The 47,356-nt window shown below is 41.1% G+C and carries 34 protein-coding genes and 2 tRNA genes; 21 read left to right on the top strand and 15 right to left on the bottom strand.

Annotation, left to right across the window (positions count from 1 at the left end; translation table 11 throughout):
- Nucleotides 1-849: 849 nt before the first annotated feature.
- On the bottom strand, nucleotides 850-1,809 hold the full coding sequence (locus RMX98_RS11935) for a protochlorophyllide reductase (RefSeq protein ID WP_322679091.1): 960 nt from the start codon (nucleotides 1,807-1,809) through the stop codon (nucleotides 850-852).
- A gap of 329 nt (nucleotides 1,810-2,138) precedes the next feature.
- On the opposite strand from RMX98_RS11935, the gene RMX98_RS11930 reads away from it, so the two are divergent.
- The 4 genes from RMX98_RS11930 to RMX98_RS11915 all read left to right on the top strand — a co-directional run bounded on the left by RMX98_RS11930 (nucleotide 2,139) and on the right by RMX98_RS11915 (nucleotide 8,248).
- Nucleotides 2,139-3,545, top strand: coding sequence for an AAA-like domain-containing protein (locus tag RMX98_RS11930; protein WP_322679090.1), 1,407 nt, complete (start codon nucleotides 2,139-2,141; stop codon nucleotides 3,543-3,545).
- A 150-nt stretch (nucleotides 3,546-3,695) separates the two neighbouring features.
- Complete coding sequence (locus RMX98_RS11925) at nucleotides 3,696-5,255, top strand: AAA-like domain-containing protein (protein WP_322679089.1); 1,560 nt, start codon at nucleotides 3,696-3,698, stop codon at nucleotides 5,253-5,255.
- A 243-nt stretch (nucleotides 5,256-5,498) separates the two neighbouring features.
- The gene (locus RMX98_RS11920) at nucleotides 5,499-7,253 is read left to right on the top strand and encodes an asparagine synthetase B family protein (protein WP_322679088.1); all 1,755 of its coding nucleotides are present in this window, start codon (nucleotides 5,499-5,501) and stop codon (nucleotides 7,251-7,253) included.
- 338 nt (nucleotides 7,254-7,591) lie between these two features.
- Nucleotides 7,592-8,248, top strand: a complete 657-nt coding sequence (locus RMX98_RS11915) for a pentapeptide repeat-containing protein (protein WP_322679087.1) — start codon at nucleotides 7,592-7,594, stop codon at nucleotides 8,246-8,248.
- Nucleotides 8,249-8,316: 68 nt separating this feature from the next.
- Here the strand turns inward: RMX98_RS11915 and RMX98_RS11910 are convergent, their stop codons facing one another.
- The 3 genes from RMX98_RS11910 to fraC form a co-directional block, all read right to left on the bottom strand.
- On the bottom strand, nucleotides 8,317-9,096 hold the full coding sequence (locus RMX98_RS11910; RefSeq protein ID WP_322679086.1) for an ABC transporter permease: 780 nt from the start codon (nucleotides 9,094-9,096) through the stop codon (nucleotides 8,317-8,319).
- A 180-nt stretch (nucleotides 9,097-9,276) separates the two neighbouring features.
- On the bottom strand, nucleotides 9,277-10,284 hold the full coding sequence (gene fraD, locus RMX98_RS11905) for a septal junction protein FraD (protein WP_322679085.1): 1,008 nt from the start codon (nucleotides 10,282-10,284) through the stop codon (nucleotides 9,277-9,279).
- Between the two features lie 62 nt (nucleotides 10,285-10,346).
- Nucleotides 10,347-10,886: a filament integrity protein FraC gene (fraC, locus tag RMX98_RS11900; protein ID WP_322679084.1), complete on the bottom strand. Its 540-nt coding sequence runs from the start codon at nucleotides 10,884-10,886 to the stop codon at nucleotides 10,347-10,349.
- A gap of 535 nt (nucleotides 10,887-11,421) precedes the next feature.
- Here fraC and RMX98_RS11895 point away from each other — a divergent pair.
- The gene (locus RMX98_RS11895) at nucleotides 11,422-12,558 is read left to right on the top strand and encodes a cob(I)yrinic acid a,c-diamide adenosyltransferase (protein ID WP_322679083.1); all 1,137 of its coding nucleotides are present in this window, start codon (nucleotides 11,422-11,424) and stop codon (nucleotides 12,556-12,558) included.
- Between the two features lie 42 nt (nucleotides 12,559-12,600).
- Here RMX98_RS11895 and RMX98_RS11890 read toward each other — a convergent pair whose 3' ends face one another.
- The 3 genes from RMX98_RS11890 to RMX98_RS11880 form a co-directional block, all read right to left on the bottom strand.
- Nucleotides 12,601-13,569 (bottom strand): PleD family two-component system response regulator, encoded by a 969-nt coding sequence (locus tag RMX98_RS11890; RefSeq protein WP_322679082.1) that lies wholly within the window; start codon nucleotides 13,567-13,569, stop codon nucleotides 12,601-12,603.
- Complete coding sequence (locus RMX98_RS11885; RefSeq protein ID WP_322679081.1) at nucleotides 13,566-17,933, bottom strand: PAS domain S-box protein; 4,368 nt, start codon at nucleotides 17,931-17,933, stop codon at nucleotides 13,566-13,568. The genes RMX98_RS11890 and RMX98_RS11885 overlap by 4 nt, the downstream gene beginning before the upstream one ends.
- A gap of 763 nt (nucleotides 17,934-18,696) precedes the next feature.
- Nucleotides 18,697-21,006: an IMS domain-containing protein gene (locus tag RMX98_RS11880; RefSeq protein WP_322679080.1), complete on the bottom strand. Its 2,310-nt coding sequence runs from the start codon at nucleotides 21,004-21,006 to the stop codon at nucleotides 18,697-18,699.
- Between the two features lie 769 nt (nucleotides 21,007-21,775).
- Here RMX98_RS11880 and pdhA point away from each other — a divergent pair.
- The 4 genes from pdhA (at nucleotide 21,776) to fba (ending at nucleotide 25,506) form a co-directional block, all read left to right on the top strand.
- Nucleotides 21,776-22,810, top strand: a complete 1,035-nt coding sequence (gene pdhA, locus RMX98_RS11875; protein WP_322679079.1) for a pyruvate dehydrogenase (acetyl-transferring) E1 component subunit alpha — start codon at nucleotides 21,776-21,778, stop codon at nucleotides 22,808-22,810.
- A 290-nt stretch (nucleotides 22,811-23,100) separates the two neighbouring features.
- Nucleotides 23,101-23,970, top strand: a complete 870-nt coding sequence (locus RMX98_RS11870) for an aldose epimerase (RefSeq protein WP_322679078.1) — start codon at nucleotides 23,101-23,103, stop codon at nucleotides 23,968-23,970.
- 61 nt (nucleotides 23,971-24,031) lie between these two features.
- Nucleotides 24,032-24,103: transfer RNA gene (locus tag RMX98_RS11865), tRNA-Lys, on the top strand.
- Nucleotides 24,104-24,426: 323 nt separating this feature from the next.
- Nucleotides 24,427-25,506, top strand: a complete 1,080-nt coding sequence (gene fba / locus RMX98_RS11860; protein ID WP_012411833.1) for a class II fructose-bisphosphate aldolase — start codon at nucleotides 24,427-24,429, stop codon at nucleotides 25,504-25,506.
- 265 nt (nucleotides 25,507-25,771) lie between these two features.
- Here fba and RMX98_RS11855 read toward each other — a convergent pair whose 3' ends face one another.
- Nucleotides 25,772-26,584: a carbon-nitrogen hydrolase family protein gene (locus RMX98_RS11855; protein ID WP_322679077.1), complete on the bottom strand. Its 813-nt coding sequence runs from the start codon at nucleotides 26,582-26,584 to the stop codon at nucleotides 25,772-25,774.
- Nucleotides 26,585-26,795: 211 nt separating this feature from the next.
- Between RMX98_RS11855 and RMX98_RS11850 the strand changes: the two genes are divergently transcribed.
- Nucleotides 26,796-27,389, top strand: a complete 594-nt coding sequence (locus tag RMX98_RS11850) for a MarC family protein (protein WP_322679076.1) — start codon at nucleotides 26,796-26,798, stop codon at nucleotides 27,387-27,389.
- Between the two features lie 148 nt (nucleotides 27,390-27,537).
- Here the strand turns inward: RMX98_RS11850 and trxA are convergent, their stop codons facing one another.
- The 5 genes from trxA to RMX98_RS11825 all read right to left on the bottom strand — a co-directional run bounded on the left by trxA (nucleotide 27,538) and on the right by RMX98_RS11825 (nucleotide 32,006).
- The gene (gene trxA / locus RMX98_RS11845) at nucleotides 27,538-27,861 is read right to left on the bottom strand and encodes a thioredoxin (RefSeq protein WP_094348071.1); all 324 of its coding nucleotides are present in this window, start codon (nucleotides 27,859-27,861) and stop codon (nucleotides 27,538-27,540) included.
- 359 nt (nucleotides 27,862-28,220) lie between these two features.
- A complete protein-coding gene (locus RMX98_RS11840; protein ID WP_322679075.1) occupies nucleotides 28,221-29,384 on the bottom strand; it encodes a GuaB3 family IMP dehydrogenase-related protein in 1,164 nt (387 codons plus the stop codon).
- A gap of 358 nt (nucleotides 29,385-29,742) precedes the next feature.
- Complete coding sequence (locus tag RMX98_RS11835) at nucleotides 29,743-30,273, bottom strand: YdcF family protein (protein ID WP_322679100.1); 531 nt, start codon at nucleotides 30,271-30,273, stop codon at nucleotides 29,743-29,745.
- 537 nt (nucleotides 30,274-30,810) lie between these two features.
- Nucleotides 30,811-30,884, bottom strand: a tRNA-Arg gene (locus RMX98_RS11830).
- Nucleotides 30,885-30,917: 33 nt separating this feature from the next.
- On the bottom strand, nucleotides 30,918-32,006 hold the full coding sequence (locus RMX98_RS11825; RefSeq protein WP_322679074.1) for a tocopherol cyclase family protein: 1,089 nt from the start codon (nucleotides 32,004-32,006) through the stop codon (nucleotides 30,918-30,920).
- A 25-nt stretch (nucleotides 32,007-32,031) separates the two neighbouring features.
- On the opposite strand from RMX98_RS11825, the gene RMX98_RS11820 reads away from it, so the two are divergent.
- The 5 genes from RMX98_RS11820 (at nucleotide 32,032) to RMX98_RS11800 (ending at nucleotide 38,760) form a co-directional block, all read left to right on the top strand.
- Entirely contained in the window at nucleotides 32,032-32,640 is a 609-nt protein-coding gene (locus RMX98_RS11820; protein WP_322679073.1) for a J domain-containing protein, read from the top strand.
- A gap of 148 nt (nucleotides 32,641-32,788) precedes the next feature.
- Nucleotides 32,789-34,948: a DNA helicase RecQ gene (gene recQ / locus RMX98_RS11815; protein ID WP_322679072.1), complete on the top strand. Its 2,160-nt coding sequence runs from the start codon at nucleotides 32,789-32,791 to the stop codon at nucleotides 34,946-34,948.
- A gap of 909 nt (nucleotides 34,949-35,857) precedes the next feature.
- The gene (locus RMX98_RS11810) at nucleotides 35,858-36,814 is read left to right on the top strand and encodes a calcium-binding protein (protein ID WP_409881413.1); all 957 of its coding nucleotides are present in this window, start codon (nucleotides 35,858-35,860) and stop codon (nucleotides 36,812-36,814) included.
- Nucleotides 36,815-36,984: 170 nt separating this feature from the next.
- Complete coding sequence (locus RMX98_RS11805) at nucleotides 36,985-37,557, top strand: Uma2 family endonuclease (RefSeq protein ID WP_322679070.1); 573 nt, start codon at nucleotides 36,985-36,987, stop codon at nucleotides 37,555-37,557.
- 12 nt (nucleotides 37,558-37,569) lie between these two features.
- Nucleotides 37,570-38,760 (top strand): MFS transporter, encoded by a 1,191-nt coding sequence (locus RMX98_RS11800; RefSeq protein WP_322679069.1) that lies wholly within the window; start codon nucleotides 37,570-37,572, stop codon nucleotides 38,758-38,760.
- A 912-nt stretch (nucleotides 38,761-39,672) separates the two neighbouring features.
- Here the strand turns inward: RMX98_RS11800 and larC are convergent.
- Nucleotides 39,673-40,962, bottom strand: a complete 1,290-nt coding sequence (gene larC, locus RMX98_RS11795; RefSeq protein ID WP_322679068.1) for a nickel pincer cofactor biosynthesis protein LarC — start codon at nucleotides 40,960-40,962, stop codon at nucleotides 39,673-39,675.
- A 114-nt stretch (nucleotides 40,963-41,076) separates the two neighbouring features.
- Here larC and RMX98_RS11790 point away from each other — a divergent pair, with 114 nt between their 5' ends.
- From RMX98_RS11790 to RMX98_RS11780, 3 genes are all read left to right on the top strand, one after another.
- Nucleotides 41,077-41,736, top strand: a complete 660-nt coding sequence (locus tag RMX98_RS11790; RefSeq protein ID WP_322679067.1) for an L-threonylcarbamoyladenylate synthase — start codon at nucleotides 41,077-41,079, stop codon at nucleotides 41,734-41,736.
- Between the two features lie 407 nt (nucleotides 41,737-42,143).
- Complete coding sequence (locus RMX98_RS11785; protein ID WP_322679066.1) at nucleotides 42,144-43,364, top strand: HetZ-related protein; 1,221 nt, start codon at nucleotides 42,144-42,146, stop codon at nucleotides 43,362-43,364.
- Nucleotides 43,365-43,784: 420 nt separating this feature from the next.
- Nucleotides 43,785-44,261 carry a PD-(D/E)XK nuclease superfamily protein gene (locus RMX98_RS11780; protein WP_322679065.1) on the top strand — a complete coding sequence of 159 codons (477 nt, stop codon included), beginning with the start codon at nucleotides 43,785-43,787 and terminating at the stop codon, nucleotides 44,259-44,261.
- Here RMX98_RS11780 and RMX98_RS11775 read toward each other — a convergent pair.
- Nucleotides 44,258-45,094, bottom strand: a complete 837-nt coding sequence (locus RMX98_RS11775; protein WP_322679064.1) for a DNA adenine methylase — start codon at nucleotides 45,092-45,094, stop codon at nucleotides 44,258-44,260. The two genes, RMX98_RS11780 and RMX98_RS11775, sit on opposite strands and share 4 nt — an antisense overlap.
- A 165-nt stretch (nucleotides 45,095-45,259) precedes the next feature.
- Between RMX98_RS11775 and RMX98_RS11770 the strand changes: the two genes are divergently transcribed.
- The 3 genes from RMX98_RS11770 to RMX98_RS11760 all read left to right on the top strand — a co-directional run bounded on the left by RMX98_RS11770 (nucleotide 45,260) and on the right by RMX98_RS11760 (nucleotide 47,089).
- Nucleotides 45,260-45,466 carry a DUF751 family protein gene (locus RMX98_RS11770; RefSeq protein WP_322679063.1) on the top strand — a complete coding sequence of 69 codons (207 nt, stop codon included), beginning with the start codon at nucleotides 45,260-45,262 and terminating at the stop codon, nucleotides 45,464-45,466.
- A 119-nt stretch (nucleotides 45,467-45,585) separates the two neighbouring features.
- On the top strand, nucleotides 45,586-46,005 hold the full coding sequence (gene rbfA / locus RMX98_RS11765; protein ID WP_322679062.1) for a 30S ribosome-binding factor RbfA: 420 nt from the start codon (nucleotides 45,586-45,588) through the stop codon (nucleotides 46,003-46,005).
- Nucleotides 46,006-46,852: 847 nt separating this feature from the next.
- The gene (locus tag RMX98_RS11760; protein ID WP_094347157.1) at nucleotides 46,853-47,089 is read left to right on the top strand and encodes a DUF4327 family protein; all 237 of its coding nucleotides are present in this window, start codon (nucleotides 46,853-46,855) and stop codon (nucleotides 47,087-47,089) included.
- Nucleotides 47,090-47,356: the final 267 nt, after the last annotated feature.

Below are 47,356 nucleotides of genomic sequence, written 5' to 3'. Positions count from 1 at the left end.
GCAATAAACTCCAGTATTATCAACGAGGTTTCAGGGCTATGGAGCTTATTTTATCTGTATCCTAACCTTTTTTGTCGCCCCGTCAGCCTAAAGTGACGTTTATAACTATTGCAATAGAGCCAAATAAGTTATTGTTGAAATGATGTCTTTCAGTAGCATGAAAATGTTGATGTTTATTCAAACGGGCATTTCGACCTATCTGCTCTAGATAAAAGAGTATTTTTGGGTCAACGTTCAAATCTGTGGTCATCGGGTGCATCTCACTTGCGAAGTACAGTCTAATCTACAAGTTGAAGTTGCTGGTTTTCGGATTCGTTCCTAAATATTTTTATATTTTTCTTCTATAAAACTGAGATATTCCCTTACTCCTGACTTACATGTTCTTTAGGTTTTAGTAAAGTCAACATATTTTAGATTCTCTGAGAGGATGTCTGAAAAGTTTTTTTGTATACATCTAACCCTTGGAGATCCTCCTAAATCCCCCTTAAAAAGGGGACTTTAAGACTCTTATTTCCCCCTTTGTTAAGGGGGGTTAGGGGGGATCAAGAAATATTTGATACTTCTCAAACATCCTCTGATGACCAGTTTTTATCCTACATTTTGCACTACAAAATGTAATACTTAATAATTCAAAAATAATTACTAATAATACTTATATTATTAAGTATTTTGCTACCGATAAGAGGACTTTTCAACATCCTCTAAGTAAATATAAATAGCTACTAATAAAGTCAGAGGTGACTTAAATAATCACCTCAATCATTCTTTACCTATACATAATATCGATTCAAAACAGTAGATCGATTTATCGAGCAATCGCGCACAAGGGGAATGCCAAGCCCTTTACCATCAAGCAAGTCCAACCAACTTTGCACTTAATTCCCATAAGCGATCGCCTTTGTCGTCATCACGGGCTTGAGGAGAGACTTTTTGCACAAAAGATTTGCCATCTTTCTTCTGGCGATTTCCCCAACTCCAATAAACACCGGATTGATTATACTCAGGATCGGCAACTACGGCAGCAACCCGTTCTCCGGCTAGCTCCTGAGACACGTATCCTCCAGTGATGTATTTCTGAAATAATGGAAAGATTTTCTGAAACAGGGGATAGTGATTTCTAAATAGCGGCGTTTCTGCAACACATCCCGGATAAAGAGAATTGAAGACGATACCGGTTGACTCGTGATAGCGCTTATGCAGTTCCCGCATAGTCAGCACGTTGCAAACTTTGCTGTCTTTGTAAGCTTTGACTGGTTCAAATTTTTTGCCATCAATCATCGAGATTGGCTCTTTAAACCCTTCTGCAAAGCCCTGCAAATCTCCCAAGTCGGGACGCGGTGGAATCTTCCCACCCAGTTCGTCTGGATTGTGCGTGACGGTTCCTAAAATCACCAGTCTTGGCTCTAAAGATGACTTCTTCAGATCCTCTAGCATCAAGTTACACAATAGAAAATGACCAAGATGATTTGTGGCAACGCTTAATTCGTAGCCTTCTGGGCTGCGTAACGGCTCTTTGATTAAGGGCATATAAATTGCAGCATTGCACACCAAAGCGTCTAGGGACTTTCCAGTTGCTCGGAAGTTCTTTACAAACTGTCGAACACTTTCCAAGGAGCCAAGGTCAATATGTATGCTGGTATAACTGTTGTAAGGAATTTCCACATCTTGGGCAGCTTTTTGGGCCTTCGCTAAATCCCGACATGCGAGTACCACATACCATCCCTTTTCAGCAAGAGCTTTTGCAGCGTATAAACCCACCCCCGAAGAGGCACCCGTAATTACAACCGTTGGCTTTTGATGTTGTTCCATTCTATTGAGCCTCTATTGACTGTCTCTAGGATCTCACACCAGTGAGCCATGATTGTTATCAGCTTTTTCAAGGCTGTATTAGGCTGAACTAACCTCGTACTCCAAGTAATAAGGATTAATCGGCAAAAAAGTATATAAATATACAAAAACTCTGAAAAAAATATAATTATAAAAAATATTTATGGTGTACTGATATAGTTTAAAATTGTATCAACGCAATCTTGAATTTTTATGTTTTCAAGTATTGTTTCAGATATACTGAGATGTAAATTGTTACTTAATTCGAAAAGTATAAAAAATTTCCCTAGCTGTTTAGCAATTTCTCTGCTGTGGATGAACTTCTACAATCTGTAAAAAAAATTCTGCAAGACAAGCCTCTTGATTCAATTCAGTGGTTTGTACTCTATCAGTCATGGTTGGGTAAAACTTACGGTGAAATGGCAGAGACATCAGGCTACGGCAACAATTACATCAAGGAAATTGGCTCTGAATTGTGGCAAGACCTTTCCATCGCACTTGGAAAACGAATAACGAAAAAAAACCTGCATTTAGCCTTGAATAAACACTTGCAAGACGAGATAAGTACTCAAGAAAATCAGATTCAACAAAAGTTCGGCGAAGAATCTCACTTAGAAATGGTTTCTCCAGAGTTTTTTTCAGCAAGCAAGATAGAATTTCCTAGCGGGCCTGTAGCACTGGGTTCTCCTTTATACATTAATCGCCCTCCCTTGGAAGAACTTGTTTATAACGAAATTTTACACCCTGGTTGCTTAATCCGGATCAAAGCACCTAGAAAGATGGGAAAAAGCTCTCTACTGAATCGGATGATTGCTTATGCTAAAGAGCAAAATTATCAAATTGTCTATTTGGATTTTCAAGAAGCCGATCAAGACGTTTTTGCTTCCCTAGATAAATTTTTGCGTTGGTTTTGTGTAAATGTCAGCAGGCAGTTAAATCTCCTTCCCTGTCTAGATGATTTTTGGGATATAGAAATGGGTAGCAAGGTTAGCTGCAAAATCTATTTTGAAGCATATCTGTTGGAATACATTCATAATAGTCCTGTAGTTTTGGCTTTGAATGAAATCCATCGAGTTTTTGAACATCCCAATATTGCCCAAGACTTTCTGCCGATGCTGCGATTTTGGCATGAACAAGCAAAGCAAGATCAAACTTGGCAAAAACTGCGGATGGTGGTGGTTCACACAACAGAAATTTATATTCCTCTCAAGCTTAACCAATCACCTTTCAATGTAGGGATAACAATTACCCTGCCAGCATTTACTCTCAAGCAAGTACAGAATTTAGCATTACGTTACGGACTAGATTATGCAGGAGATTCCGAAGGAGCAAAACGCCTTGCACCCCTACAAGCAATGGTAGGAGGACATCCCTATCTGGTGAGCCTTGCATTCTATCATTTATGTCAGGGTAAAATGACGTTGGAGATGTTATTAGAAACTGCATTTACCCCAGTAGGAATTTACGGACAGCATTTACGAGAACTGTTGACATTACTGCAAAAAGAGCCGGAATTAATGTCAGCTATGCAACAAGTAATTGCAACAGATGAAAAAGTGGAGTTAGACGCGATCGCTGCTTACAAGTTAGAAAGTATGGGTTTGGTTCAATTAAACGGTAATCAAGCTAGCACCATGTGTAAGTTATATCGTCTTTATTTTAGCCAACAGTTGAGAAAACAAATCGATGGTAATTCTTATAGTAAGTTTTTAAATTAGTTTTGAAGGTTTGTAGTAAGCACGTTATTTACTAAGCACATTTTTTGCTGACTACGAACTTAGTTTTTCATCAAAAATTATATAAAATTTCTCAAATTTACCGCTCCAAATTTCTGCATTTAGATATCAAACTAATTTCAAAGAAATTCAATGAATAATTATCGATACCAAGTTGGTGGTACGCTGACTAGCGATGCTCCAAGCTATGTTGAGCGCAGAGCAGATGTTGAGCTTTACGAAACCTTGAAACAGGGTGAATTTTGCTACGTTCTAAGCTGTAGGCAAATGGGTAAATCCTCACTCATGGTAAAAACAAAGCACCGCTTGCAAGAAGAGGGCTTTAGATGTGCCACTATTGATATGACTAATATTGGTTGCGAAAATATAACTCCAGAACAGTGGTATAAGGGAGTTGTTGGCGACCTTTGGTTGAGTTTTAAACTGTTAGGAAAAGTCAATTTAAAAACCTGGTGGCAAGAACACAATGATATTTCTTTGGTTCAGAAACTTAGTCGGTTTATTTCGGAAATGTTAGCTCAGTTTCCTAACGAAAGACTATTTATTTTTGTTGATGAAGTTGATAGTATTCTCAGTCTCGATTTTTCTGTTGATGACTTTTTTAACTTGATTCGCTTTTGTTATAACCAACGAGCAATTGATCCAGAGTATCAGCGAATTACATTTGCGATTTTTGGTGTAGCAACACCTTCAGACTTAACTTTAGATGCAAATCATACTACCCCGTTTAATCTTGGTAAAACTATACAAGTAAATGGTTTTACATTTGAAGAAGCTCAACCATTATCTTTAGGACTGGATATTAAAGACAATCATCCTCAGAAACTTTTAAAAGAAATATTAACTTGGACAGAAGGGCAACCATTTCTTACCCAAAAACTGTGTCGACTGCTTGTTAGTTTATCTCAAGATGATATGGGTAGAAATTTCAAAATTCCTCCTGGTACAGAAGAATTTTGGATAGAAAATGTGGTGCGATCGTATATTATCGAGAAATGGGAATCACAAGATGAACCGGAGCATTTGCGGACAATTCGCGATCGCATCCTCAGAAACGAACAAATTGCCGCCAGATTGTTAGGAATTTATCAGCAAATTCTCCAAGGAGCGAAAATACCAGCCGACGATAGTCGAGAACAGGTAGAACTATTTCTTTCTGGTTTGGTGATCAAAAAACAAGGTTTCCTCCAAATAAAAAACCGAATTTATGAAGAAGTTTTCAATTTAAAATGGGTTAGAAAAAAATTAGCTTATTTGCGTCCCTACTACGAAAACTTCAATGCATGGGTAGCCTCAAAGGAAAAGGATAAATCTCGCCTATTGCGCGGACAAGCCTTGATTGACGCCCAAACTTGGGCAAATGGTAAAAGTTTGAGCAACTTAGATTATCGATTTTTAGCTGCTAGTGAAGAATTAGATCGGCGAGAAATGCAGCAGGCATTAGAGGCCGAACGTACTAAAGAAATTGAAGCACGACTTGCGGAACAGCAAAAAAGGCTAGCTCAACAAAAGAGAGCTGCCACTATCGTGACACTTTTGCTCGCTGGTATGACAATCAAGTTAGTGATTTCTATATTGTGGGGAGTGTCACTTTTACGAAAGATTGATGCTTTAGAATCACAACTAAAATGCACCCAGATAGAGCATAAGAGTAAAGTAATAACTACTAATTCTCGGTTAGGTGGATGCTGAGTGAATTTTAGATTTTAGATTAAACTTTTTAATTCTTTAATCGGTAATCTAACCTGACTATTTATTTCATCTGGGAATACTAACGCGAAACCTAATATCATATCTGCTTGATTACTTAAATTAAACCCGAAGAACCCCTCTCTGCTAAAGCTACGCTTCATCTCTCCCCGCGCAGGCGGGGAAGGGATTAAGAAAATCAGTACTATATCTTAAAATCACTTAATTATGCATTGAAAATTTCCTATGCTATTTGATGCTTTTAAAAATCGTAAATCGCCTAAAATCGAATTCATTAAGACTGAATTAACCTGGCGCGTAGCATGGGGAAGAGTTGATGCCAATTATAAAGATATAGTTTGGCAAGATGAACAAATTTCTGTAATTTTACCACACACAACTTCTGAATTGCTGACGGAGAAATTAGCAATTAGTTCTAGAGGACAATTTGTTGTTGTTGGTGATGTTTGGTTAACTAACCGAGTGCAATTGCTGCAAAAATTGGGAATAGAACCGGATAGCTTTCAAGAAAGTTCTCTGCAACTGGTTGCCAATCTTTGGGAACGATGGGGTAATGAAAGTCTTAGCGAACTTGTGGGGATGTTTGCGCTGGTGATTTGGGATAGAGAAAAACAGATATTGAAGTTAGTTCGCGATCGCATCGGTGTTCGTACTCTCTATTACACTACCACTGGTTCAGTTCGTTGGATTGCGCCTCAACTGAGAACTTTATCACCGCATCGTTCATCTGATTTAGATTTGGTAGCCTTACGAGATTACCTGTGTTGTGCTTTTGTTCCCGGAGAACGAACCCTTTGGGAACAAGTACGGGAACTCAGACCAGGAACCGTTTTAGAATTTCCCGACCACAAAGTTGAAACTTATTGGCAACTTCAAGAACAAATTATAGCAATAGATCAACCTTTAGCATGGCATAGCGATCGCTTGCGAGAACTCTTAAACCAAGTTGTTCAAGAATATTTACCGCCAGAAAATGAACCCGTTGGTGTTTTCCTTTCTGGTGGTTTGGATTCTAGCAGCATCACTGCTTTAGTGGCAAAATTCCACAAAGCACCAGTTCATACCTTCTCAATTCATTTTGGTTCTGAATGTCCCAATGAGTTAGAATTTTCTAGTCTCGTTGCATCTCATTGTCAGACGCAGCACCACATTTTGGAAATTACTTTTAAGGATATGTGGTCACGCCTGCCGGAAACAATGGCCTATTTAGATGACCCCATTGGCGACCCATTGACTGTTCCCAACCTTTTACTAGGACAACTAGCGAGAAAAAGCGTAGAAGTAGTTTTAAATGGTGAAGGTGGCGACCCATGTTTTGGTGGGCCAAAAAATCAACCAATGCTAATTAATAGTTTATATGGTTCTGTCACCAATCAAGATGCATTGCAAGCTTATTTAATTTCTTTTCAAAAGTGCGCTGTTGACTTACCGCAACTTTTAAAACCAGAAGTTTGTCAAGCAGTACAAACAGTACCTTGGGTTTTTGAAGAAGATTTATATTCCCAAGCTAGCTATCTGAATCGTTTGATGGCGATGAACATCAAATTTAAAGGTGCTGACCAAATTTTGACAAAAGTCAGTAACTTGACTCAAGCTGCTCTTTTGCAAGGTCGTTCTCCTTTGTTTGACCAACGAGTAGTAGACTTAAGTATGCAAATCCCTCCAGAGTATAAGCTTTCTGGAGTGGAAGAAAAAGCAGTTTTAAAGCAAGCAATTGCAGATATTTTACCAGACAGAATTATTCATCGTCCCAAAAGTGGGATGATGGTACCGGTGCAGTTAGGATTTCGGAAATATTGGCAGCAAGAAGCCAGAAATTTATTGCTCAATCGGAATGCAGCTATTACCCCTTACTTAAACCAGTTGTCAATTCGTAATTGGTTAAACTATCAAGGAGATACTTGGAGTCGTTATGGAGTGAAACTGTGGTTGCTTGCTAGTTTAGAAATTTGGTTACAAGTAAATCAAAAAGCGCAGTAGTTAAAGCATTTTTTACTCAAAATGGGCTAAACACTCCGCTACCACTAACAGCACTGTTTCGGTGAGGAGAAGTACTTAGTACTGATTTACTTATGGGGATTGTTAATTTTGAATTTAAAGCAAGCGATGTGACTCTTGTTGTATGAATATTTCCTGACTTATGTCAGCATTTTTTGTTCTAAAAACCACGGAAAAAACGTATTTTCAAGTGATTGGCGATTTTTTATCAATTTATTTTTGATTATTTACTGAGCCGATCTCCATTTGGGGTGTACTCTCAATATACGGTAACTATCACACTCGACCTTTGAGATAAATTACACCCAGAGGTGAATACCATGAAAAATTATGCTCAACAGCAGGAATTTATATTAAGTCAAATCACAAATAAATATTTTCAGCGCCGAGATTTCAGTGGATGCGACTTGAGGGAAATCGACCTGGAAGGAATTGATTTAAGTGGTATTAACTTTATCGGAGCCGATTTGCGTGGTGCGAATTTGTGTGGCTGTGTTCTGACTCGTGCTAATTTAAGTGGCGCAAATTTGATGCAAGCTAGCTTGCGTGAAGCTAATTTGTATGAAGCATCTTTGTGTGAAGCCAATTTGACTAATGCTGATTTAACAAGAGCAAATTTGTGCGGAACTTTCTTATGGCGGGTTAAATTTATAGGTAGTAATCTTTGGGGTGCTTCTTTATGTGATGTGGATTTGAGAGAAGCAGACTTAAGTGAAGCCAAATTAATTGAAGCATCGCTAATTGAAGCTAACTTAAGTTTTGCAAATCTTGCAGGAGCAAATCTCGCAGGAGCAAAATTATTAGAAGCTAATTTAACTGAGACCAACTTAACTGGTGCAGACCTGACATGGACAAATTTAACCAAAGCAAACTTGAGTAAAGCTAACCTTTGGAAAGCAAACCTAATTTATGCAAAGTTGCGAGATACAATTATGCCTGATGGTACTATTGAGCAACCTCAGATAATGATTTCTTAGTCATTTGTCATTTGTCAGGAGGGAAAAACTTTGTGTTTGCCCCTCTGCTTCTTTTCAATACCCAATACCTAAAATTCGCGTTGTGAAAAGATAAAAATAGCGATCGCTAACAGCATGACACTGTAAAGTAAGCCATAGCCAGCATTTGTAATCAGTGCAGTTGTGTCAGGTAGTGCTTGCAAACCATAAACGGCATCATTTTTCAAATCTAATCGAGATAAATCTGGCAAAATGAGAAACAAAGCTTGAGTTAGCCGTTCCATAGCAGGGTTATGGCTAAGACGACCAAGTTGTACTAAATCTTGAGTAATATTTCCGATTAAATACACCGCAAAGGTTAAAACAGTTGCTAGCAGAGAAGCAGTAAAAACACCGAAGGTAATAGCGACAGCAGTGATTAATGACAACTGCAAAAATAAGAAAATTGCCGCAATTACAATACTCGCCGTTGGATGAGGAATGTTACCAAATTGCAGAAATATCAAATAAATTACTGTCATCGTGGCGACAAGTACAGCTAGCACTGCGGATAAACCCAAGTATTTGCCAACAATAATTTCGCTGCGGCTGACAGGTTTAGCAATTAACACCAAGATAGTGCGTTTTTCAATTTCTTTATTAACCAGTCCCGTACCAACAAATATCGTAATAATTAACCCGATAGCATTCATCGCAGCCATCCCAAAATCTAATAACATTTTGTCTTCAGCCGTAGCTGCAAATTCAGGAAGGGCGCGGAAGGCAGTAGCGAGTATTAGCGCATAAAAACCGATAATATATAGAATGCGATCGCGTACCACTTCCTGAAACACATTGTTTGCTAATACAAAAATTCTGTTAATTGTCATTTGTCATTTGTTATTAGTCATTTGTCATTGGGAAGAGGCTAAAAGGTAATTTTATTATTCTTCCCCCTGCTCCTTGGTCACTGAATCTCGACTTCGCTCGATTTCCGCGTTGGTCATTGAGCGTAGCCGAAATGAGCCGAAGTGCTGCTCCCTTTCTCCCCTGCCCCTCTGCCGCACTCCTCACTGCTGCGGAGGCGGTGAACCAGAAATTAATTTACTGGCGCGATCGCATTCAATTTCTGCAACTGTAATCTTATTCTCTGAATTATTGCCTACTGCAACTGGTTCAATACGACAAGACTTTTTCAAGTAATAGCCCCGTGGGTTAGAACTCGGGCCTATCCAAATACTTAATAAATCTAATATATATCCAGACTTAGTGTTAGCTACACGCGGTTCAATGCGCCATAGTTCTTTTTCTTCATATTTAGCCAGGTTTTTTTTAATTACTGCTCTACCCAAATTTCCTACCCGTTGTTTGGCATCTAGCAACCATTTTTCTACTTCCGACCAAGGTCTTTCAGCTATTTGTTCTATTACTATTGGTTGAATTTTTTCGAGAATTACAACGCCGTTTTGGGGAATTTTTACTCGTTCTTCGGTTCGGGCAACAAAAGTACTACCTTTAAAAGTATCTGCCTGCAAACTAGGATATTGTCGTAACCAATTATCCATCACAAAATAAAACTGAATCCAGCAACTTAGCAGCATACTACTAGCAACCAAAATGATGATTCTTTGGCGGTCTTGTGGCTTAGGAATTCGAGCTTTAGCGTCGGTATCATTTCCTTCAATAAATTCTGGAATTGCCGTAATTAGTGCCGACAATGTTGGCCAAAAAACAATTGTTCTTGGTGTAATTATATCTTCTTGATTTCCAAATGCAAAAACGCTCACTAAGAATCCAGTGATCACTGCTCCGACTGGCATAAAAGTACCAGGAACTCTCAAAGGATCTTCTGTAGTATACCAAGCTGTGCCTGCAATTAAAAATAACCAACCAAAAAAGGCAATTATATCTTTAATATAACCTGTTGCAAAATATGAGAGTAGCCAAGAAAAAACACTCAAATAAATAAATGTCTGCCAAGAATAAGCTTTGGGTGGAACTAATACTTTTCTAATTCCGGCGTAAAGCCCCTCAGCAAATTTAAAAACCCCAAATACATCTTTAAGTAGCGTATTCATATTCTTCTCTACACCTGATTAATTAATCACTAATTTTCCTTGAACTAACCAAGTAAATCTTGCTATTTTGAACGAAATAATAAAACAATTGTTATTGCCGTATAGCTCAGAGAATTCGCTATTAATATCGTAGTAACTAAATTAGTACTTTGGAAGTTAATGCTGGTAAAACGACGCCGTTTTAGTCGCTGAGATGTTTGGGGTTCCTCTTCTTTTTTAGCAAATGTTTCATTTAAGGATAGTAGTAAAACCCTTAAAATGAAAAATTTCATTATAAAAGTAGCAAAGAAAATTATACAAGCAGTTAATATGATTAAAGTCTGGCTATTTGGCGATTTAAAATTATTAAAAAACATATAGTTAATTAATTCTGATTTCACCTGTATTGGCAACATTGGTTCTGATACGAAAAATACGAACCAACCAATTACACTAGAAAACAGATTGATAGAAATAGCATAAAAAATACTGGTTTTTTTGTCAAATTTTAGTCGAGAGTGCAGAATATATGCTTCGATGGGGATGGCAATGAGTACAAATAAAAAGTCAAACAGAATTCCACCAATGGGAAAAATCCTGGGAAGCATCCAATTTTCAGGCATAAATCATCAAGGGTAAGGGTTAACTGTAGTGAGTATAACTGGGATAGCGAGGGTGATGGGAGAATTTATGCCATTGTTTTTATCCTTTACTATGGGGGTGTAACAGTATTTCTCTATTAATATTGTGGATACATCAACCTGACCCTTGTACGGACGTACTAGTAGTCTGCCAAGGAAACGCAAGCGTTGTGGTCAGCAGAGGAGCAAAGGGGCAGAGGGGCAGAGGGGCAGAGGGGATTGAACTTGGCACATTGAACTCTCCCCTGCTCCCCTGCTCCCCTGCTCCCCTGCTCCCCTGCTTACCTCCACGTAGCAATTTTGGGTTGGTACACTACTAGTAGTCTGGCAAGGCAACAATGATTGGTGAGGGCTGGGGAAAGGGGAAAGGGTAAGGGATTTAAAACCTTTCACCCTTCCCCCTTACCCTTTACCCCGCCAAGTCACGAAAGCGAACTACTAGAGGGGCAGTTTCTCTATCTGAGAAGACTAGACGTTAGGTAAGATTAAAGACTGCCACGTTATAGCTTTTCGAGAGATGACAAGGAACGGTATTGGTATTCGGACGGCGCAAGTACGTCAAGAACGAATTATTGGTCAAATTCACGTCTACGATGGCTTGGGTAAAGGTAAGTCCCAAGCGGCTTTGGGGGTGGTTTTGCGCTCCATTGGCTTAGGGATAAATATGCCTAGCAATTCTAACCGCGTTTTACTGTTGCGGTTTTTAAAGGGGCCGGAACGTGATTATGACGAAGATGGCGCGATCGCAGCTTTGCAACGCGGTTTTCCCCATCTAATTGATCAGGTTCGCACTGGGAGAGCCGAATTTTTTGGCCCAGACGAAATTACCACCTTTGACCGAGAAGAGGCGGTGCGGGGTTGGGATGTAGCCAAAGGTGCGATCGCCAGTGGTTTATACTCAGTTGTCGTTCTAGATGAAATTAACCCGGTTCTGGATTTAGGTTTGCTACCAGTGGATGAAGTGGTACGGACATTAAAATCGAAACCTCATGAGTTAGAAATCATCGCCACCGGACGCGCCGCACCGCAAAAGTTGCTTGATATTGCAGATTTGCACTCAGAAATGAAACCTCATCACCACCCAACAGCCAAAGCCCTCTTCCTTGAAGGTATTGAAATTTATACTGGTGCTGGTAAAGGTAAGTCTACTAGTGCTTTGGGCAAAGCCTTACAAGCCATTGGTCGGGGAATTAATCATCCAGGGTCTACCCGTGTATTGATTATGCAGTGGCTTAAAGGTGGTAGCGGCTATACAGAAGACGCAGCGATCGCCGCCTTGCAGCAGTCATATCCAGAAGTGGTGGATCATCAGCGTTGCGGTGGAGATGCCATTGTCTGGCGTAATTCCCGACAAGAATTAGATTATGTAGAAGCTGAGAGGGGTTGGGAAATCGCAAAAGTTGCGATCGCCTCTGGATTGTATAAAACTATTATTCTCGATGAACTAAATCCCACTGTTGACTTAGAACTACTCCCTGTTGAACCCATTGTCCAAGCTTTACTCCGCAAACCCCGCGACACCGAAATTATTATCACTGGTCGCTGTCAAAATCCACCGGCGTACTTCGACTTGGCTAGCGTTCACTCAGAGGTTTATTGCCACAAACACTATGCTAATCAAGGTGTAGAACTCAAACGAGGGGTAGATTTTTAAATAGGGAATGGGGCATTGGGCAGATAACTGAATGTTGCCGCACTAGTAGGAATTTTTACTTCTCGGTAGTAAAATATTTTGCACAAAACGATCGCGACCTGCTGCCTTTGCTTTGTACAACGCCCGATCCGCTACGGCAATCATTTCTTCCAAGTCAGAATCAGGCTGAGGAATTACTGTCGTAAACCCGACACTAATGGTTACATGAGCACTAACTTGGGAATTTTTATGAGGAATTGCTAGTATTCGCACAGCATGACAAATTTGGTCGGAAATATGAGTCGCCCCCTCGCTGTCTGTGTTAGGTAAAATCACAGCAAATTCTTCCCCACCATAACGGGCAACTAAATCTCCAGGACGTTTAATAATATCTTTGATGGCTTGAGCAATTTTTTGAAGACAGCGATCGCCCACCCGATGCCCGTATGTATCATTATATAATTTGAAGAAATCAACATCGCAAAGAATCAGCGAGAGCGGTCGTTGCTCCCGTTTCATCCTCTGCCACTCTTCGTTAAAATACTCTTCAAACCGCCAACGATTAGCTACTTGAGTTAATCCATCGATAGTAGCTAATCGTTGCAATTCTACATTCACGGTTTCCAGTTTTTCCTGTAACTGAGATTGCTGAATCAAACGTTTTACCCGTTGTCGCAAAACTGGCCAGTGAATCGGTTTGGTAACATAATCCATTGCCCCCACTTCAAATGCACGGTCAACTGACTCTTGATCTTCAAGTCCTGTAATCATTAAAACTGGAGTGTGCTTGCTACAATCCAGAAGTTGTAATTGAGTGCAACACTCGAACCCATCCAAATCCGGCATTATGGCATCAAGGAGAACTATATCAGGGTGCAGTTGCTTAAAAACTTTTATTGCCTCTATGCCATTTTGAGCTTCCACTATTCGATATCCTTCCCGCTCCAAGAAATGCCGCAGTATCATGCGAATAAAAGGTTCATCATCAACAATTAAAACTAAAGATTGGCTTTCTTGAGCAGTGGCTTTCATGGTGCTTCCTTCGCAAGTTCTTTTTCTAAGGCAGTTTTAACTTGTTCATATTCCTGATATAGTTGTGAAAATAATTCTAGGCTGTTTTCTAATTTACTGCTGCGTCCCTGTGCTTCTAACAGCTTGCAAAGCTGCGCTAAGGCGATCGCTCCAACTGAAGCACTGCTGGACTTGAGTTGGTGGGCTGTCTTCCATATAGTTTCAGTATCCTGAGTTGTAATCGCTGTGCTGAGATTTTGTACTAGTCTCGGTGTCTCTGTAAGATAACACTCAATTAGTTGAGCAAATACTACACGATCTCCTCTGACCATGTTCCGCAAGGATTGGAGAATTTTGGCATCAATATTGGCGATTTTTAATGTCTGGTTTTGCCCTGACTGTAGGATGTTTGATGAAGGTTGCAATTCTGGGTACATCACTTTCCCTTGTTTTCCGATGAAAGTGAATTCAGAATGTCTTGGAAGTGGACATTTGCTGAGTGCTTGAGCTAACTCTTGAAGCTGAATCGGTTTGCTAAGGTAGTCATCCATACCAGCAGCAAGACAAACTTGGCGATCGCCCCGCATTGCATTGGCAGTTATGGCAATGATATAAGGACGAAAACCCACTCCCCATTCTTGACAGATTCTCCGAGTTGCTTCTAACCCATCCATTTCCGGCATATTAATATCCATCAACACTACGTCAAATGGCTGTTTTTGCAAAGCTTTGAGCGCTTCTACCCCATTGGTGACGACATCTGCGACATAACCCATTTTTTGTAGCATTAGTAGGGCAACTTTCTGATTGACAACCGTATCCTCTGCCAGAAGAATCCGCAGTGGCAGTCGGTCGGCCAAATGCCGATCAACTAAAGGAAAATGAGAAATACTGGCTTGGATCGGCTGGTTTTCCAAAACACGGGTAATAACGTCGTAGAGTTGAGACTGTTTGATAGGTTTACTCAAAGAGGCAGCACGGACATCATTCAAGTCAGAGGAAGTTTCCAATTTACTCAAAGAGGTCATAATCACCAAAGGCAGATTTTGACAACCTGATTGCTTGCGGATTTGACGAGCTAGGGTTATGCCATCCATTTCCGGCATCTGCATATCTAAAATGGCAATATCAAACTGCGTTCCCTGAGCAAGTTCAGCTAAAGCTTCTTTACCAGATTTGGCAGCATAAGTTTCCATTTTCCAAGACTCTGCTTGCAAACAGAGAATTTGGCGGTTGGTCAGATTGTCATCCACAATCAAGATTCGCTTGGATGCAAGCTGCACTGGCGGAGTGCTTAATTCAGCTTGTTCTGACTGAGCAACCACTTTGGCATTAATGGTGAAGTAGAATGTTGAACCTTGGCAAGAGTCAAGAGATGTTGAAGCAGGCAGGAGGCAGGATAGCGTAGCGTTAGCGAGTCCAAAAACATCGGCAGGAGGCAGAAGCGGGGATTCAACCTTGAATGATTTGGAGCCACTGAACTCTCCTTCTGTGGGTGTCTTCAACCCTTGCTTTCTGCGATCGCACCAAGAAACTGATGCCTTCTTCGATAATAATTTTCCATGTTCCCATCTAGGGCTAGGATTGCCACCGACAAACCCCTGACTTTCTACCCAAAGAGTGCCGCCCATCATCTTACTGAGCCGCTTGCTGATCACCAGTCCCAGCCCTGTACCACCATATCGTCGAGTCATGGAGACATCAGCCTGAGTGAAGGGTTGAAATAACCGCTCTATTTTCTCTGGTGCAATGCCAATACCTGTATCTTTGATCGCAAATTGAATTTCGTAGAGAAGTTGTTCTTTTTCAACAGATATCGAGGATTGGGCATAAGAGGCAGAAGGCAAAGACTTACTGCTACTTCTTCTCCCCTGCTCCCCTGCTCCCCTGCTCCCCTGCTCCCCTGCTCCCCAGTCGCCAATCGCCAGTTTCACAAAGAGTACCACTTCTCCGTTTTCAGTAAACTTAATGGCATTGTTGAGGAGATTCATCAAGACTTGCCGAAGACGAGTTAAATCGCCGATGATTTCAGTCGGAACTTGGGGCTGGATCAGGTAAACTAATTCAATATCCTTTTGGGCAGCTTTAGGAGCTAAAAATGAAATAGCCTGCTCCACACAAGCTCTCAAATCAAAAGGCTGTTCTTCTAATTCCAGTTTGCCCGATTCAATTTTGGAGAAATCTAGAATATCGTTGATGATGGTGAGTAAAGCTTCTCCACTACTGCGAATTGTTTCCACAAAGTCTTGCTGTTGAAGCGTGAGATCGGTATCTAGCAATAGACCTGTCATGGCAATAACAGCATTCATGGGAGTCCGAATTTCGTGGCTCATCATCGCCAAAAACTCACTTTTTGCCTGATTTGCAGCTTCTGCTTGACGTTTTGCCCGCTCCAAAGCAAAGTTTTTCAAGGTAAGTTCTTCACGTTGGCGCGTTTCTTGTTCCAGTAAGTGAGCTTGTGCTAGAGCAATGCCCAGTTGAGCCGCCACTGCTTCTAGTAATTCGATTTCGTCTTGTGTCCACTGGCGAAAATAGCTGCACTGATGTAAACCGATCGCACCATTGGGTTCTCCTTGATAGGAGGTGCGGATTGACAGCATAGACTTCAGCCCAATTTCTCGGCAGATCGGTTCAGCCATCTGGAGTAAAGGATCAACGAACACATTTGGAGAAGCGATCGCACTTTCTTGTGACATCATCTGCTCGGCATGAGGATTGTTGATCATGGGAACTTCCAATTTCAACGTGGAGCAGTAACCAGGGATTGTATTATACTCTGCTACTAGGGGAATTTGAGGTGTCGGGTCGCTAATATAAGAGTGGATTAGACAGCGTTCAACTCCAAATGCTTGACCGATTTGGGTAGCAGCCGTCTCAAATATTTTTTTGCTATCAAGACTTTGACGAATTTCTTGAGTAATTTGTTCAAGTAGTAGAGTTCGATGCAATTGCCGTTGAAGTGCTTCTTTGGCTCGTTTATTTTCGGTAATGTCGTGATTGATGCCAACAGTGGCGATAGTTTCCCCCTGTTCATCTTGTAAGGAAACTACGGTTGTTTCGGAAATTCCCTCACTGCCATCTTTGCGAATAAAGTTTATTTCCCCTGACCAGCGTCCTTGTTGATTGATTGTTTCAAGAATTTTGGTGCTTAATGTTGGGGCTACTTCCGGGTGTTGCAAAATATTGGGGGTTTTAGCTAAAATCTCTGCTTTGCTATAGCCATACATGCTTTCGGCCGCCGGATTCCAGTCAATAATATTTCCGATTAAATCTGTGATAATTACGCTATCATGCATGTTTTCAAAGGTGAGAGCTTGCCGACGCAGACTGGCTTCGGCAAGCTTACGATCGCTAATATCTGTCTGAATTCCAATAAAGTGGCTTAACTTGCCATTTTCGTCATGAATAGGAGAAATACTCAATTCATTCCAGAATAAAGTACCATCTTTGCGATAGTTACGGAGAATAACTTTGCAACTTTTTTCAGCTTTAATAGATGAACGCAGTTCATTGAGCGCTGGTTGCTGGGTATCTGTGCGTTGCAAAAATCGACAGTCTTGCCCAATCACATCACTAGCAGTGTAGCCTGTTATTTGCTCAAAGGCGCGGTTGACATAAATAACCGGATTGTCAGTAAGTTTAGCATCGGCAATAATAATTCCATTACTGGCAGCAGCAAGTGCCCTCTCCCTCAATCTCAAGGTTTCTTCAACCAACTTCAAATCAGTAATGTCAAACATAAACCCCCTCAGCATAGTAGGAGTTCCTGCATTTTCAACTACACTAACAACGTCTCTTAGCCAGACAACTCGCCCATCTGCTGCTAACATCCGGTGTTCCAATTCGTGATTCTTGCGCCTAGCAGTTGCTTCTTGACAAAAACGAACAGACTTTTCCAAGTCATCTGGATGCAGATGATTAACCCAAAAATTTTCCTTGTACCACTCTGCGATCGGATAATTTAGCAAGTCTACCGCTTGCGGCCCAACATAAATAAATCGCCAAGTCTTCAAGTCTAATTCCCAAGGAATGACTTTGACAGTTTCCAGCAACTGCCGCAAACGATTTTCGCTGCTGCGAAGGGCAATTTCTACCTGCTTGTGTTCAAAAATATTGTGAGTTAACTCTTGATTTTTTGCTCTTATCTGCTGGTTATTTGCTTTCATTGCCAGGGCGAAATAGATTGATAATATCAGGGTGATAACAACAAATAACCCTGCAATCAATACTACTTGTATAAATAATCTCGGAGTTTGGATTAAAAGTCTCTGCCAGAGTAGGACTACAGACATTGAGAAGAAAATCCCTAGCAAGAATGCTAGTAATTCTCGTATGCGGAAAAATTTCACAGCTTTGAACCAGTCATATTGATGCTGTTTGTCCACTTAATTAACCCTCCAGCACTTTCAGGGCTGATTAGACTTCTTAGCATTTGTCGGGAAAAGGTTAAGGGGAAAGGGGGAAAGGTTTGTTATTTTCCCTTTTCCCTTTAACATGAGTCCCTTTTCCCACCTCTTGCAAAAAGAACTTTTGCAAGAGGTCTATTAGAGAAGGCAGTTCTTGCTGGAGGAAAGAATTATGAATAAAAACTTTCTTTCTTTACGAGAGGCTGTGCCAGCGACAAACTCAGGAACCATAGTTATAGATTAAAAATACAGTTTAATCTCGCGCTATACCTCTCGATACAAAGCTTCTAGGCGAGGCGTTCTACCTCTAGTCTTGCTTTAATCCCACGCTTTTAGACTTGGTTACTCCCTCCTGCCTGCTGAATGCGTTAATTTTTACTTTTAAGTAATCTAAAATATCAATAGCAACGGGGCAATTACGGAATTTTTTTAAGTAAAATATTTGTCTGTAATATTGGCAGAAAAACTGAATATTTTATGGTTATAATTTAATTTTTTTAGAAAAGCTCGTGCCTTAACTTTAGCAAAAGTGCCTAAATACCAAGGGTCAGGCTTGCTGTAGCCCTACTTTTAAGCAGGTTATGCCGCGATCGCAAACAAAGGGTAATAGGGATGTAACACCAAGGGTTTAATGGATTGAATTTTCCTTTTCTCTTTAATCCTTCTCAGCACAAAAGTGCAAAAGTCTCTTTTGCAAAAAACGCCCATGAGCATCGCCTAAAAATTCCCAATTATCTCCCAATTATCTAATTATCTGATTGACAACAGATGCACTCTGAATCCGCCATTTACCTCGTTGCCGAATTAAATCATACCGAACTCGCAAATTCTCCTTAGAAGAGTTTTTAAACTGGTCGTTTTCATATAAACGTGTCACTTCCTTCACCATAGCTATCACTGCGGCACGATCTGCAAATAACTCAATTTTATCTACAGATTCCACCTTCAAACTATGCTCGTACTTGCGGTAGCGGTTGTCTAACTTATCCTGTTGAGCAATCAGCCGCCATTGAGATAAAGCTGAACCAGTTAAAATCTGATCTAAATTATTAATTTCATGATTCGGCCCTAAAGCTTCGGCTTTGGTCGATAACCAAGTCCGAATCACATCCTCTGCTGCTGTATCTGTTAAAGAGCCATCTAGTGCTTCCGGTTTACTATTTTTTGGATCGGGAATAGATACCGGTGGTTGATTGATTTCAACAAACAACTGTGAACGAGGCAAAGGTGGTGTGGGAAAAAATAAATTTTTTAACCATCCAAAAGTTGTTGTGGCTAACACCCAAAAAACTAATATACTCACTAAAGAAATAAACACTTTCCATACCAGCCGTGTTTTCCCTTCTATAGTGTTAGCAAAGGTTCGCCGCCGCCGGGGGCGACGAGAATGAGGACGATTATCTGGTACACGCTCTCGGCTAGCAGATGGAGTAGGTTTTCTCCGCCTACGCTTTTGGTTATAACCAGGTGTAGCACTCTTTGCTGAACCATTCACATGCTGATTAGTGTTTCTGCTCATCCGTTCAGCAGCCGGAACTTCTGATTTTACACTTCCAGATGAATTCCACATAGGTGGTGAGAAGTTTGGATATTCAGACGTTTCTTTTGTTGGTGTTTCTGGCAAATCTAGATCGGGTGTTCTGCTGTAATTAAATTGCCCAGAATTTCTACTTGAATTGTTGGGAAAAGGACGATTATTTGTCTGCTGCCGGGGAAAATGCTGGGGGTTAATTACAGCCCATTCATTAGTTGTTTCTGCATCCGTTGGCAGTGCTTCCAAATAAGCTTGTACCTGTTGGTTAGCAAAGTAATCTTTTAAAAAAGCTTGCTGGTTTGCTAAATCTCGAAAATGTGGAAATACTTCGTGTTGCAACCACTGTTCTGCATATAGACACAATCCTGGTAACAAATCTGGAGAGTCTTGAGATTTTTCCCGAATAAAAGCTAAAGCTTCGTACTCTTGACTAAGTTCTAAAACACGGGTTGCTTCTTCAGTTTGTCCCAAGAGTAATGCACATAGCGACTGTTCTAAATGTACATCTTGGCGCTTTCCCAGACGGATGAGCATTTGCCTTGCTTGCCGAATTAAAGCTGGTTGTCGTTGAGCAAATCCCCGTGCTATCAAGGCATAAACAGCTAAGTAAGTGGCAACAGCAGAAGGACGTTTGCTTTGGGCTTCAAATAATTTGTGCTGCTCTGCGACTGTTAAGTGGTTGCGTAACTGCTGGATAAAACGCAGAAAGTCATCTATGTTTAAACCAGAATCATCATTGTTCGTGCCATCAATTCCGCCACGATCTTCTAAGAGGTTCTGCAATAATTCCAAACCTTGGCTTCGTTCGGCAGTCTTTTCTTGAGGTAGCGCCAGTAACTCCAAAATTCGATATGGTCGTAATTTATAAAGATCCGCCTGAATTTCCGCCTGGATACTGGAAAACAATCCTTCGCGTACTAACAGTTCTTGACCAGTTTCTAAGGATATGGCGGCATTTTCATAGTTACCTTGCTGCCACTGTTCGCGACCTAATTCTAGACAAGCAAGGGCAACGGTGAGAACAACATCTGGATGTTCAGCACTTTCGTGTATTTCTTCGTCTGCTAAATTATTGCCCTTTCTTGCAGTTGTAGCACCATTTTTATTTACTAGGTACGGACGACCTAGTTTCAGTACAAGTTCGTATTCCCCCAACTCTTGCAAAATTAATAAAGCGCCAACTAATTCGTCTTGGGCAATTTCGATACCCAGACTTTGGGTATCACTACCCCTTTTGGTGCTTTCTGGACGATTTTCCTTTGCTACTGCGGCAGCAGCAAGGTTATCAGGGTCATAGGCGTGGGCAAGATAGAGATGATCGTAGGTACTGCGTTGTTTTGGATCTGATAAAACCACGTAAGCTTCTTCTATGAGTTGTTTACGAGAAGAAATTGCTGCCTGAGAATACTCACGTCGAGGCAATTGTACAATGCGATCGCTGTATGCCTGCCGCAATTGTTCATCACTTGCCGCCAACGGTAGTCCTAAAATTCGGTAGTAATCTAGCGGAATTCGCACAGCCTACTTCCCCTGCACCGTGATCAACATAATTCACCTAGAGCTTTCCAGGCCTGTAAAACCGTGCCATAACAATGCCGTATAGAATTTACTCTACAAGTGTATATTGCAACAACTTGTTTTGTACCTTCCCGAAATTTTGAGTCACATTCTAGTACTAATTTTTTGCTTTCGCCTAGAAAGCCTCAATTTTTTGTCTTAATTCTTAGTATTTTTGTTTAACACAACTATTATCAGCCTTCGATAGCACAAACCACAACTACCGCTTTTAATCACGGCATAATTGTTGTGGTTGTAAAAATCTATTGATGATTGATTTTTTTGGGACTTTCCCACTAGGAGGTAACAAAAATACCACTATTGGGAGTTGACACTGATAACTAGAGAAGCAAATCATATCATAATTAACTTTTAATTACAATTACCTATTTGGCTATATAGATTTTTGCCAGCTTTTTTTTAAATTGTTAATGGATATGCAGAAAGCAGTCTATCTTGATTGCTAGTCTATGAAGGGGAATAGTGAGAGATAAAAACCCAAAACGGCAGATGTTGCAGTTAGAGTCAAATCCTCACGGGGCATAGGCTGAGAAGTTAAAAATCAAAAAATTAAAAATTCAGCTATTCCCTAAGACCCTTTTTTGGTGCATAAATAAAGTTTGATTGTTGAGTCTTGCAAACGCTAGCCTGTTAAAAGCTGAGGTGTTATCAGACCAACTTAATTTAAAACCGTAACTTTTAACTTGTACAACAGGGATACTCAAAAATAATGGTTCAAGAGCGTACTTTACCCACTTTTAATCCTGCTACTACGCACATTACTAAGGAAGAAGGGTTGCGGTTGTATGAGGACATGGTATTAGGGCGCTTGTTTGAAGACAAATGCGCTGAAATGTACTATAGGGGCAAAATGTTTGGTTTTGTCCATTTGTACAACGGTCAAGAAGCTGTTTGCAGTGGTGTTGTGCAGTCAATGCGACCGGGCGAAGATTACGTTTGTAGTACTTACCGCGACCACGTTCATGCTCTGAGTGCGGGAGTGCCAGCAAGAGAGGTAATGGCAGAATTATTTGGCAAAGCTACAGGTTGCAGCAAAGGGCGCGGTGGTTCCATGCACATGTTTTCTGCTGAACATCGCTTGCTGGGTGGCTATGCTTTTGTGGCTGAGGGAATTCCTGTGGCAGCCGGAGCGGCTTTCACGAGCAAATACCGCCGCGAAGTGCTGGGAGATAAAAACGCTGACCAAGTGACAGCTTGCTTTTTTGGCGACGGTGCAGCTAACAACGGTCAGTTTTTTGAAACACTAAATATGGCAGCCCTATGGAAACTGCCAATTCTTTTTGTAGTGGAAAATAATAAGTGGGCCATTGGGATGTCTCACGAACGAGCCACTTCCCAGCCAGAGATTTATAAAAAAGCCAGTGTATTTAACATGGTGGGCGTGGAAGTAGATGGTATGGATGTACTAGCAGTCCGAGCCGTAGCTCAAGAAGCTGTAGCCCGTGCCCGTGCAGGTGAAGGCCCAACATTAATTGAGGCACTTACCTACCGCTTCCGTGGTCACTCCTTGGCTGACCCAGATGAAATGCGAAGCAAAGCGGAGAAAGAATTTTGGTTCGCCCGTGACCCAATTAAGAAGTTGGCAGCTTATTTGCTGGAGCAAAACTTAGCAGATGAGCAAGAAATCAAAGCAATTGACCGTAAAATTCAGGATGTAATCGACGAAGCGGTTAAATTCGCCGAAAGCAGCCCCGAACCAGACCCCAGCGAGTTATATCGTTTCGTGTTTGCAGAAGACGAATAAATTTTGGGGACTGGGGACACAACGACTGTGCGGTAGTTGAATCTCGACTTCGCTCGATTACCGCGTAGTCGAAACTCAGTGCAAGTCGCTCGATTACCGCCAAGCGATGCACTGAGCGTAGCCGAAGTGTCGAAACTCAGTGCATCGCTGGGTACTAGGTACTGGGAAAAAGTTATTCTAATCCCCAATCTCTAATTCCTAATCCCCAATCCCCATTACCCCTTATCCCCAGAGGGGGCCCCACCTTACCCAATCCCCAATCCTAATCCCTAATCCCAAGACTAAAATTTGTGTTTACCATTGGACTTCAACAGCAACAATACAAAACCTACATCCTTTCAGATGAAAATGCTGGTTCTCAACTGGAAGTTGTTCCAGAACGTGGTGGTATCATCACTCGCTGGCGTATACAGGGGCAAGAAATTTTCTATTTAGATACTGAACGCTTTGCTAACCCTGATTTGACTGTCAGAGGTGGGAATCCTATTTTGTTTCCCATCTGCGGCAATATACCTGATAATACTTATACTCATAATGGTCAGCAGTATACTTTAAAACAACATGGTTTTGCTCGTGACTTGCCGTGGGAAGTAACTGACCAAGTAACTGAAGATAAAGCTAGCGTCACCCTCGTCCTCAACAGTAGCGAGAAAACACGGGCTGTTTATCCTTTTGACTTTCAAGTGCTGTTCACTTACGAACTCCAAGGTAATACCTTAGAAATTCGGCAACAGTATAAAAATCTTTCATCCACATCACTGCCCTTTTCTACAGGTTTCCATCCTTATTTTCTGACAAATGATAAAGCGGCGCTCAAGTTTGAAATTCCTTCCCAACAGTATCAAGACCAGATAAGCAAGGAAATTCACCCCTTTAATGGTAATTTTGACTTTAATCGCGATGAAATTGACGTTGCTTTTAAGCAGCTAACCAGTCAATCAGCCGCAGTCATAGACAACAGCCGCAAGTTAAAATTAACTCTGGATTACGGGAATAAATATCCGATTTTGGTTTTTTGGACACTCAAAGGTAAAGATTTCTACTGCCTTGAACCGTGGAGCGCTCCCCGTAACTCCCTGAACACTGGTGAAAACCTGACTGTATTAGAACCAGGAAGCAGCTATACGGCATCTGTGCGGTTAACGGCAAATTTTTTCTAAACCTATTTACAAATCTACAGATGTCTATGCTATGATGGCAAAGTTGCGAAATGCAAAGAAAGGGTCGCTAACTCAACGGTAGAGTACTCGGCTTTTAACCGATTAGTTCCGGGTTCGAATCCCGGGCGACCCATATAAAAGTTTATTGAGTACTATGGAAGAGCGATCGCTGTTCTTTTTAATTATAGGAAGGAGTCTTTTGGATACTAGGCTACCAAAGCTACTAGTTCTAGGGTAGCTAAATGTACAGCAATACAGAGCAACCATAGGGCATAGTACAGCAGTAGAGAACAAGTATAGAACATGGTTTATAGTAACTATGGCGTAAACTTTTTCAACATAGATACACGACACTAGTTATAATTTCCTATAAGTTGAAAAAACTCTTAAGATTTAGCGTAATAAAAACGCTTCTCTCAGACCGACTAGCTGACAACCACATTAGGAGGACTATCTATGGCGCTTGTACCACTGCGGCTGCTGCTGGATCACGCAGCTGAAAACGGTTACGGCATCCCAGCTTTCAACGTTAACAATTTGGAGCAGATTCAGGCAATCCTGAAGGCTGCTGTCGAGACAGATAGCCCCGTAATTTTACAAGCTTCACGCGGCGCTCGTAATTATGCTGGCGAAAACTTCCTCCGCCACCTGATTTTGGCTGCCGTAGAAACCTATCCTCACATTCCCATTGTCATGCACCAAGATCATGGGAATGCGCCTGCTACCTGCTACTCAGCAATTAAGAACAACTTCACCAGCGTGATGATGGATGGTTCTTTGGAAGCTGATGCGAAAACTCCCGCTAGCTTCGAGTACAACGTTAATGTTACCCGCGAAGTTGTAAATGTAGCTCATGCTTTGGGTGTCAGCGTTGAAGGTGAACTCGGTTGTTTGGGTTCTCTAGAAACTGGTGCTGGCGAAGCTGAAGATGGTCATGGTTTTGAAGGTACACTCGACCACTCTCAACTGCTAACCGACCCCGATGAAGCTGTTGACTTCGTAGAAGCAACCCAAGTAGATGCTTTGGCTGTTGCCATTGGCACAAGCCACGGTGCTTACAAGTTTACCCGTAAGCCGACTGGTGAAATTTTGGCAATCAGCCGCATTGAAGAAATTCACCGCCGTCTGCCTAATACCCACTTGGTAATGCATGGTTCTTCTTCTGTACCTGAAGATTTGCTGGCGCTAATTAACCAGTATGGTGGTGCAATTCCTGAAACCTACGGTGTACCTGTAGAAGAAATCCAAAAAGGTATTAAGAGTGGTGTACGTAAGGTAAATATTGACACCGACAACCGTTTGGCTATCACTGCTGCTGTACGTGAAGCTTTGGCTAAAAAGCCAGAGGAGTTTGACCCCCGTCACTTCCTCAAGCCTTCCATTACATACATGCAGAAGGTTTGTGCTGAACGCTATCAGCAATTTGGCACGGCTGGCAACGCCAGCAAGATTAAGCAAATTTCTTTGGAAGATTTTGCTGCTAAGTATGCTAAGGGTGAACTCAACGTTGTTACCAAGTCAGCTGCTAAAGTTTAATTTTAGACAACTAATAAATAGGGGCATAGTCTTGCTATGCTCCTAAAAAACTGAGGATTTTAATGTTGTCAGAAACCGGGTGTTTACCCGGTTTTTTGTTGTATTCATAAGGGCTGGGAATGGGGAATGGGGAATGGGGCACTTGTACTGAGTTTCGACTACGCTCAACTACCGCGTAGCCGAAGTATTGGGCATTAGTTATTAATTATTCTCCTCTGCTTCCCCTGCCTCCCCTGCCTCCCCTGCTCCCCCTGCTCTCTACTCCCTAGAACACCCGATGTTGTAAAGATGGCATTTGACGACGGACTTGTTCTAACCTAGTTGGCTTGATTTCTGCGATCGCAATTCCCGGTTTCTCTCCAGCATCGGCTAAAATTACACCCCAAGGGTCGATAATAACGGCGTGGCCGTGGGTTAGACGACGGGCGTAGTTATTCCCCGTTTGGGCGGGAGCAATGACGTAGGCGGTGTTTTCGATGGCTCTGGCTTGTAGTAGTACTTGCCAGTGGTCTTTACCTGTAAAGGCGGTAAAAGCGGCGGGAATAAAGATAACATCCGCTCCCTTATCTGCTAGATGACGATACAGTTCTGGGAATCGGACATCATAACAAATAGAAAGCCCTAGATTACCGAGTTTTTCTGAAAAATGGACGGGTGGTAGTTGCGTACCAGCCACAACCGTGCTGGATTCGCGATAGGTGTTGCCGTCAGGAACATCAACATCAAATAGGTGTACTTTGTAGTAGCGGGAAAGTTCTTGACCGTTTGGGTCAATCAGTAAAGTAGTGTTATAAACTTTGCCTGTATTGTCTACCGGAAGTGGAAAGCTGCCGCCCAAGATGGTAATTTGAAAGCGTTGAGCCATTTTTTTGAGAAATTTTTCACTTTCAAGAGCGATCGCATCACCTTGTGCGAGTTTATCTTTTTCTTCTCCCATATAGGAAAAGTTTTCTGGCAAACCCACCAATTCAGCACCTTGACGCACGGCAAGCTCTATTAATTCTTCTGCCTGTGCCAAATTTTTGTGTAGATCGGGCACACTGGTCAATTGAATAGCGGCGGCTAAATAAGACTTCATAGATTCAACAACGAACAGTTGATTTATGGAAAAGAGATTATCAAAATATATCGCTACTTCAACATTTGTGGAACTTAATTAGAAATACATCAGCCAAGATTTTCTTTAACACACTGGTTTTATTACTGATTTTAATCTTCCTCTGGGTTCTAGCAAACTGAGCAAGATAAAGATTAGATTGCGATCAAACCTTGATATAAAGCCGTTTACTGTGGATATTCCTATTTTCATTCAAACATTTATCGCTGTGTTTGTCTTGGCGGATGCTGTGGGCAATATACCGATTGTTTTAGTTTTGACTAAGGGCATGATGCCAGACCAAAGAAACAAAGTTATAGATAAAGCAATTATCATTGCGATCGCAGTTCTTTTGCTATTTGCCTTTGCAGGGCAAATAATTTTAAATTACTTGGAAATTAGTATCGGTTCTTTGCGAGTAGCAGGAGGAATATTGTTGCTGTTAATTGCTTTACAAATGCTGCACGGAGAATTAGATCAGCCAATTATTGAGGAAGGACGTGATGTTGCAATTACTCCACTAGCTTTACCATTGTTAGCGGGGCCGGGAACTTTGACGACGGTGATGTTGCTGATGTCGAAATCACAGAGTCCGCATATTGCTGTGGCGGTGGGTATCGTAGGGGCAATGTTTAGCACTTGGTTGATTTTGCGTTTAGCAAATCTGATTGACCAGTGGATTGGTGCAGAAGGTGGAGTAATTGTGACTCAACTTTTGGGTTTTCTGTTGGCGGCGCTAGCAGTGGAAATTGGTAGTACGGGAATTAGGGAGTTATTTTTGAGCTAGAAAATTCCTAAAAATATTTTGAAAGTGTATACAAATGTAAACAAGTTTGATAGACGGCAAATTTGCGTTTCTCAAACTTGTTTATGAAAATTAACTTAAAGTTAGAACAAAATGGATAACTCAAGAGGATTTTATTGCCAATTGAGTTTCAAAGATGCTTTTCGAGAGTGGAAGCTAATGTAGTTTTAGGCACAGCGCCTACCACCATATCCACTTTTTGCCCACCCTTAAAAATCATTAATGTGGGAATACTGCGGATGCCGTATTGACTAGCAACTTGAGGATTTTCATCTGTGTTGACTTTTACGACCTTTATTTGACCTTTGTACTGTTCGGAGATTTCATCGACAACAGGAGCTACCATACGGCATGGTCCGCACCAGGGTGCCCAAAAGTCAACTAAAACGGGTACATCGCTGTCGAGTACTTCTTGCTTAAAACTAGAATCGGTAACTTGTGCGGCTGTTGACATGCCTAAAACCTTCGCCAATAATATCTGAGCTTGGTGAAAATTCTACCATAGCAAAAACCTCAGCTTGGGAGTGCGAGGATGTACATTTGCAAAGAAGCTCTCTTATTTTATTTATAAACATAAGGAACCGCCCGAACAGTAGTCCGGGCGGAGTGTGGTGTGAGGAGTGAACGGAAACATGCGTCTCCGCTATCTCTATTGTAAGCGACATATCGGATTTTTCCAGCAATTGTTTAGGGCGCTGGAAAAATTTATTCAACAATTGGGGATTGGGATTAGGGGAGAGGTGACAGGTGACAGGTGATAGGAAATAATCTGTACCCTGTAACCTGTACCCTATTCCCTATTCCCTATTCCCTTTACTTACCCATACCTAATTGTTGAGCTTTTTGGTAAACTTTACCCTCGGTTAATAAAGAAGGTGCAATCACAACTTCCACTTGCTGCATTTCTTTAATATTTTTGGCTCCTAAGGTGCCCATACTCGTCTTTAAAGCTCCTAAAAGATTGTGAGTGCCATCATCTAGCCCTGCTGGGCCAATCAGTATTTGCTCTAGGCTACCGGTGCTGCCAACGCGAATGCGGGTGCCACGAGGCAAGACTGGGCTGGGAGTCGCCATACCCCAATGATAACCTCGTCCTGGGGCTTCTGTAGCTCTGGCAAAGGGGGAACCAATCATTACACCATCTGCACCACAGGCGATGCATTTACAAATGTCGCCACCGGTGATTAAACCGCCATCAGCAATAATGGGGATATAGTTGCCAGTTTCCTTGTAGTAATCATCTCGTGCTGCGGCACAATCTGCGATCGCAGTTGCTTGTGGCACTCCCACACCCAACACCCCACGAGAAGTACAAGCAGCACCCGGCCCAATTCCCACTAGTACCCCAGCCGCCCCAGCTTTCAATAAATTCAAAGTGACTTCGTAAGTTACGCAATTCCCCAACACCACGGGGATAGGCATGGAACGGCAAAATTCTGCTAAATCAAGTGGTACTAAAGACTCTGGTGACAGATGTGCAGTAGAAACCACCGTAGCCTGCACAAAAAATAAATCTGCCCCAGCTTTTGCCACCGCCTCCCCGTATTTACTTGCACCGGCTGGAGTTGCACTCACTGCCGCAATGCCACCTTGTTGTTTAATTTCCTGAATACGTTGTTCTATTAATTCCGGTTTTATTGGTTCGGCATAGAGTTCTTGCATCAGAGCAACAAATTCATCTTTCCCTACAGAGGTAATTCGATCTAATATTGGCTCTGGGTCAGCATAGCGAGTTTGAATTCCCTCTAAATTGAGGACACCTAATGCTCCTAACTGTGACAAACGTACAGCCATCCGAACATCTATTACGCCATCCATTGCACTGGCAATTATCGGGATTTCTCGCTCAATATTGCCAATACGCCACTTAGTATCTGCCAAACTAGGGTCTAGTGTTCTGTTACCAGGGGCTAGAGCAATTTCATCTATTCCATAAGCTCTGCGAGCTGTTTTTCCCCGCCCAAGTTGAATTTCCACGCTTTAACTTTTCTCAAATCTGTTTAAGCTAGGGTATCAAATTGTGGGGGAAGTTGGAGCGTTTTTTTCCCGAACTACACTCTTTCTACTTCGAGCAGTCTCAGCTGCGGCTCAAAACTTTGGTGGATGCAAACTACACACCAAGGAAGCAAATGAGGAAAAGTTGTTAATTGCTTTGACTGAGTTAATACCAATAATCTTGACATTGGTTGTCTTAAATTTGCCTGGATTAACTTAGGTCAACAGGCAAATTTTCATAAAATATTCCAATTTTGAATATTTTGCATCGTTTCAAATCGATAAACCTTCTGAATCTAAAGATTTCAATTCCCAGATCCAAAATCTAAAAATCCAAAATTTATTTACGTTTATTTTTAGCGGCATCCACACCAGTGTAACCAGTTGCTAACCAAAGTATTGCTCTAGCTCCATCACGAACAGATTTTTCGATAGATTCAGGGGGACTTTCTGAAGGAACTGCCACTGGTTTTAAATAAATACCTCGACTACCCAAAATAATTTCGCCGATGACACAAGCCCGACGCATGTGGAAGTCTGAAGTAATCAAATAAACGCTTTTGATGCCACGAGCTTGCAAATCATCCACCAACGTAGTAAAATTAGTAACTGTATCTACTGCTTCATAGTCCAAATGTAAACGCTTGGGATCAACGCCAGCTTTGGTAAACACTCGTTGGGTGAATGTACGTGGACTACCGCCTGTAATCCAAATCGGTATATTTGGATGCTCGCGAACGAATTTTGCTGTAAACTTCTCTCGCTCTAAATGTCTTGTTGAACCACCTAGCAATACAACTGCTTGCGGCTGCACAAATTGGTTTTGTACTTTGTATCCCCACCAGATAATTAGTGGTAGGATAAAAGCCATGAAACGAAAAGATTTACCTGTAAAAAGTAGCTTATTCAAGGCTCAATAACTTTATTTACTTAATCCAAAATTTTCTCTGACTAGAAGAAAAACAATTGATAGTAGAGTAGCAAACTTCCAAAGAATCTGCCCAAATACAAATTTGGTTGATTTTTGTGTTGCAGCGCGATTAAGCGTGCTTGAAGTTTTTTCTCTAATTGATGGATTATCCTAACCTTTCTCGGACGATTCATCAAAGGTTTTTAACCACTTTATATAGTGTTTTTTGTTTCAACAGGTTGCGTCTAGGATAGCTCAACTTTTCTAGAAGATGCACTCGCGTCTGGCCAAGCTTGTTGGAGATGGTAGTTGTTCTCCTTAGTTATTGGGTACTGGGGATTGGGAAAAAGTTTGTTGAGCCAAATTCCCCATTACTTCTTATCCTCAATCCCCGATACCCAGTCTCTAGTTCAATGAGGTACTAGGTAAGGGCGCACAGCTAGCTATACGCTCCTACGAATTGCTATATAACTATATATATTAATTCTCTGGAGATAACGGGACTGGTGCGACTTGAACGCACGACCTGACGCTTAGGAGGCGTCCGCTCTATCCAACTGAGCTACAACCCCAACTATGAAGCATATATAATTATAGCAGTAGTTTTAACGAGACTGCCAAGAATTATCCCAAGAGCCGCCGCCTACTTCTAAACCACACAGAAGACTTTCTGCTTTTAGAATTATTTTAGATTTACTTCCATTTAGTTCTCGTAACTCTAAATTTAGTTTTCCTTGCATGGTGTCTCGGCAACAGTATTTTAAACCTTCTGCTGTGGGCGCACGTAGAGGTGTACCAGGTAAATCGGTGGTTCCTGTCAATTCAATTTCGTAATTGGAATTACTAGCTTTCATTTGCCATCTACCCCAAGGCTGAATTTCCCAATCTACTTGAGAATTCCAGGGAACGAATTCATAAAACTTCCCTTGATGGTGCAATCCAATCATTGCTACAGATTCCATCCACCACAGCACACCCCGCCGTCCACCGCCAGCAGTTAATGCTAAGTCGGGTTCGCCTTCAAAGCAATTACAATTTATCCAAAACCATTTTTGCGGAAAAGCACCACCCCAATTTTTCTCGCCGTAGGCTGGGGCGTTGGTGAATTGGTAGATTTTGCCATTCCAGTCAATCTTCCCATTGGCTAAACCGTGAGCCATCAAAATTTGCCATCCCGGTTCAAAAATCTGCAAGAATGACACCCAGCCTGCGGTTGATTGCTGAATGCTATTTTGATTGCCCCAACCGTATACTGGTTGAATTTCATACTGCCAACGACAATAATTATTGGTGGCAGGATCGCGAATTATTCCCTGATTCAAGGTGGCTGTCGCTTGATAGCCCTCTTGAACATGATGCTCAAACTCTTCTGGGAGGAGGTATAGCGGAGAAACTTGCAAATTAGTTTTACCCCAATGACCTAAACCCAAGACATCTCGACTACCCCAAAATTTGTTGACATCAGGAAAAGTACGCCATAAATATTCATCATCTGGGCCGAGGATTTGAGCTGCACCGCCACTGTGAGGTTTACCGCCGATGGGGTCTTCAATGGAGTACATAAAGGCGAATGTTTGTCCAATTTCCGGTAGGGTGATGCGGTAATACCAGCCTTCAAAGAAGCGGCGATTACTATCATCCCAGTGATAACCAGAATGGGGTGTTTGGAGAGAATTTAGGGGAATAGTTAACATAGATATAGTTGCCGATTTTTTAAGTATGCGCGAGCGCTTCGATATCAATGATGCTTATAAAATTCTTGGACTAGAACCCGGTGCGTCTCAAGCACAGGTAAAGCGAACTTACCGTAAACTGGTGAAAATTTGGCATCCCGATCGCTTTGTCGATCAAAGGCAAAAACAGGAAGCTGAGGAAAAAATTAAATCAATCAACGCAGCTTACAACAAGCTCAAATCTGAAAGTCTATCTGAGCCTCCCATTATTGAAAATCCATCTTCATCTTCGCCTAAAAATTCCCCAAAAATATCTGTCAATCGTTGGGATGCAGAAACTTTCTATAATTTAGGAGTAGAGAATGCTACAGAAGGAAGATATGAGGATGCGATCGCAGATTTTACCCACGCAATTCGTCTCAATCCTCACTATATTGAGGCATACAAATATCGTGGACTAGTTTGCTCACAATTGGGATACGAATATAGAGCTGCTTCTGATTTAAATAAAGCTGCACAAATAGAACAATTAAGAAATCCCGGCGCTGCACGTAGATCACGCACACCTAGAACTGTATCAAAGCCTAGACCTCTAGTAAAAAGATTTTGTCAAGGAATAAAAAATTTACTGCGGCTAAATCGGCGTTGGAGATAAGCAGCAAAAAGTCAGAAAAAGCATAGTAGAGAAAGACAGGTCTGAGTAAAGCTGCCGAAGATGTGAGTTAAAATCCTGATATCTTTAATAACTACCCACGCAGAACGCCTCTAAAAAAGCGTTGGCAAAGCCCACCGTAGGTATCGCTATGCTTCAGTATCCCCATCTCGAACAAGCGCTGAAATATCACTTTGGTTATGACCAATTTCGCCCCGGACAACGGCAAATTATCGAAGATGCGCTGCAAAATCGAGATTTAATGGTTGTGATGCCAACTGGTGGGGGAAAATCTCTATGTTTTCAGCTACCAGCATTGTTAAAAAATGGACTAACTGTGGTAGTGTCGCCTTTAATTGCTTTGATGCAAGACCAAGTAGAAGCACTTCGAAATAATAATATTAACGCGACATTTCTCAATAGCAGTTTGAATGCTTATCAGGTGCGATCGCGGGAAGAAGCCATCCTCAACGGTAAAGTAAAATTACTCTACGTCGCCCCTGAACGTCTCCTCAGTGAAAGGTTTTTACCATTTCTCGATTTAGTTAAAGAAAAAATCGGTATTTCTAGCTTTGCTATTGATGAAGCACACTGCGTTTCGGAATGGGGACACGATTTCCGTCCAGAATATCGCCAGTTAAAATCTCTGAGAAAACGCTATCCTGATGTTCCTACCGTCGCCCTTACCGCCACAGCAACCGATCGCGTCCGTAGTGATATCATTCAACAATTAGGGCTGAAGCAACCTAGCATTCATCTTGCCAGTTTTAACCGTGAAAATCTTTATTACGAAGTTCGTCCTAAAACTAAATATGCTTACGCTGAATTATTAGAACTAATTCGAGAAACTGAAGGTTCGACAATTATTTATTCTTTAACTCGGAAAAAAGTTGATGAATTAACTTTTAAACTACAAAATGATAAAGTTATTGCTTTGCCTTATCACGCCGGATTAAGTGATGAGGAACGTAGTAGCAATCAAACGCGATTTATTCGAGATGATGTGCGCGTCATGGTGGCAACCATCGCCTTTGGAATGGGAATTAATAAACCCGATGTGCGGTTGGTAGTTCACTTCGATCTACCCAGAAATATAGAAAGTTATTATCAAGAATCGGGTAGAGCGGGTAGAGACGGAGAACCATCTAGGTGTACAATATTTTTCAGCTTTGGTGATGTTAAAACAATTGAATGGAGTATCGATCAAAAAACCGATCCTCAAGAACAGTTGATTGCTAAACAACAACTGCGGCAGATGATCGATTACGCTGAAGGCACTGATTGTCGGCGAACGATTCAACTGGGTTATTTTGGAGAACGTTTTCCTGGGAATTGCGGTAACTGTGACAATTGTCGTCATCCCAAACCCGTGCAAGATTGGACAATTGAAGCAATGAAGTTTTTATCTTGTGTGGCGCGTTGCAAAGAAAGGTTTGGAATGCTACACATAATTGATGTGTTGCGAGGAGCAAAAAAAGACAAAATTATCCAGTATGAACATGATAAACTTTCTACCTACGGTATTGGCAAGGATAGAACAGTAGATGAATGGCGAATGTTGGGGCGATCGCTTTTACATCAAGGGTTAATAGAACAAACTAGCGATGGTTACTCAGTTTTAAAACTAAATGCCTTAAGCTGGCAAGTAATGCGAAAACAACGCCCAGTTTCCCTAGCTGTAACCACAGTGCAAAAGATTACCTGGGAACCGGAGAGTGAAAAAGCAGAAGTTGCAGAAATATTATTACAGAAGTTGCGATCGCTACGCAAACAATTAGCTGATGAGCAATCTGTACCACCTTACGTCATCTTTCACGATTCCACTTTAAAATTGATGGTACAAGTGCAACCCCAAAACTTAGCTGAATTTGCCAAACTTTCTGGTGTCGGTAGTCACAAACTCGCTCAATATGGCGAAAAGTTCATTACAGAAATTCGCGCCTACCGCCAAGAAAAAGGTTTGCAAAATAAATCTGCTACTCCCGTATCTTCTGCCAAATCATCTTCTTCTTACACCGAATTACAAACATTGCAATTGCATCAACAAGGTTTAAATATTGCTCAAATTGCCCAAAAGCGCAACCTTAGTCCGGCAACAGTTAGCAATCATCTAGAAAAACTTATTGAAAAAAATCAGCCAGTTGATTTAAATCAATTAGTACCTTTAGAACATCAACAAAAAATTTGGCAAGTTTTAGAAGTACTCGGTGACATTTCCCTGACTCCTATTAAAGAACAACTAGGTGAAAACTACACTTTTGATGAAATTCGCTTAGTACGGAGTAAGTGGCGGCGCGAAAATCGCAAGTGATAAGCTGTTCAACATCTACTTTTGCAGTTTTTTAGCTTGGTGACGCTACTACTTAATCCAGCTAAGGAGTGAGAAAAATAACTTAAATTAGCAAAACGTAGGAGAATGTAATTAATACATCATCAAATTAGGTTATGACGAAGAGAATTAACGTAAAAACCGATAGTTAAAATACAAATAAAATACAATACAAATAATATATACTGAGATGAAAATATTCATAAAGAAAAATAAACATACCAAAACGAGGGTTAAACAAATTCGCACTCTTGCTACGCCCCGCAACACTTTCGCAATGACGCTCTCTACTAGTCTGTCAATAAATAATTGATGATAAATTTCTTGTAGAGACGGCGATTTATGGCATCTCTCTAACCGTCAAAATGAATTTGACAGACCACTATCAGTACGGTTTGGTTAGGGCTTTTTAATGAAAATTCTAAATCACAAAGTTTTGTAGGTTGGGTGCAGCGATAGCGTAACCCAACATAAAATTTGGTGGTAATGTTGGATTGCGTTTCACTCCATCCAACCTACATAAATATATCTTTTAAAAAACTCTAGGTTTCAACATAGATCAGGTTTAATTGAATACTCTATTCGGTTTTGCTATCGGTAATTTTTAAAACATACTGCTATATCTGAATATTATTCCTCTTTTGCGTATAGTTCCGCAATTAAGGTTAAAAATGCATCTCATTTTACAGGCTTACCCTCCGAATTAACTAGGACTGGGCATAATTTTACTTGTTCAAATTTTAACTGTGAGTGCATACAATCTGTGCTATGTCAATACTTTAATGTAAGTAAAGATTTTGGCAGTTTTTGACCCCTCTTTTTTCTGGCTTTGTGAAAAATCAGGGTCTATCGTTCGACTAATAAGCATTTTGTAATCAAGGATCAAGAATCATGGCAAGCTATCCTACAGCTTTCGACGACAACATCTTTGGTACTCTGGCAAACAATACGATTGACGCTTTAGCAGGAAATGACTGGGTTTACGGGGATTATGGTAACGATACCCTCTATGGCAACCTGGGTAACGATATTTTGATCGGCAGTTGGGACAATGACTATCTGTATGGTGGAGATGGTAGCGATACCCTGGGGTTTGAAAGCTATCACGATGAGATCGGAAACGACTATCTCTCTGGAGGTAACGGCAACGACTGGATTTATGCTGGCACCGGTAATGACAAGTTATTCGGTGACTCAGGCAACGACTATTTACGGGGAGATGCAGGCAATGACTACCTCGACGGCTGGAGTGGAGCTGATACCGTTATTGGAGGTGCGGGGGATGATACCCTGTATGGTTGGACAGGTAACGATTCTCTTAGTGGTGGCGATGGCAACGATAAAATCTACGGCGAAGGCGATAACGATATTTTAATTGGTGGATTGGGCAATGACTCCCTCTCTGGTGGTAGCGGCAATGACTCCCTGTATGGTGACAGTGGCAACGATTCTCTCACTGGGGGATTAGGCAACGATTACCTAGTGGGTGGTACTGGAGGAGACACCCTCAACGGTTATGGAACCTTTGTTGACGCTGCTTCTCAGTTTGACAGGCTCGTAGGGCAAGCAGGAGTCGATTACTTTATCCTGGGAGGTACCTGGGGCGTTTCCTATGTAGAGTCAGGAGATGGATACGCCATTATTCAAGATTGGAATTACAGCGACGACTGGATTCAGGTGAAGGGTGTGAAGAGTCAATACCAGCTGGAATACAAGAGTGTTGCTGGAATTGGTTCAGCGCTTCTAGACACCGAAATTTACTACCTTGCTAGCAGTGGTAAGGAGAGAATTGGTATTGTTCAAGATTCTACAAGTGTCAATCTGAATACGGACTTTAAATTTGTGTGAGGTGTCAATTTTTTGTTCATTTTCTTTGAAAATCTGCTCTAAATGCTCTATGAATAGTTCATGAGAGTTGAAAACCCCAACTTCTTTAAGAAGTTGGGGTTCTATAATTTTTAACTTTCACAAATCAAATTAAATTTAAAATACAAGAGCAAGATGAAAGGAGTTAGCCAATGAGTCAAATGCTTAATACAGGAGTACGCTGGACAACTCAGGATGTGGAATTATTACCAGAAAATGAAGGGACGCGCTACGAGATAGTTGATGGAGAATTATTTATTACGAGGGCACTTCACTTTAAACATCAACAAACTTGTGGCAAGATTTTTGGACAACTTGATGTTTGGTCAGAGTCTACTGGTTTGGGAGAAGCTGTAATCAATCCCGGCGTTTTGTTTTCAGAATCAGATAATGTGATTCCTGATGTAGTTTGGGCTACTAAAGAAACCTTGGTGCTAACATTGGATGAAGAAGGACATTTAACTGGCGCACCAGATTTAGTAGTCGAAGTCTTGTCTCTTAGCAAGTCAGACGAAAGACGAGATAAAGAAGCTAAACTTAAACTTTATTCTTCCAGAGGCGTAAAAGAATATTGGATTGCTGATTGGCGATCGCGTAAACTAGAGGTCTATCGGCGCGAACAAAGTCAACTTAATTTGGTAGCAACCTTATTTAGTAATGATAATATAATTTCTCCGCTATTACCTGGTTTTAGCTGTACTGTAGACCAGTTTTTTCCTGTATAAATATTAGGTTGAATGGAAACACAAATCTCAAGTAACGGATTAAGTAAAATCCAGGTACTGATTATGGCGATCGCATCTGGCGTGTGTGTTGCTAACGTTTATTATAATCAGCCAATTCTTAAAGATATTGCATCATCTTTTCGAGTCAGTGAAGGCGAAGCGGGTAGCATCTCTGTGCTTACGCAAGTTGGTTACGGTTTGGGGATTTTCTTTTTAATTCCTTTGGGCGATAAAATCAATAAGAAAAAATTAATTCTCTCTTTACTGATATGTTTGTTCTGTTTGTTGATATTGATGACGTTTTCACAAAACATCATCGAAGTTTGGATATTGAGCGTAGCAATTGGAATTGCGACAGTTTCGGCTCAGATTATTCTTCCATTAGCAGCAAGTATAGATAGAGTTACTACAGGCCAAACCGTAGGCAACATTTTTACTGGGATATTAATTGGAGTTTTAGGAGCAAGGGTTTTTAGTGGATATATTGCTGAATGGTTGAGTTGGCGTTATGTATATGGATTTTCGGCAGTAATGATTTTAATTGTTATTGTTTTGCTAAAAATATATTTACCTAATGCCCAAAATGAATTTAATGGTTATTATTTGGAATTATTAAGCTCAACACTCCATCAATTAAAGCGTTTTTCATTATTAAGAGAAGCGTCTTTAATTAGTGGGTTATTGTTTGGTGTCTTTTGTTCATTTTGGACAACGCTGACTTTCCATTTAAGTGGAGCGCCTTTTAATTTTCAATCTGACACAATTGGGATGTATGGCTTTGTGGCGATCGCAGGTGCATTGATGGCACCAGTTTTTGGTAAACTAGCCGATCGAGGTAACTCCCAACGCTCCTTAACTATTGCTGTATCGATGGTGATTGCAAGTTTAGTAATTGCTAAAATTGCTTCTAATTCTGCACTAGCGATCGCTGTTGCTGTATTGTTAGTAGATGTAGGTGTACAGGCAGTCCAAGTCACCAATGTCGCCAGGATATACACTCTTGATCCTCAATCGAATAGTCGCATCAACACAGTTTACATGACTACCTATTTTATCGGCGGTTCTGTAGGTACTAGCATTGGTCTATTATGCTGGAATCTTGGTGGTTGGAATTTGGTGACTTGGCAAATGTTAGCTTTTACTTTCCTGGCATTTTTTATTATCGTCAGACCTAAAATAACTACGGCAAGAACAAATAAATAATAAATAATCAAACTCTGGCTTTTGATTAAAATAATAAAAAGTAGAAGTTCGCAGTTAACAGACTCATTCTTTCCCCAAAACAAAAGATATATAACTTCTTGTCAGATATCGCCTTGCACCAATAACTAAATTTTCTCCTCATCAAGGCGATATCTATTAGATAATCAATTTATATTAAGAAAAACTGGGGATTTCAGAGTTGGGATCTTGTGATGTCACAGACGCTGAAGGTGCAGTATTTTGCCTTTTGGCAGACAGAATTAAAGATAGCAGCTTAGGCAGTGTTAGGCAGGCAACAGTATTTAACAGCGTTAGAAATATACCATCTATTAAACTCATATATTAATCTCCTCCGTTTGAATATTGGTGTTGATTATATTTTTAGTTTGAAGCAAAATCAGCACAATTGCTTAAAAACATCATTTAGATTTCTTTTATTAAATATAAGTTAAATAAATATTTAGTGTATATTCAGAAGCATTTTTCTCTTCCCCTGCCTCCCCTGCCTGCCTCAACAGATTATTTTCTTAACTGAACTGTATGAGATTTGGGCATTGTTAAATAAGTAGGTCGGTATGAATATTTATCGTTGGGATGAGGCAGGATAGCGTAGCGTAAAGCCTTCTCTGCGAGAGGCAACGCCTTCGGCATGGCTTCTCTACGAGACGCTGCGCGAACGGTTAGAGCGAGTCCGCGTACTCCTTCGGAGAAGCAAGCTACGCGTAGCGTCTCGCAGAGAGCGTCGATAGGAGGGAAGAGGGTTTGAGTCCATTTAATTTTTCTTAATATAGTTTGGTTTTTCCACATCGTTCTACTTATCAACCCAAATCCCGACAGCAAAGCGCTTTGAACTTATCTCCACACACCGCTTGATATTCTGATTAGTCTCAGACTGTTAATAAGGAATTTGCATCAACCATTAACTAAATACCAACGCTGTAGCGCCAACCGTTGAATTTCGCGCCAGGAAATATTATGTTTTCGCGCTAACTCTGCACAATCTTCATACTCTGGCTGCACATTAGCAATAGCTTTTTCTGGCGATCGCCCTTTCCATGCTACTTTGACACGCACTTTGCCATATTCAATTTCCACTTGTTGAATTTCCCGTTGTAAAGTGGCGCGTTGCTGAGTTGTTCGCCGAATACCCAAAGTTGTAGTTTCCCGAAATATAACGGTTTCACAACTGAGTAAATTTTCTGGATGACAAATCACAGTTAGCAAAATCCCCGGACGCGACTTTTTCATACCGATCTCTTGGGTAAAAACATCCAGCGCACCAGCTGCAAACAGCGCCTCAAACGTATAGCCGATCGCTTGTGGATTTAAATCATCAATTTGGGTTTCTAGCACCGAGATGGTTTCCAAATTTGAGCTAGTATCTTCATAATCACTGAAATTTGACTGTAAACTTGCGCTTTCACCCACCCAAAGCCGTAAAATATTGGGAATGGGTAAATTTATGGTTCCTGCTCCCAGTCCTATCTGCTTGATAGCGATCGCAGGTGGTGAACCAAAATCTCTTGCCAAAGTAGTAGCGATCGCAGCTCCTGTTGGTGTCACCAGTTCTCTATCAATCCCATTGCTATAAACTGGACAACCCCGCATTTCCCACAGCTTTAATACTGCTGGTACTGGTACTGCCATCTGACCATGTGCAGCCCTAACAGTGCCGCCACCAGTCGGAAACGCCGAGCAGTAAAGTAGGGGTAATCCTTCTTCATTGCTCTCAATCCCTAACCAATCCAACCCCAGGCAAGTACCCACAATATCTACGATCGCATCTATAGCACCGACCTCATGAAAATGAACTTTTTCAGGCGAAATGCCATGCACCGACCCTTCAGCCACCGCTAGCTGTCGGAATACCGCCAAACTCCAAGCTTCTGCCCGTGATGGCAACTGAGCTTTGAGAATCATCTGCTCTATTTCTGGCAAGTGGCGTCTGTGATGGTGATGGTGACTGTGTTCGCGATCGTGTTCGTGATGATGATGGCGGTCTACTAAATCCACATGAACTTTCGTCGCCTGTTGACCATTCCGTTGGACAAATTCTGCCCTTAACTGATATTCCTGTTTAATACCCAACCCATCAAGTTTTTCAATCAAATACTCCACAGGAACACCCAAACTTACCAAAGCACCCAGGCACATATCACCGGAAATTCCTGTCGGACATTGAAGATAAGCAATTTTATTCATAATAAATTAGTCATTTGTCATTAGTTATTCTCCCCCTGCCTACCCTGCTCCCCCAGTCCCCATTACCCCTTATCCCCAGAGGGGGCCCCACCTTCCCCAATCTCCAATCCTTCTATGGCAAAAATTTTCCCAGTTCATCCGGATAATCCTCAAATTCGCCGAATAGAGGAAATAAAGTCGGCGCTCTCTAGTGGCGCAGTCATGCTTTACCCTACTGATACAGTCTATGCGATCGGTTGTGATTTGAATGCCAAGTCGGCGGTAGAACGAGTGCGGCAAATTAAACAGCTAGCAAACGATAAACCATTGACATTTTTATGTCCCTCGCTTTCAAATGTGGCAACTTATGCCTTCGTAAGTGACACAGCCTATCGGATTATGAAACGCCTGATTCCGGGTTCATACACGTTTTTGCTCCCAGCTACAAAGTTAGTACCGCGATTGGTGCAAAGCCCCAAGCGGAAAACTACTGGAATTAGAGTCCCAAACCATACTGTGTGTTTGGAGTTGCTGGCAGCATTGGGCAATCCGATTATTTCAACTTCGGCACATCTGCCAGCAGATGAAGCAGATAACGGCATGATTCAGATAGATCCAGAAACTGTTCAATCGCGAGTAGAGCTATTTGACCGTTTGGACAAGTTGGTAGACATAATTGTAGATACTGGCGAGGAACCTACATATCAAGTGTCTACCATCTTGGATATGACCGGAGACGAAGCAGTGATTATACGGAGGGGTTTAGGTTGGGAAGCAGCAGCAGCATGGGTATAAGAATTCTACTTCATAGGCACACCTCTCCGTTTCGGAAATTGTGATAAAAATGACTCCAGTTTTAAAATTGTCATATTTAAAGGCCATGTCTACAATGGGCTGTTCTGTGACGCACTGGATATAACAGGATAGTGGCAACAGTTGGCACAGCGAGGTATTTGACAACTTTGAGAAAATGGCGGATATTCCTGTGCCAGCATTAATATAGTGCCTTGTGAAAAAACCGACACATTGTCATAACTGTAACTCTCTCGTATTTCCTATAGTTTTATATATGAGCTTTAGATGTGAGCATTATATGCGGCAAGTCTTGATGGATGGATGCCCAAAGATTCTCCGGTCAAGGACGGTCTTGATTGCTGTGTCTGCGTTGTAATTACGGTGCAATACTACTACCTGGAAAAGTCATGAAAGCTAACGTCGTCAATCTACCAAACTCTACACCCATTTTTGAGAACCACGTTTCGACTAAAGAATTTTCAGATAGCAGCAGTGATACCTTGATTCAATTGTTGTCTGAGGAAATGCAAGCGCAAGTGAAAGCAACACCCAAGTGTGTAGAAGCTTTAGCAAAGCGCATAGCCGTAGAAGTAGAACGCATTTGCGATAAAAGCTCCCGTATTCAAACATCTGGGGAAATCAAGTCCTGGCAGATGACGTTGGGAAGGCATCGGATGCAAAAATGCTTACGTTACTACCAACTAGGTTCCAAACAAGGACGGGTGGAATTACATAGCAATTTGGGTGCTATGGTTTACCGTCATGTAACTATGTCCGGCTCTGAGTTGGGCTTTGATGCTCGTTACAGCCTGATTGAAGATTTTTTACAAGCATTTTATATCGAAGCAATCAAAGCTTTCCGTAGAGAAAACGAACTACCAGAGAATCACACACCGCGTACTCAGCTACAATTAGCTGAATACATGGCCTTTACAGAACAGTATGCCAAACGCCGGATCAATTTACCTGGTGGTGCAAATCAGCAATTAATTATCTTGCGCGCCCAAGGTTTTGCTCGTCGTCAGCCCCAAGAAACCACCGTGGATATTGAAATGGCGGTAGAGTCTGCTAAGGGTGAAGAAGCAGAATCTTACCAGCGTAACTCGGCAGTGCAACAGCTGCGATCGCAAATGATTGCCCAAACTAATTTCGATCCATCCGAAGAATCAGAACGCGATCGCGTCATCACTGAATTGATGAAATACCTGGAGTCTCAAGGTCAATCTGATTGTATGAACTACCTCAGCTTGAAACTTCAAGACCTCTCAGCCCCAGAAATTGATCAAATTCTCGGTTTAACTAGCCGTCAGCGCGATTATCTCCAACAACGCTTCAAATACCACGTAGAAAAGTTTGCCAAACAACACCATTGGCAATTAGTACATCAATGGTTAGGCGCAGGTTTAGAGCAAAAGTTGGGTTTATCTTCCCAACAGTGGGAAATCTTTGTAAATCAACTTACAGAACAGCAACAGCAAATATTAGAGTTAAAAACTGCACGGGAAAACGACGTTGCGATCGCCAAAGCCATCAAATGCACCCCCAAACAGCTACAAAAGCGCTGGACTCAACTTTTAGAACTAGCATGGTCTATCCGCAACGGTCATACTGAAGCCCAAACAGGTTGAAGCTAAGGTGAAATTATCGAAGCTTATGACTGGGAAGAGGAGCGCGAATTTAGCTCATACACTAAATACAAAATTTCATTAATTCGTAGCGAATTCTTTGTGTGCCTCTGCGCTTCCCTCTGCGTCCCTACCCTTCGGGAAGGCGAAGCGCCTATGCGTTTAAATTTCACCCCTCAATTCGCCGCAATCTTCCACAAATAACTCTTATCTGAATTTATCTAAATTACTAACTCCTCCCTCATCCAAATTATTAATACATTTGTATTTATTTAGTACAAAAATACCAATCTTTTTCGATTTTTCACCCATTAATTCAACTACCTTTAGCCAAAATCAAAAATTCATATTAAGCAATTGAACCTTTTTTACTGCTTCTGTGAAATCCTATAATAAGCAGGACTTTTGGCAGAGGGATTGAGGATGGCTCTGACTCAAGGCGGACGGGCAAATAAGTCTGGGAATATTTTAGAAGCAAATGTAGAAGCAATCTTGCATGGGCATAATTATTTCCAAGTAGGGAACTATGTGCAAAAAGAATTTATACTAAATGCTACTTTATTGCCAAAACGTTATGGCAAAGAAGTCTATATTGGAACTGGAATTTATCATACTTATCTGAAGGTTGATTTTTATGTTGTCGGCTCATCTGCAATGCCATCTGGTTTAATTTTAGAGTGCAAATGGCAAGAAAGCCCCGGTTCAGTTGATGAAAAGTTTCCTTACTTGAATATGAATATTCAGCACTATTACCCTGCACCAACTATTGTAATTTTAGGCGGTGAAGGTATGCGAGAAGGCGCAAGCAAATGGCTGAAAGCAAGAGTTAATGATAACCATAATTTATTAGCAGTTTATAGCTTAGATAGATTCATTGCTTGGGCAAATAAAAATCTTTAAAAGAAAGATGTAATTAATAGTTCGTTAATAACACCTCTATTTTTGATGTTCGAGTTAATTGAACGCGCTGCTTTAATTTTGTAAGTTTCAAAATTGATATCAGTATAAATTTTGTTAATAAATTCACTATCAGAATTGCATACCATAACTTTGACACCGCGACTTGCTAACTCTGCACAAGTATCTCTTAAAAGTTTTTGGTCTTTTTGACTAAAACAATTTTGACTATAAGCAGTGAAATAGCTAGTATCACTGATAGGATGGTAGGGCGGATCAAAAAATACAAAGTCATCACTGCTAGTTGCATGATTTAAGACTTCTGTAAAATCTGCTTGTTTAATTTCTGCATGGGAAAGTGCTTCGGAAGCGGCTTTTAGTAAAACCTCAGCACAAATATTAGGATTGTCATATCTACCTAATGGCACATTGAATTTACCCTGTGAGTTGACTCGATAAAGACCATTAAAACAAGTCTTATTAAGATAAATTAGACGAGCAGCTTTTTCTATATCAGTACCACCATAGTTGTTTCTGACACTATAGTAATAATCTTTATTATGTCGGATTTTATGCTCTTTTAATAGAGAAATTAATTCTTCTACACGGTCTCTAACACAACAATAAGTGTTAATTAATTCGGCATTAATATCAGTTAAAATAGCTGCACTTGGTTGGAGATAGAAAAAAACTGCACCACCACCTAAAAATGGCTCATAGTAATTTTTATAACTTTTGGGAAAATAAGGAATATATTGCTGTATCAACCGACTTTTACCCCCTGCCCATTTCAAAAATGGACGGGGGCTAGTTTCCTTCGAGACTTGAATTACCATTTACTTACAATTTAACTGAAAATAATTATGACTAAATAAAGCAAATATAACCGACAAACCAAATTTTAGATTAACTGACTAATTTTCCAGCCGCATATATTACAATTGAGTAGATAAAGCATATCAAAACAAACGTAAGTATATAACAAGGCAGTTTACATTCAGATGTTTGACGGATTTTGGGATAACGTCTTTCGCTACCCCCGGTACTTAATTACGATCATCTTAGGCATGTTTCTGAACACCTTTGCGCCATTAGTGCCATTGTTGAAACGCCCTATCACCTCGATCGCTATCTTGGGTTTATTTGTGAGCGGCTTAGTCTTCCTTACTTTCACCCTACGGGCAATGTTGGGCTTGAGTCCAATCTAGACTAGCGTTATATCGGGGCTGCGCCCCACAGACGGTTGCTTTTGGCGTTGCTTGCGCTAAGTACTGTCTATTCTGTATCTATTTTTGTCGTACAACCTCTGTGATGAGGCGAAATTTTTATGGCTACAAATCGTCGGGTTTCCCGCGTTGCTGAACTGATCAAACGGGAAGTTAGCCAAATGCTGCTTAACGGAATTAAGGATGACCGTGTGGGTACTGGAATGGTCAGTGTGACTGATGTTGATGTTTCCGGCGACCTGCAACACGCCAAAATCTACGTCAGCATCTATGGTACGGATGAAGCTAAGGTAGAAACAATGGCCGGTTTAAAGTCGGCCACAGGTTATGTCCGCAGCGAACTTGGGGCGCGGGTACGCCTACGTCGTACACCAGAGGTAATATTTCTCGAAGATCGCTCTATAGAACGCGGTAATAAAGTATTGGCATTACTAAACCAACTTAATCATGATCGCCCCCCAGAAAATCTGGTAACAGTAGAAGACAGCACTGATCAAAACGATCAAGAATTCTCCGAATAAGTAACTAAAACAACAATGTAACTTCAGAACAATTAATCTCAGCAAATCCGCCAAACAGTTTACAGACGTGACTAGATCGCGTCTGTTTTAATGTGAACATAACCTAATTCAGCAAGACACTTCTCTTTTTGTAAGCGAAACAAGGTTTAAACATTCTTCCTTGCCAAAACTCTATTCCTTTAGAGGTGGAATATTCCCAATTCTGTATTCTAACTCCTGTTTATGTGTGTCCTGATTACGAATTAGAGTATTATTCCACGCTTTTAGGGATGTTTTTCAAAAGAAAACTGTATGATATTAGTGCTGAAATTAACTAAAAAATTACAGTCTTACTTAAGAAAATCTTAACAGATGATAGGCTAAAAGCCTTTGTAGTATACTTTAGCCGTTATGTTTTGCAACAGTTTATACCCTAGTAACTGACAAATATTATTGTGTTGTTTACCCTTAGATGAATACCAGCAGTTCTATATCCACTCTTAAGGTGATTATTTGATATGTAAGTGATGCCTGCGGCGGGCTACGCCTATGCAATATAAAGCGGCAAATCTTGCCTAAAGACAGCAAGAGCAAGACTTTCAGACTTGTAGAATCAAAGTCAGACAGCTAGATAAGCAGGTTAAGTTGATTACTCGGAATTTTTTTGTTAAGCGGATTTGCGACAAATGTCAGGATTCGTTGACTTTCTTAACATTTCTTGAGATAATTTCAGGAGATGTAGCGTCAAAATAAAAATAGTTCCGTATAGCAAACTACAAAATCTTAGCCACAAGTCTAATTTCTGTAATGTTTGTTCCTAATTTTTAACGGGAACACTATCGTAAGTGTTAATTTGTGAGTAAAAAACATGAGTGTGAATACGGTGCCTTCTATCAATTACTACTCTCTAGATGTGATTCAAGACGAAGCACGCCGACTGGTGCAAAAGGGAATGGTTAGCCGACAACAGCCAATATATAGCCTCTGTCAATACATTCCAGCTAGAGAGTGGGTTTGCGTTGAATGTGAATTAGAGAAATGTGACTTTTTGTTACGCGATCGCATTGGCGACCTAATTGGTCGTGAACAGTGGGACAACGACTAAATCAATGTTTAATTTCGGATTTGGGATTGGGAGTTTATTTTCGATGTGTGGATGTCACCACCAACGATTCAACGCCCAATCAGGGGAATAATCTCTGGTCTTTGATGAACATTGCCCTATACAGAATCTTGCGTTTTTGATTATCACAGAAGTATTTGAGTCTGAATTTATACAACTTTTCAAGTTAAAGAAGGCATCAGAAGCATCTGTTCTGTATATCTGGTGTTACGGCTTGAGTTTAGTTTGTAGATTCTGTAAAGTTCCTGC

Source organism: Nostoc sp. DedQUE02, from assembly GCF_034531035.1.
GTDB lineage: Bacteria > Cyanobacteriota > Cyanobacteriia > Cyanobacteriales > Nostocaceae > Nostoc.
The sequence above is the reverse complement of the archived record's forward strand: the minus strand, read 5'-3'. Positions and strand labels throughout refer to the sequence as shown.

Bases quoted from the DNA above. Each gene is read 5' to 3' on its own strand.
- RMX98_RS11810 (WP_409881413.1), top strand. From the start codon at position 35,858: ATGGCAAGCTATCCTACAGCTTTCGACGACAACATCTTTGGTACTCTG.
- RMX98_RS11770 (WP_322679063.1), top strand. From the start codon at position 45,260: ATGTTTGACGGATTTTGGGATAACGTCTTTCGCTACCCCCGGTACTTA.
- RMX98_RS11760 (WP_094347157.1), top strand. From the start codon at position 46,853: ATGAGTGTGAATACGGTGCCTTCTATCAATTACTACTCTCTAGATGTG.
- RMX98_RS11925 (WP_322679089.1), top strand. From the start codon at position 3,696: ATGAATAATTATCGATACCAAGTTGGTGGTACGCTGACTAGCGATGCT.
- RMX98_RS11835 (WP_322679100.1), bottom strand. From the start codon at position 30,273: ATGGCTTTTATCCTACCACTAATTATCTGGTGGGGATACAAAGTACAA.
- RMX98_RS11780 (WP_322679065.1), top strand. From the start codon at position 43,785: ATGGCTCTGACTCAAGGCGGACGGGCAAATAAGTCTGGGAATATTTTA.
- RMX98_RS11935 (WP_322679091.1), bottom strand. From the start codon at position 1,809: ATGGAACAACATCAAAAGCCAACGGTTGTAATTACGGGTGCCTCTTCG.
- RMX98_RS11920 (WP_322679088.1), top strand. From the start codon at position 5,499: ATGCTATTTGATGCTTTTAAAAATCGTAAATCGCCTAAAATCGAATTC.
- trxA (WP_094348071.1), bottom strand. From the start codon at position 27,861: ATGTCAACAGCCGCACAAGTTACCGATTCTAGTTTTAAGCAAGAAGTA.
- RMX98_RS11775 (WP_322679064.1), bottom strand. From the start codon at position 45,094: ATGGTAATTCAAGTCTCGAAGGAAACTAGCCCCCGTCCATTTTTGAAA.
- recQ (WP_322679072.1), top strand. From the start codon at position 32,789: ATGCTTCAGTATCCCCATCTCGAACAAGCGCTGAAATATCACTTTGGT.
- RMX98_RS11895 (WP_322679083.1), top strand. From the start codon at position 11,422: ATGACAAGGAACGGTATTGGTATTCGGACGGCGCAAGTACGTCAAGAA.
- RMX98_RS11915 (WP_322679087.1), top strand. From the start codon at position 7,592: ATGAAAAATTATGCTCAACAGCAGGAATTTATATTAAGTCAAATCACA.
- RMX98_RS11800 (WP_322679069.1), top strand. From the start codon at position 37,570: ATGGAAACACAAATCTCAAGTAACGGATTAAGTAAAATCCAGGTACTG.
- rbfA (WP_322679062.1), top strand. From the start codon at position 45,586: ATGGCTACAAATCGTCGGGTTTCCCGCGTTGCTGAACTGATCAAACGG.
- RMX98_RS11785 (WP_322679066.1), top strand. From the start codon at position 42,144: ATGAAAGCTAACGTCGTCAATCTACCAAACTCTACACCCATTTTTGAG.
- pdhA (WP_322679079.1), top strand. From the start codon at position 21,776: ATGGTTCAAGAGCGTACTTTACCCACTTTTAATCCTGCTACTACGCAC.
- fraC (WP_322679084.1), bottom strand. From the start codon at position 10,886: ATGCCTGAAAATTGGATGCTTCCCAGGATTTTTCCCATTGGTGGAATT.
- RMX98_RS11790 (WP_322679067.1), top strand. From the start codon at position 41,077: ATGGCAAAAATTTTCCCAGTTCATCCGGATAATCCTCAAATTCGCCGA.
- RMX98_RS11890 (WP_322679082.1), bottom strand. From the start codon at position 13,569: ATGAAAGCCACTGCTCAAGAAAGCCAATCTTTAGTTTTAATTGTTGAT.
- RMX98_RS11805 (WP_322679070.1), top strand. From the start codon at position 36,985: ATGAGTCAAATGCTTAATACAGGAGTACGCTGGACAACTCAGGATGTG.
- fraD (WP_322679085.1), bottom strand. From the start codon at position 10,284: ATGAATACGCTACTTAAAGATGTATTTGGGGTTTTTAAATTTGCTGAG.
- larC (WP_322679068.1), bottom strand. From the start codon at position 40,962: ATGAATAAAATTGCTTATCTTCAATGTCCGACAGGAATTTCCGGTGAT.
- RMX98_RS11910 (WP_322679086.1), bottom strand. From the start codon at position 9,096: ATGACAATTAACAGAATTTTTGTATTAGCAAACAATGTGTTTCAGGAA.
- RMX98_RS11855 (WP_322679077.1), bottom strand. From the start codon at position 26,584: ATGAAGTCTTATTTAGCCGCCGCTATTCAATTGACCAGTGTGCCCGAT.
- fba (WP_012411833.1), top strand. From the start codon at position 24,427: ATGGCGCTTGTACCACTGCGGCTGCTGCTGGATCACGCAGCTGAAAAC.
- RMX98_RS11820 (WP_322679073.1), top strand. From the start codon at position 32,032: ATGCGCGAGCGCTTCGATATCAATGATGCTTATAAAATTCTTGGACTA.
- RMX98_RS11825 (WP_322679074.1), bottom strand. From the start codon at position 32,006: ATGTTAACTATTCCCCTAAATTCTCTCCAAACACCCCATTCTGGTTAT.